The sequence below is a fragment of the Methanimicrococcus blatticola genome (assembly GCF_004363215.1).
GTDB classification, from domain to species: domain Archaea; phylum Halobacteriota; class Methanosarcinia; order Methanosarcinales; family Methanosarcinaceae; genus Methanimicrococcus; species Methanimicrococcus blatticola.
Genome location: NZ_SNYS01000009.1, coordinates 1 through 57671 on the forward strand (window position 1 = coordinate 1; position 57671 = coordinate 57671).

Below are 57671 nucleotides of genomic sequence, written 5' to 3' on the forward strand. Positions count from 1 at the left end.
ATAAGCCCGCCGGCGTTCCCTGTTGTACTGAAGTGTGCGAGCCTTCGGGAACCTTGGATCGCTGCCATGAGTCTTTCTTTATCATTCTTATTTTGATAAAGAGTTATAATTGAATAGCGGGAGCTTTTGTATTTTACTTTTTTCAGTCATTTTTCATCTTCTTTTTTCTTTTATCATTCTTTTTTTGTCCTTACTTTTATATTTCTTAAATGCGGTATTTTACTATTGAAAAACAGGGAATGATATATTGGAAAATTTAACAATGTTTGAACGCTTTACACGTTCGCTTCAAAGAAAAGAAGTTGATAAAATTCCTGTCTGTTCCGTGACACAAACAGGAACAATGGAACTCATGGAAATGACAGGCACAAGCTGGCCGAAAGCATTTACGGATCCCGATGAGATGGCTGCGCTCGCGATGGCAGGCTATGAAATCGCAGGACTTGAAGGTGTTCGTTATCCGTTCAGTTCACCGGATATTCCGCAGGCATTCGGTTGCGCTTATTCAACCGGAACAAAGCACTCGCCGCCGCATCAAACAGATTTTCCGTGTAAAAGCTTGAATGATGTCGATGATGTTGTTATTCCCGATAATTTGTATGAAAGTCCGGGAATCAAATCTATGATTGAAACAACTGATATTCTGCGCAAAAAAATTGATGAAAAAGGGTATGAATTACCGTTGATCGCAGGAATTCTCGGGCCGGCTTCTTTTGCTTCGTGCATTGCAGGTGTGAATAATTTTTTGTTATGGTCGGTTAAAGAACCTGATGCGCTTCAAAAATTAATCAATCTTGGCGGCGAAGTTTGCGCCGAATATGCCAATGTTCTTTACGATCACGGTGCTGATTCTGTTGTGATTATTGATTCGGAATCCGGTCCTGATTTATTTCCGCCGCCGCTTTTTAAACCGATGTTTCTGCCGGTTTATAAAAAAATAACAAACACAATGAAAGGATTGAATATTCTTCATATGTGCGGTGACGCAACACTTATTTTAGAACCGATTGCAAAATCCGGATTTTTAGGTGTCAGTTTGGAAGAGAAAGTGCATATGGATTATGCTTCTCAAGTCATCGGCAATGATATTTGCCTGATTGGAAATGTTTCTGCCGCGGATGATTTGCTTTTACACGCACCCGATTTTGTTAAAGCATCGGCGAAAAAATGTATTGAAGACGGTACAAGAATATTAGCGCCGGGCTGCGGCATTGCACCGTACACGCCGCTTGAAAATATAAAAGCGTTTGTTGCGGCAAGGGATGAATATTATTCGGAAAAGGATCTTCTTTAATCCTTTTCATTTCTGTTTTTATTTTAATTTATTTTTTATTTTAACTTATTTTTTATTGGTTTTTGATTTTTTTATTTTATTTTGAATTGATGCTTACTGTTTTGCATTTTTCTGTCGGATATTTGTAATATTCAAGAATTTTGAACAAAATCATAAAAGCATACCAGTTATCGGTATCCTCAAATCCGTTTCCGTTTTGAATAATAAGCATATTATTTTTGTAAGTCACTTCCGCGGAAACAGAAACGTCATTCGTTTCAGTCTCTAAAATTCTTCCCGTAAAATCTTCTTTCAAAAATGTTCCCGATCCTCCCAAAACGTAAATATCTTTGTCATCCGCATCCGTTTTTTCTTTTTTTGCCAAGGTGAGTTCATTAAACACATAATCCCTTTGCTTATGCCAATCATCCGGGCGGCCCATGTAGTCGACACGGAAAAAAACATCATTCACAACGTATTCTTCGCCGGAATTCAATTTGTCAAAAACCTCAATAACCGTTTGATTTGACGGAATGATATATTCGGAACTGGCGATGTAATCTTGTTTTTTGTATTCGTTATCATCAATTTCCCAGTCAAGTCTTCTGTAATTCTTTGTTTTCAAATGCCCTTGCGGTTCATTTGCATTGTAGTCATTAGAGCCGAATAATTTTCCGAATAATCCCATTGTATTCACCTGTTTCAATACAAAACGCTTTCAGGTTTTATATCTCTATCGAACGTCTCCCAAAAATGACTAAATACAAAATAAAATACAAAATAAAATACAAAATAAAATACAAAATAAAAAAACACGATTATAAAGAGATAAAATGAAGCAACATCAAAAAGAGCAACATCAAAAAGAGCAACATCAAAAAGAGCAACATCAAAAAGATCAAGATAAAAAAGGACAAGATAAAAAACAAGGTCCAAAAATAAAATCAAGAGAGACAAGAGGTTTTATTCTCTTGTTTCATAAACAGTTTCATCTGTTTCTTCATATGTGTTGACTGTTTCATATTCTGTTTCAACCGTTTCATATTCGGCATCAATGGCTTCGTATGTGCGATTGTACTGATCCTGATATTCGTTGTTATCATTATACTCGTTTCTTCCGAGCGGGTCCGGGCCGAATCTGTTTTGACCGTGCGTTCCTTCCGCTAAAAGCAGGTACAATTCAAAACCGAGTGAAATAATCCAACCGATTAAAGGAATTATGCCGGCTAATCTGATTAAAAGATACCAGCCGCTTTTATCTAAGTCATGGAGACGTTTGATTGCCTGGAATAATAGGAAAATAAGACCGACAAAATAAGCAATTGCTAAAATGAAAAAGAATAGCATCCCGAGATATTCACTCATCATCTCAGCGACAACCGCTATTACTAAGAGCAGAATCATAACTGCCCAAAAACCGAGAATTCTTAAAAAATACGGCAGACGATTTAAACGCCCTTCATATGTAAAATATTCTTGCAACTGTGCCCCAAAAGAATTATCCTCTTTGCCCATGAAACTATTATTCGTCCTATTTATATAAAATCGTGGCGCACGATATTCTCATTTTCGGCCTTTCGGATCGTCGCCGTATTTATTCGGACCGTACGTTCCGTCATTGAATATCAGAAAAATGTAATAAACAATATTTATTGCGGGAATAAATCCGAGAATTACCCACCAACCGCCGGCATTCATATCATGAAGACGCCTGATTTCCTGAAATATTTTCATGAAGAAAAGGGGTAAAAAGACAATAAATGTAATCGGCAGAATGATGAATGACATAATTGTCATAGCTGCCGCGTTATCTGAATTATTTGTTAAACCTGTAATCATCATGTAAATTATTACGTTGAGGAATTGAATCAACATCGCGGCGACAAATGTCAGAATCCATCGGCCTATGACGCGTCCGATGTACGTTTTGCGCGTTATTCGTCCGTCATATCTGCGGAATTCGTTTATGTTTTCTTTTAAATGATTCGCCATGCTCGTTCCAACATCATTTTTTCATTTCTTGAACAATTTCTTCCGAATTCTTAAATGCCATATCGGATTGCTTTTTTGAAAGTCCCGCGCCCATCAAAACATCATACGCCGTTTCTTTTGTTATCATATCACCCGGCCGATGCGTGTCAGTGTTGCAAACCAATTTCGCGCCGATTTCCGTTGCGATTTTTGCAACGTGCCCGTTTGTTCTGTTGTGTCCGCCGCGCGCCGTGATTTCCAAATAAGTATTCGTCGCTTTTGCAAGCTCGGTTTCTTCAATTGTTAAAAATCCGGGGTGCGCGAGAATGTCAACATATTCCGATTCGATTGCGGCGCGATTTGTTCCGGATGCGACAGGCTCAACCGGCGTTTCGCCGTGAACGACAACAATATCCGCGCCGAATTCTTTCGCTTTTTTGGCGAGCTGATTTATCTGTGCGGGCGGGACATGCGTGATTTCAATGCCTGCGAAAATATCAATCTTAAATTCTTCTCCCATCGTTTTGGCTTTTTGAAGGGATGAAATAATGAATTCAAAATTTGTAAAATCGGCGTGATCCGTCATTGCGATTGCGCGGTAGCCGTAAGTGACGGCGCGGCGGATGTGTTCTGCCGGGACGAGTTCGCCGTCGCTGAAAAGTGTGTGCGTGTGAAGATCAATCATTGAAAAAACCTTTTTAATTTTATGATGAATCTTCGGCTTCGTTTTATTTATAAATTGCTAAAATTCCAATTCCGAATTTGATTCATTGGAAGAGGTCGATCCGTTTTTCTTAATTACTAAAACCGGCGTTGATCGCGCGGCGCGGCAGCTCGCAAACGGTAAGGCAGCAGCAGTCCCGTTCGCGTCAGTGAACGGATGTGATAAGAATATGCAGATACGCTCAGTGACACGATCCGGCAGCAAAAAAGGAACTCAACGAACAGCTGTTTGATTTTTTTATGTGTTGAGAAATTGGTGGGAGGATTTGAAAATAAATTGTTAAGAAAATGAGGGAGGAAGTTTAAGAAAATTTGAAAAATCAAAAGATTATTCTTTTTCCTCTTCCTTCGGCGGCCTGTAGTTGTCTCTTGCCGTATTTCCTTTCGGTGCGCTTTCCTCTTTTTCATAATTGGCGGAAGGCGGGGTTTGAGACCTTTGCTGAACCGGATTGCCGTATTTCGGGTCGGCCGGCAAAGCTTCTAATTTTTCAACAACCTCGGCAAATCCGAAGTTGGGTTTCACGTCTTTAATTTTGATTTTAACAATATCACCGACTTCGGTTTCTTTGACAAATAAAACGAAATCGTCAATGTAAGCGATACCGTCGCCGGAGGCACCGAGTTCTTTAATTTCGGCGGCGTAAATCTGTCCTTTTCGAATCGGCGCTGTCAGGAATTTTTTCGCGATAATATAAATTTCAGCACTGGTTGAGCGCGAAGCTTGCGGCGTGTAAGCGCGGACATGAACGAATTCGCCGGTCACGTCGTCAAAAAATTCTTTAAACATATCGCCTTGGAACACTTTGACAACAAACGTTCCTTTGGGTTTGAGAATCTTTTTGGCGCATTCAAAAGCGGCGCGGTTAAGTTCGATTCCACGCGCGTGATCCAGCGTCCAGTTGCCCGTTAAGTTCGGTGCCGCGTCACACAAAACAACGTCAACGCCGCCTTTGCCGGCAAACTCCAAGATTTTTTCAATTGTCGAATCGGCGGTGATGTCGCCTTTAAATGTCGTCACGCCGGGGATTGCTTCAATCTTTTGCAGGTCTACGCCGAAAACGCGTCCGCCTGATAATTCTTTGGCAACCTGGAGCCAGCCGCCGGGCGCTGCGCCCAAGTCGACAATTGTGTCTCCGCGATTGATAATATTCGAATGCTGTTGAATCTGTTTCAACTTATAAGACGCTCGTGAGCGGTACCCTTCTTTTTGGGCTAAATCGTAAAAATAATCCTTTTGGTTTCGCGCCATAAAATCCCTGCCGTTTTCTAATATAATTTCTTTCCCTTTCCAATACTTTCGCTTTGAACGGGTTAAATGTATTTATGATTAATGTTATTAATCAAAAAACCGTAAAACTTTTTGTTTATATTTTATTATTTCATAAAAAAATCAATTTTCATTATTTCATCTTATTTATGCGGGTCTTAAAAATGGAAAACAATCAAAAATTCGACAGCGGTGATTTTATCTCTGAAGAAAAAGCCGCCGCATCTCCCGTTCATCCGACGCTTTGGATTCAGGAAGCCAAAGGAACCGTTTTGTCCGGGAAAACAATTGTCATCGGAGTCACAGGAAGCATCGCAGCCGTTGAAACCGTCAAGCTGGCCCGCGAACTCATCCGTTACGGCGCAACCGTTTACGCCGTTATGACCGATGCCGCCCGTCAAATTATCCATGAAGACGCGCTTCATTACGCCACCGGAAATCCTGTTATGACAAAGCTGACCGGGCGCGTTGAACACGTCGAATTCTTCGGCTCAAAAGGAGCCGCCGATTTATTTTTAATCGCGCCCGCAACCGCTAACACAATTTCAAAAATCGCGGCAGGCATTGATGACACACCTGTTACAACATTTGCAACCACCGCCATCGGCGAAGGTAAAAAAGTCATGATTGTTCCTGCGATGCATGAATCCATGTACCGCCATCCGAAAGTGTTGGAAAACTTGAAAACCTTGGAATCCTGGGGTATCGACATTATCGGCCCGCGCGTTGAGGAAGGAATCGCCAAAATCGCCGGCAACGATGAAATTGTTCTTCGCGTTTTGCGCGAGCTCGGCGATCACTCTTTGTCCGGGAAAACTGTTTTCGTCACATCAGGATCGACCGCAGAATCTATTGATCCGATTCGTTTGCTGACAAACCGCGCGTCCGGCAAAACAGGAGACGCGCTTGCCAAAGAAGCGTACATCAGGGGTGCCGAAGTTTATCTTTTCCACCGCGGCAAATCTTCTTGGGGACATCTGCCGCATTTCCATGACATTCATACTGAAAGCGTTCAGGAAATGATTGAAGCCGTTACGGAAAAAATCGCGCTTGCAGACATTCCGCTGTCGGGGAAAAATATTCTCATCAGCGCGGCGGCCATTTCAGATTATACAGTTGAAGCCGCCGATTCTAAAATTAAATCCGGCGAGCGCGAGCTGACAATTAAACTCAAGCCGACAAAGAAATTGATTGAGGAAGCCTGTTACACCGATCCGAATATTTTCATCGTCGGATTCAAAGCGGAAACGGATGTTTCATATCAGGAACTGATTAACTCGGCCGCTTCCAAAATTGATGCCGGCATCGCTGATGTTGTCGTTGCCAACGATGTGAAAGAAAAAGGCATGGGTACCAATGAAAATGATGTTTATGTCGTGACAAAAGATTATTTGATCAATCATGATTTGAAAACCGTCGTTCCGATTTCAGGAAATAAAGAAAAAATCGCGGCGGAACTTTTTGATTTGATTTGCGTTGAGGCGGATTCTGACGCGCCGCAAGTTTTTATTGATTTGGAAATCCGAACGACAGAACCCGATGACGAAACAGAGCGGACAGATCATGAAGAGACAAATCATGACGAAACAGATCATGAAGAACCGGTTTTGAATATGCTTGAAGACACGATTGATGATCATATTTTGAATGAGGAAATCGATAATTCGGATTCGAGCTCCACTCTTTTGGCTCCGTCTGATGCCCCGATTTCTTCAAATTCTGATGCATCGGGGTCCAAAAAGACGCTTCGCCGCAAACCCGCGCAAATGAGAGGCCGCATTTTTAAAAGGAATTAAAGGAATTACTTATGTCCGAATTTGAAACACGCACCGCTTTTTCGCCCGGGCACATTACGGGTTTTTTCCAAATCCGCAATCATTCGGATCCGCACACCAAAGGCTCCGTCGGTGCCGGTCTTGTTTTAAATAAAGGCATTCATTCAACCGTAACGCCTCACTCGGGAAACGGTGAGACCGTTGTTCATTTAAACGGAATCAAACAGTCCGATTCCGATGATTCAACGAATGCCGTTTTAACCGTCATTTCTGAAATTTCGGCTTTGGCGGAACAAAAGTATAAGACACCGTTTCATTTTGAAATTAAAGAAAGCAGTTCTCTTCCGGTCGGCAGCGGTTTTGGTCTCTCGGCCGCCGGCGCGTTAAGCACGGCTTTTGCCGCGAACAGCGCGCTTCATCTCGGTCTTTCCAAAAACGAACTGGTTGAAATCGCGCATTACGCGGAAGTCATCAACGGCAGCGGCCTCGGCGATGTTGCCGGCGAAGCGGCAGGCGGTCTTGCCGTTCGCGAAGTTCCGGGCGGCTCAAAACACGGCAAATTCTACAGCGTTCCGCTTTCAAAATCCGATCTTCAAAAAAAGATTTATTGTTTGGTTTTGGGTGAATTATCTACCAAATCCGTCATCACAAACGAAGATTCCGCCAAAAAAATAAATTCGGCCGGCACGGATGCGTTAAATAATTTCCTCCAAAAACCCGATTTGAATTCTTTCATGAACGAATCTCTTTCATTTACCAAAAGCATCGGCCTTCTCAGCCCCGATGCCGAAAAAATCATTGATTCAATAGACAAAGCCGACGGCACTGCCGCTCAAGCAATGCTCGGCAATACCGTTTTTGCAATTCCCTCCGACCGCGAAGGCGCAGGCGAACACATTTTTGAATTGATGCAAAAATTCGGCGACGTTTATGAATGCAGAATTGAAACAAACGGGCCGCACGTCTGTTTATCCGCTTTCTGAATCCGGTGATAAATATGGGGGAAATGGAAAACCAAACGGTTCAATATCTGCCGATTCAATGCAAAACAGCACTTCATTCGGTCAGCGGTGTTTTTCCTTATAAATTGGATTTAAACATTTACCGCGGGTGTGAAAACGGCTGTAAATATTGTTTTGCCATCTATTCTCACAAATATATGAACAAGAATAAAGATGAAACACTTGTGCAACCGTCTGTCGGTTATTATGATCATATTTATGTTAAAACAAATGTCGCCGAACAACTGGATAAAGAACTCAGCCGCCCGAATCGCCGAAAGCAAGTCATTAACATCGGCGGCATCTGCGACAGTTATCAAAAAGCGGAAGAAACATTTGAACTCATGCCCGACATTCTGAAAGTGATGATCAAACACAAAAACCCGATCATCATTTCAACGAAATCAGATCTTATTCTCCGCGATTATGATCTCATCGATGAGCTTTCCAAATACGCTTTCGTCAACATCGCCTCAACCATTACAACCGCTGACGAATCGGTAAGGGAGAAAGTCGAGCCCGGCGCCGTCAGCACAAAACGCCGTTTTGATATGCTTGAAAAATTCAAGAAAACGGACGTGACCGTTGGCGTTCACATGATGCCGGTTCTGCCGTTTTTAACCGATTCGCCCGAAAATTTGGAATCGATTTTTTCAAAAACAAAAGAAATCGGGGCCGAATACATTATTGTTCAAACTTTGAGTTTGAGAAATCAGACAAAAAAGACATATTTCGAATTCATAAAAACCGATTTTCCCGAGTATTTCGAAGGCATGAAGCAGCTTTATAAAACAGGCGGATTAGATAAGGAGTTCAATAAGAAATTTTACTCAATGGCGAATCCGCTCTTGAAAAAATATGAGTTGTCAACCGATTATATGAAACCGGTTCGGGAAGAGGAAGCATTAATGGCTGAAATTAAAATGGAGCAAAACAAACAAAAAACATTGTTTGATTTTTGAAAGAAGCCACCCATATGACTTTTTTAGTTTCGTTGAAATCCGAAACAACCACCCGCTAATTTACGTTCCGACCTGAGCAAAGCGAAGAGAGGAACGGAAATTTGCGGATTCACACCCGGCCGATACAGCAAAAAAAATAAAACTGCTTCTTAATTTACATTTTTGTGCTGTGTCGGCCGACTGCACTGTTCTGCCGCACTGTTCTGCCGCACTGTTCTGCTTTGCCGCTTGCATCTGCTCTTTTTTATCACATCCGTTCGCTTCGCGAACGTGGGCACGGCTACCTTACTGTTACGGTTTGCTGTCGTCAACGTCGCCGCCGCGCGCGAGCTGCTCCGCTTTTCAAAAAATTATAAAAGACAATTCTCGCTTTTTCAAAAAAATATGAAAAACAGTCTTCGCTTTTCAAAAAAAATCGAAAACAATGCAATTCTTTTTTTCAAAAAAATAAAAAAAGAAATGGAAGCGACTTTTATTAAATCACTTCATAACCATACTTTTTTGCCAATTCCAAACTCATGTCTCTCAACTTGAATTTCTGAATCTTGCCGCTTCCCGTCATTGGGAATTCGTCAAGGAAGAACACGAATTTCGGGATTTTGTAGCGTGCGATTTGTCCGCGGCAGAAATCTCTGACGTCTTCCGGGTGCATTTTAACACCTTCATGAAGAATGATGAATGCGCCGACTTCTTCGCCGTATTTTTCAGACGGGACGCCTGCGACTTGAACATCTTTGACGCCTTCTAAGGTGTAGAGGAATTCCTCGATTTCGCGCGGATAAATGTTTTCGCCGCCGCGGATAATCATATCTTTAATGCGGCCGGTAATCGTGAAATTGCCGTTTTCATCCATCACGCCGAGATCACCCGAATGAAGGTAACCGTTTTCATCAATCGCTTCGGCAGTCGCTTTGGGATTGTTGTAATACCCTTTCATCACATTGTATCCCTTGCAGCACATTTCGCCGGGAACGCCGACAGGGCATTCTTCAAACGTTTCGGGATCCAAAACTTTGACATCCGTAAATTCGAACGGGTGCCCGACAGTGGTGTAGCGGACATCCGGCGCGTCATCAATGCGTGTCTGCGTCATTCCCGGGGACGTTTCCGTCAAACCGTAAACGCTGGTGATGTCGATAAACATTTTTTCATTGACCTTTTTCATCAAATCCGACGGACAAACGGAACCGGCCATGATTCCCGTTCTCAGACTTGTCAAATCAAACATGTCAAACATCGGATGATTCAATTCCGCGATAAACATCGTCGGAACACCGTAAAGCGCGGTACATCTTTCCTTGTGAACGGAAGCAAGCGTCAAAAGCGGATCGAATTTTTCAATCATCACCTGTGTGCTGCCGTGGGTCAGACAGTTCATTGTCGCCAAAACAACGCCGAAGCAGTGGAACAGCGGAACGCAGATGCAAAGCTTGTCGTCCGGCGTGAATTTCATGTGTTCGCCCGTGAGCAGGCCGTTGTTTGCGATATTGTGATGAGAGAGCATAACGCCTTTGGGGAAGCCTGTTGTTCCCGATGTGTACTGCATATTCACAACATCATGGCAGCTCACTTCGGCTTTTGCTTTGTCCAAAACATCATCGGCGACATTGCTTCCGAGAAGCAGCACTTCGGCGGTATTGTACATACCGCGGTGTTTTTCCTGCCCGATGTAAATCACATTTTTCATACGCGGGAATTTTTCACTCTTTAAGTGACCGCGCTGGCAGGTTTTGAGTTCCGGAAGCATGTCGTACGTCATCTGAACGTAATCGCTTTCGAAAGTGCCGTCAATAATACAAAGCGTGTGCATATCGGAATCTTTAACCAGATATTCCAATTCATGCTGCTTGTAACTGGTGTTGACAGTCACGCAAACCGCGCCGATTTTAGCGCAGGCGTACAAAAATGTCAGCCAGTCGGGAACGTTTGTTGCCCAAAGGCCGACATGGTATCCCTTTTGAACGCCGATTGCCAAAAGGCCTTTAGCCATGTTATCGACGCGCTTGTTGAATTCTTTCCATGTGAATCTCAAATCGCGGTCGGAATAGACAATATATTCTTTGTCAGGCGTCTGCTCTGCCCAATGTTCGAGCCAATCGCCCAAAGTTCTGTCGGAAAGTTCGATTGCCATAATTTTCTCCATTTCAGTTCATTTTCACAGCTTGATTAAGCCGGTGCGTAAACGGACGCGATGATTTTTGCGCCTTTCTCATCAGCGGCACAGACGAGGTGACTGACAATCGAATCATAATAAATGCTGTCGCCTGCATTCAAAATGTATGTATTCTGGCCGTAAATGATTTTCAATGTGCCTTCCAAAACGTAAATGAATTCTTCGCCTTCGTGGGCTGAAAGTTCCAGCGTTCCGTCATCAATCGCGTTGATTTCAATAAAGAACGGTTCCATGGCTCTTCCTGATTTCTGCGGCGCAAGCGCGAAGAAATTGTTGTGCTTCACAGTTTTTTCTTCGGCGTTGGATGTGTGAATTGTTTCAACCGCTTCGTTTTTGCGGCTGATTGCGGGTCCGAGGTTTTCGTCATCATCCAAAAATGTGCCGAGGCGAACACCCAAAGCGCGGGCAATTTTAATCAAAGGCGCCAAAGACGGCACGTTGGTGTCGTTTTCAATATTATTGATTTGGTCAACGCTCAATTGACTTCTTTCCGCCAATTCTTCCGCCGTTATCTGTTTTGATTCGCGGATGGATTTAATTTTTGTTCCGATATTTTTTTCGTCTGCCATAATTTCCCTCTTCTGATTGTGATAAATCCAATGATTGTGATGAATTATGATTTTATTTTATGTTTACTTTTTTTTGTTTTATCTGTTTTTTATTTTGTTTTTTATTCTCTTTTTATTTTTATTTACGTGCCTTCTTCCCAGTCGTCCATGTAATTTCTTTGCTTTTCCGTTAAAGTGTCAATTTCAATTCCCATGGATTTTAATTTTAAAAGCGCGACATAGTTGTCAATTTCTTCAGGCACTTTGTGAACGCCGTGCGCTAATTTGTTTTCGGCAATGTATTTGACACCGAGTGCCTGATTGGCAAAACTCATGTCCATCACTTCGGCCGGGTGGCCGTCGCCTGCTGCCAGGTTAACCAATCTGCCGTCTGCCAGCACATTGATTTTCTTGCCGTCGACAACATATTCCTTAATATTTCTGCGAACTGTTTTCTCGGAGCTTGCCATCTTTTTCAAGGATTCCAAATCAATTTCCACATTGAAGTGACCGGCGTTGGCTAAAATCGCGCCGCTTTTCATCTTTTTGAAATGATTTTCGGTTAAAATGTCGCGATTGCCCGTTGTCGTAACAAACAAATCGCCGATTTCTGCCGCTTTTTCCATCGGCATCACGCGGTAGCCGTCCATTCTTGCTTCCAGTGCTCTGACCGGGTCGATTTCCGTCACAACGACTTCCGCACCGAGACCGTCGGCACGCATTGCAACGCCGCGACCGCACCAGCCGTAGCCGCCGACAACAACGGTTTTGCCGGCAACGAGCAGATTTGTTGTTCTCATGATGCCGTCCCAGGCGGATTGCCCGGTACCGTAGCGGTTGTCGAACAAGAATTTGGTTTTCGCGTCGTTGACAGCGAGAACAGCCATTTCAAGCGCGCCGTCTTTTTCCATACCGATTAAACGGTGGATGCCGGTTGTTGTTTCTTCACACCCGCCGATGATTTTCGGAATTAAATCACGTCTTTCCTTGTGAATTTTAAAAATCAGATCGGCGCCGTCATCAATCGTAATATCCGGATCAATGTCAAGAACCTTGTCGATTGCTTCATAATATTCTTCATTTGTGCAATCGTACTTGGCGTAGCATTTGATGTTTTCAGACGTATTGAGCGCGGCTGCCACGTCATCCTGCGTGCTGAGCGGATTGCATCCCGTGATGGCCACTTCTGCGCCGCCGGCGGCCAGCGTTTCGACGAGAACGGCGGTTTTGGCTTCGACGTGAAGCGCCATCGCGATTCTGCGGCCGGCAAGCGGCTTTTCTTTTTCAAAATCCGCCCGGATTTGATTTAAAACGGGCATATAGTTTCGCGCCCATTCGATTTTTAAACGACCTGATTCTTGCATTTCTTTTTGAGATAAATCGGACAATATAGACACCTGTCAATTGAATAATTCTTAAAAAAGTGATAAGTGAAATTCAAAAAGCCTTTCTGAAATATAAAATAACTGTTTGAAAAGGCGATAAAATGAGAGTTTAAACCCTATTATTAAGAAAATTATTAAGAAAAACGGATACAGGATTTGAAAAATAATTTAATCCAAAGCAATCGCCTGTATAATTCGAACCCGAAATAACCACCCGCTAATTTTCGTTCTGAGCTGAGCGAAGCGAAGTGAGGAACGGAAATTTGCGGATTCGTACCCAGCCGATACAGCAAAAGCGAGAAACACCTTCCTAATTTATATTTTTGTGCTGTGTCTGCCTACTGTGTTGGGTCATTGCCACGCTGTTACGCTTTGCTGCGTGCATCTGCTCTTTTTTATCACATCCGTTCGCTTGCGCGAACGTGCCGCTGCTACCTTACTGCTACCGTTGCTACCTTGCCGTTGCCGACGCTACCTTTCCGGCAAGGTCCCATCATCTCTCTTGCTAACTCGTGCATCGCTCACGCGCGCGAATCGCACCGTTTTTCAAAATATCGAAAACAAGTCCCGTTTTTTCAAAATAACAAAACAAACCCACATTTTCAAAAAAATCGAAACCGAATCGGCATTTTTCAAAATAAAATAATAAACCAAAAAAGTAAATTATTTTCTCAATTTCAATTTCTGTGTCTCATTTTCCCATTCAAATCCTGTTTTTGTTTTTCTGTAATAATACAATTTAATTTCATCTTCTTTGGCAATCGCAACAGCGGCGCGAACGGTCGGACTGATGTAAGGCAGGGTTGAATAAAGGGAAATTAATTTATCGTCACAGAAACATTTAACGCCTTCCGTGTGCGACGTGTGGCCGCGAATAATCATCTGCAAATCGTTTTGTTTCAAATATTTCTTAATCATGTCGGGGCCGATGCGGTAAATACCGCTGCCTCTTTGGGACGGGAGTAATCCGTCTTCCGTTCCCGGATCATTCCAAAGGTAACTTTTTGAGTTTTTCTTAGAAATTTCTTTCAGCGTTTCATTTTTTGTTCCCGCGATGCAGCCGTGAACGCAAAGTATTTTGTTGTTCAAAACCGCCGCAATCGGCATTTGTTCAAAAACAGCATTTGACGCGTCAAAGATTTCGGGATCATTTACCAAATCTTCGGCGAATTCAAACCAGCCGCTCAAGTTTGAGGTTTCATGGTTTCCGCGAAGCAAAATGATTTTTTTCGGATTTTTGATTTTCATTTCAAAAAGCGTATTTAAAACGGAAACGGAATCCGGTCCTTTGTCGATATAATCGCCGAGAAAAATGTATGAGTCGACTTCTTTTTTTTCAGCGAATCTTAAAATATGCTCAAGCGCGCGGTAATCTCCGTGAATATCGGTTGCAATCAATGTTTTTTTAAAATCGGGGAACACGACCGCATCTTCTTTTTTGAGAAGCGGTTTGATGCGTTCTAAGTTTTTGCTCAATCTGTCTTTTTCTTTTTTGTCCGACATGCTGATCCGTTTTCGCTGTTTATTCGCTGTTTATTCGCTGTTTGTAGTTTGTATAAACAATTGTCACGTTGATTGTATATAGCGTTTTTTGATATGATTTCTGGTACGTTTTCTGATATTGTTATAAAGTATGAAATCCATTTATGAGAAATATTGTTTTACTTTCATAAAATAAAAAAGGGATTCTCATGTCAATTCTGATTAAAAATGCTTATATCGTAACGATGGACAAAGACGGTGCCGGCGAAATTGAAAACGGGTTTCTTCTCATTGAAAATAATCTGATTTCAAAAATCGGTGACAATTCAAACAACGCTGCCGACAGCATTTCCGCTGGTACGGTCATCGACGCGAAAGGCGCGATTCTCATGCCCGGCCTTTCCAACACGCATACACATCTCGGCATGACGCTGCTGCGCGGCTACGCTGACGACATGGCGCTTCAGGCTTGGCTTGAGACAAAGATTTGGCCGGCAGAAGCCAACCTGACGGCAGAAGATGTTTATTACGGTTCACTCCTCGGCTGTCTTGAAATGATCCGCTCGGGAACAACCGCGTTTTGCGACATGTACTTCTTCATGGATGAAACGGCCAAAGCTGTTGAAAAAGCAGGCATTCGCGGCTGTCTTTCTTATGGCATGATTGAATTCGGCGATGAAGAAAAAGGCAACAAAGAGTTGGCGACCAATGAAAAGCTTGTTCGTGACTGGCAGGGAAAAGCAAACGGCAGAATCACGACAATGTACGGCCCGCACGCGCCCAACACGTGCTGCCAATCTTTCATCGGCCGTTCTAAAGAAGCGGCGGAAAGAGACGGTGTCGGCGTTCATATTCATGTTTTAGAAACCGAAGCCGAATTGAATCAAATGAAAGAAAATCACGGCATGTGTTCCGTTCATCATTTAGATGCCGTCGATTTTTGGAACACGGAAAAAATTCCGGTTTTGGCGGCGCATTGCGTTTGGATGTCTGATGGCGACATTAAGCTTTTCGCCAAAAAAGGCGTAACGGTTTCGCATAATCCGATCAGCAACATGAAATTGGCGTCCGGAATTGCGCCGATTCAAAAAATGCTGGACGCAGGGGTTTCCGTTTCTCTCGGGACAGACGGCTGCGCGTCAAACAACAACCTCAATCTTTTTGAAGAAATGAAAACGGCCGCGCTTTTACAAAAAGTCGGTACAATGAGCCCGACCGCGCTTCCCGCAAAGGCGGTCGTTGAAATGGCAACAGTCAACGGCGGTCGGGTCATCGACAAACAAACCGGCGTTCTGAAAGCCGGCAACAAAGCCGATATGATTCTCGTTGATATTCAAAAAGCAAATGCGACACCGGTCTTTGATGTTTATTCTCATTTGGTTTACGCCGCTGCCGGCAGTGATGTGAAAACAATGATTGTCGACGGCAAAATTTTGATGGAAAATTACAAAGTTTTGGTGATGGACGAAGAAGAAGTCATGAAAAAAGCGAAAGAATGTGCATTTTCATTGGCGGAAAGAGCGAAACCGAAAAAATGAAAATTAATGGTAAAAGTTCATTTTTTTCTGAAACAAGTCTGAAACTTTAACGGCAAATGTAAATCGCTTAATCAATTCTAAATGAATTTTTCAAATCCGTTATTATTTCTTTTTTATTTCTTTCTTTTTTTCAATCTTTTTTATTTCTTTTTCAATCTCTTTAGTCTTAAAACCATTATTCTGCGGGTCTAATATCTCCTTTATTTTATATGTATAAAAATCAATCATTTTTAATTTAATTTTAATTTTATTATTATCTTATTTTTCGAGTTTATTCTTCTATTCGAATTCAATTTTAAAAGGGAAATACTATTTATAATATATATTAATTATATATATTGTTATAACTTCGGTTATAACTTTTAAAAGTGTGGGTGATTTACATGTCTGGATGTCAAAATCCTAAAATAAATGACGTTGTTAAACATTTTGATAATCTGAAATTAGATAAAATCGAAGGGCAGCTTGTTACTTATCCTGCACAAAACTATGCCGGGAATGTTGTTGAATCACATATCCAAGGTTTAGCTTTGTATGACGGGGGGAACAACAATCAAATCGCTTTGATTTCTCACAATAATAAAGGAGAACCAAAGGGATATTACATCGCTTCTCAAAAAATTCCTTATGAGAAACACATTAAATTTGATTCTTATGATGAGAATTACAATCATCCGAGCGGGATGCAAATTATAGGGGATTATTTGGTTGTCGGTGTTGAAAGCGGTTCAAAAGGAAAAGTACGAAGATACGATTTAACACCATTGAAAACTGAGTTGGGCATCCCAAACTGTTTGGAAACAACTGTGGATTCAACGTTCAATCACAAGCTTTCTGCAGTTGGTGTTACAAACTATTTTGATGGCGAGAATGAATGGTATTTGTTTGCTCTTTGTTTTGATCAGACTGTTTATTTTTACAGATATCCTGCGGATCAAGGATTCCAAAACATTAAATTTGATTGGTCTGATGAGAATAAATTCTTTTTTTGTAAGTTGGAAAAAGACCTTTCTCAAAAATTGAAAGGAGATTTTCAAGGTGTTAATTTAATAACACAACCGGCGCTTGACGGGAAACATGACAAAATATTTTTGGTCGCGTTTGTTTCCGAATCATTAGCAGGTCCAAAATATAAAGATTGGTGTTATCTATTTGAAGTTGATTGCGGTTTAAAAAGAGCTATATGCGTGCGTGAAACTGTTACAAAATGCAAATATGGTTCGGAAAAAGGATTAACCGGAGTTCATTTTAGATATGGTACTGGCGTCAGTATCACTTCCGAATCAGATATCCCCTCTTTTAAATTGTTGGCTTCTGCAAGATTATGTGTTGGGCGTCATTTAGATATTAATATCTTCGAGGAGAAATAAATATGAATATAAATTTTATTCGTTTTACATGTTTATTGATGATTTTATCTTTAATGCCAATATGCGTTGCGGGTGATACTCAACCTTGGGAGCATACTGTTAAGGTCGGGCAGGTATTTCCTCAAAATTCGGATGGTGAAATTTGCTATACAGATCCTTATTGTACTCCTGTGCTTCAAACTCCCGATAAATTAAATGGAAAACTAACTTTTGTCTCTCTAATAAGGTCGCACGATCAAGACTACTTTATTAGTATAAAAGGTACCGTTTCTCCCGGTTTAGTAGGGAACTATAATTTTGGTACTTTTATAAAAGAGGGGACTGATTATAATCTGATATATATTATTGAAAAAGGTCCTCAAACAATATTTATTGATACGGATGAAGAATCTGATGTTTCAGAAATCAATTTGATTTCCGGAGAAGAGTGTAAATTGGACATATATTCTAAAGATATAAGCGACAATAAAATTGATGTTTCATTAACTGATCCTGAATTAATCGCCAACCATCAGCCGGTATATTCAGCCAGTGGTTATGATAAAAACATTTTAACCTATGAAAATGGAGTTATAACTCCAAAATACGGTGGTACAACCACAATTCGGTTTGATTCAATAGAAACTGAGAGTTACAAAAAGGCTGAAACGAAAGAATTGATTGTTCATGTTGATGGTCCGGCACTAGTAAATCCTAATAATCCTAACCCCTCTTCAAATTCCAACGGATTTGGCAAGGCTGTTATTGTTGACGGTACAAACAAAGAAAATACGCCTGATTCTTCCAATGAAAATACGAAAGATGTAAAAGAAGAGAGTAATGCCTATTCAAGCAGTTCACAAAACAATTTAGATAATTCAGGAAATACACAAAATGAAACCGGCGGAGAAAGCACCGTTTCAAAAACTTTGCTTTTGGCAGTCGGTTTAATTCTTGTCGTCGGACTTATCGGTGTAATCGGCTTTTTCTATAAGAAAAATAAATAATTTTTAAAAATTTATTCGATCACAATTCTTTATTTCATGAATTTGTGATCGTTTTCTCATTTTATTTGTCTTATTTTTCTTCAACAATAATCGCGTTTGTTAAAACGCTTTGAATTCTCAGTTCTGCGATTTTTTGATATTTTTCGGAAGCGAAGCAGGTTTCCAATTTTTCCCGTGTTTCAAATCGAATAATGATGACGCGGTCAGGTTCCTAATCGCCCGTAAAGACAGAGATATTTTCACTTCGGGCGAGGTATTCGCCGCCGAAGCTCTCAACAATCGGTTTGACTTTTTCAATATATTCGTCATACCTCGGTCTTTTTTCGGGATCCTGAATCATAACGCTGACGATGAAATAAGCAGGCATATTTGTTCCTCTTCATTCCTCTTCGTTCTTTTCATTCATTTCGAATTATTCTCATATAATCACTTGGTAGCTCCATATTTATTTTGGAGTTTTAAGTTCAAAAAATAATTTGGATATATTTATAATCATCTCTGTTATATTCAAAATATAATTATTTACATTCAATCACATATATATTTATAGACAACTTATTTACATGTTGTCAATCACCCTGGTTGACAACGGATCAGATTTTTGCCGGTTTTTTTCCATAAAAATCGATGAATGTAGAGAACTCGGTCGAATGGGGGACATCGTCATGAACACGCAAGAAGAATCGGGACATGCTTTCGAGGAACTTGATGACGTTTGTCGCGCACGGGTAATCATCTGATCCGTAAAAACGTCCTCTGATATTTCTGTAACGTAACTCTCTAAAAACAGGACAGAATTTCAAAAAACACCCTGAACCAAACACACATACCCTAATTAAAAACAAAAATCCCAAATAACCTATAAAAACGGAAAAAACTGAAAAACCGAAACATCGGTTTTGTCTCTCTCAAATTCGAACGCCATCTCCCATCAAAACGAATAAATCGGCGTTCGAATTTTGGTTCCTTTTTTCAAAAAAATTGTTCGCTTCGCTCACAATTTTTCATAGCGGGGGGCGGTGTTTGTGAAACACTTCTCGTTTTATGGTTTCGTCTCTTAAAGATGTAACATACAGTAATTTGCGGGTGACGGTCGCCGCGCGCGTGAAAGCGTCGGGTTTGAAAATTAGAAAATCCGAATTGCGTTTTTCAAAAAAAACAAAAAAAAGTTTTGAACTTATTCGTCCAAAACCATTAACTTCAAAAGAACAGCCTTCTGAGCATGTAATCTGTTTTCTGCCTGGTCGAAAACGACGGAATGCGGGCCGTCGATGGCACCTGCTGTGATTTCCAAGCCGCGGTGAGCGGGCAGGCAGTGCATGACAATAACGTCCGGCTTTGAAACGGCGATTAATTCTTCATTAATTTGGTAGCCTTCAAAATCCTTGAGACGCTTCTGTTCTTCTTCTTCATCACCCATGGAAACCCAAACGTCGGTGTATAAAATGTCGGCGTCTTTTGCTGCTTCCAGCGGGTTGTCCGTAATTGTTAAAACACCGCCGAGTTCCCTTGTTTTGGCAACGAATTCTTCTGCGGGTTCATAGCCTTTCGGGCAGGCGACAACGATTTCCATGCCGACGATGGCGCAGGCGAGCATGAGTGAGTTGCAGACATTGTTGCCGTCGCCGACCCAAACGAATTTCATGTCGGAAATGCGGTTTTTGTATTCTTTAATTGTTAAAAGATCGGCCAAAACCTGGCACGGGTGTTCCTTGTCGGAAAGCGCGTTAATGACCGGGACGGTGGCGTTGTCAGCCAATTTTACCAGTGTGTCATGAGAATAAACGCGGGCCATGATGCCGTTTAAATAACGGGATAGCACTTTTGCCGTGTCTTCAACTGTTTCGCCGCGGCCGAGTTGAATGTCATTGGAATTCAAATAAAGGGCGTGGCCGCCAAGCTCGTTCATGCCGACTTCAAAAGAAACGCGCGTGCGGGTGGAAGATTTTTCAAAAATCATGCCCAAGCTTTTGTTTCTTAAGTGGTCCGTAATTTTACCCTGGTTTCTTTTCTCCTTAATCTCTGCAGCCAGGTCCAAGATGCCGTAAATATCTTCAAGAGATAAGTCCGTCATCGAAAGTAAACTTTTCATTTTCTTTCACCTAATTTCTTAAAACACACTGAAACCGTTTTTCTTTTTGTTTTATCGTTATCCGTTTTATTTTTCAGAACGCAGTTCATTCATATGGTCAATTCTTTTTTGAACCAAAGCCTGCGTTCCGATATCTCTTCTGAAAAACAGATCACCTTTGACACTCTTATCAAGCGCGTCCTGAGCTATTTTTTCAGCTTCCGTAATTGTTTCTGCCAAACCGACAACACCGATTGAACGGGATCCGGTTGTGTAAATTTTTCCGTCTTTTTCATAGACGCTGGAGTAATAAACGATCAAATCAGCATTTGGTCCGGTTGACGCGTCCGCAATGACGCCGTTTGCCAAAACCGTCACTTCCGTATCCTTTTTCGGATCATCAGGGTAGCCGGCGGGAACCGCGTATTTACAAACGGTCGCCTTGTTTGAAAATTTAACAGTCATTTTGTCTAATGTTCCATCAGCAACCGCTTTCATAATTTCAACCATGTCGGTTTCAAGCAATGAAAGCACATTCATGGCTTCCGGGTCGCCGAAACGCGCGTTGTATTCAATCAATTTCGGGCCGCGTTTCGTTAAAATAAACTGACCGTAAAGCATTCCTTTAAATTCGTCGCCCGTTTCTTTCGGGAAAGCCGCGACGGTGTCTTTCATAATTTTCTTGGCGGTGTCATATTCTTCCGATTGGATGAACGGCAAAAGCGCGCCTGCATTTGTGTAAGCGCCCATGCCGCCTGTGTTGGGGCCGATATCGCCTTCATAAGCGCGTTTGTGATCCTGCGCGGTCGGGCAGAACGCCAAGTTCTTGCCGTCGACAAATGCCTGAAGCGTGAATTCTTCGCCGATAAATCTTTCTTCAATGACAACGCTGTCGCCTTTTAACACTTCTTTTGTGTATTCTTTGGCGGCTTCAATATCGGGGAGCTGGTCACCCATCACTTTGACGCCTTTGCCACCGGTTAAGCCGGCCGGTTTGACGGCAACATCTTTTAATTTGTCAATAAAAGCGGCCGCTTCGTCATAATTTGTAAAAACGGCGTATTCGGGATTTCCGTCGATGCCGTATTTTTCAATAAATTTACGCGCCCACGCTTTGTCGGTTTCAATTCGGGCGCATTCTTTTTTCGGCCCGACAGCGGGAATGCCTGCGTCCCAAAGCGCATCCGAAACGCCGGCGGAAAGCGGTGCTTCGGGGCCGATGAACGCCATGTTGACGCCGTTTTCTTTAGCGAATGCGGCAATTGCTGCGGCATCCTTTTCATCATGAATAAACACATCTTCAGAAAGAGCGGCAATGCCCGGATTTTTTTTAGACATCACTGTGTAGAGAAGCGGTTTTTGCGGGCTTCTTTTTACCGCTGCTGCAATCGCATGTTCACGGCCGCCGCCGCCGACTAATAAAATCTTCATCGTAGGTTCCTCATAAATTTAAAAAAGTGCCTTTTGAAAAGATAATTCAAGAAAAATAACATTATCAGAAATATAAATTCATAAATTGTGTGGTTTAAAATAAACAGCGGATAGAAAAACGTATCCGATAAATTGAGAATTGAATAAATCTTTTTTATCTATTTAAGATTACCGACTCAATCGGAAATTATGAAAAAACGAGTGGAGAAGGGTTGTCTCCTTCCTGTCAGTTTTTCTTTTTGTTTTTTTCAAAATTCATTTCAGCCGCTTTCTCACGAATGATGCTTCGAATGACTTCAATTTCATCATCGGTAAAGGTATTTGTATCAACACTGTTATTATCCTCGTATTTCTTGAGCAAATCCGAGACGGCTTGATTAATAAAATCAGAAACACTGGCAAATTCACCGGCTTCAACAAGCCGATCAATTTTCTTTTTATACAACGGGCTGACCGTACCGCTGATAATTGGTTTCTTGCGTGTGTACTCTTTTACCATCAAGGAGTAAAATCGTGGCTGTGCTAATTAAAACTGATTAAAACAATTGTTAAACAATTGTATTATTTTTGATTTGATGTTACTGAAAAAATAAAAATAAATGATATCGGTTTGTTTAAATCAAATCCTTCAATTCATCACTTCTATCTGAGTCAGTGCATAACTTAATAATAATCAAAAACATATTATGACACGTTCAATCTATCAAAATTAATTCTCGGGAGACGGAATATGAAAATTTCAAGTCGATTCAGCATTGCGGTTCACATTGTTCTGACAATTGCCATTCTCGGCAGTAAACAAAAAACGACATCTGATTTCTTAGCTTCCTGTATTTCCGTCAACCCGGTCGTTATTCGCCGTATTTTAGGCCAATTGAAAAAAGCCGATTTGGTTGACGTTAAAGCCGGCGAAGGCGGTGCTTTTTTAATCAAAAACGCGTCAACATTAACGCTTTTTGATATTTATCAGGCGGTTGAAGTCGTCGAAGATATTTCTTTGTTTAACTCTCACAAACAGCCGGAGCTGAAATGTCCGGTGGATTGTTCGTCATGCCCGCGACTTACAGGCAGCGAATCGGAAGAATGCCTTGCGCAAGAGTCATGTGATGACTCATCCGGAGAATCATGCTGCTACATCCATAATAATATTGAAAATCATTTATTTTCGGCGCAGAAAGCAATGGAAGATTCTTTGAAAGAAACAACGATTCAGAAGATGATTCTGGAACTGTCTGCACTTTGAACCAAAGGATTAAATAATAAAACTCTTCTAATCATATTGTTGTAACTAATACAGTTACAACGAAAAACGGCTTTCAAGTGAAAAACATATTTTTAAAACCATCATATGGTGTGGATTATCATGAAAATTATAGGAATCACAGCCAGCCCTCACGAAAAGGGAAATACAGCAACGCTCGTTCAAAAATCTCTTGAAGCTGTCGCCGCAAAAGGCGCAGAAACCGAATATGTTAATTTGGCAAAATTAAACATTAACCCGTGCAAAGGATGCTATTATTGTAAATCACATGACACCTGCGTTCAAAAAGACGACTTCGCCTCCGTCATGGAAAAAGTTGTCAGCGCAGACGGCATTTTAATGGGAAGCCCCGTTTATTTCTTTGACATTACCGCTCAGGAGAAAGTCTTCATCGACAGACTTTATGCTTGTGTTGACGGGGAACACAAATCCCGCGTTCCGCCGGGAAAGAAAATGGGATTCATTTATTCACAAAACACTCCTGACAGACATGCATTTGACGTGAACTTGGACAAATACAGCCAAGTGGCCGGTATGCTCGGCATTGAGCCCGTCGGCAAATTCGTCTCTGTCGGCGATGTTTCCGCAAATCCCGCAGAAATTGACGGCGCCATTGAAATTGCCGAAAAATTATTGTAAATCCATTCATTTTTTTGTTGTTCCGAGCATTTTCGGAACTAACAACTTTTTTTCAATCATTTATAATCTTTACTCTCAAGATTTCTAAAATAATGACAAATCGTTACAAATCTCGTTTATTTTTTCAAAATTTCGATTGAAATCTTTTCATAATTCGGCGACGTTAATCTCAATCTTCTTCTCTTAAAAGCAGAATCGGTGGATTCTTTCATTTTCAATTTATCTTTCAAATTAAATAATGTTCACAAGATAACGGTTTATCTTTTATCTATCATATTTGTTCATGAACGACCCGAAATGTTTAAATAGCCCCGAATATTCGTCGAAGTTGCAGGTTGAAAAATATCTGTGAGAGAGAGTTAAAATAATTAAAAATTAGGAGAGTGTTAAACTTGAAAGGATTTGCAATGCTTGGCATCGGAAAAGTCGGATGGATCGAGAAGGAAGCCCCCACACCGGGACCGTACGATGCGATTGTTCGTCCGTTGGCGGTTGCACCATGTACATCTGATATCCACACCGTTTGGGAAGGTGCATTGGGTGATCGTAAGGATTTAATTTTGGGACACGAAGCTGTCGGTGAAATTGTGGAAGTCGGATCTGAAGTGAAAGACTTCAAGGTCGGCGACCGCGTTATTGTTCCGGCAATTACACCGGACTGGCGCTCAGAAGCTGTGCAGCAGGGATACCAGCAGCACTCCGGCGGTATGCTCGCAGGCTGGAAGTTCTCCAACTTCAAAGACGGTGTTTTCGCTGAAGAATTCCACGTCAATGACGCTGATATGAACTTGGCAATTATGCCCAAAGGCATGTCATTGGAACAGGCTGTTATGCTTCCCGACATGGCTCCGACAGGTATTCAGGGTTCCGAACTCGCCCGCATTAAGCCGGGAGAAACGGTCGCTGTTATCGGTATCGGTCCGGTCGGTTTGATGTCTGTTGCCGGTGCCGCGATTCTCGGCGCAGGAAGATTGTTCGCTGTCGGAAACCGTCAAGTTTGTGTTGATGTTGCCATGGAATTTGGTGCAACTGACGCAATTGACTACAAGAAAGGCGACATCGTTGAACAGATCATGAAAGCCACAAACGGAAAAGGCGTTGACGCAACAATCGTTGCCGGCGGTGACTCCAATTCACTCGGACAAGCCATCGAAATGACCCGTCCGGGCGGAACGATCTCAAACGTCAATTACTTCGGATCCGGCGATTCAATCCCGATTCCGCGTCTTGCTTGGGGCAATGGTATGTCTCACAAAGATATCCGCGGCGGACTTGTTGCCGGTGGCCGTCTGAAAATGGAACAGATGGTCGACCTTGCTGTTTACAACCGCATTCAACCCGAAAAGATGGTCACTCATGTCTTTGACGGATTTGAAAACATGGAGAAGGCTCTCATGTTAATGAAAGAGAAGCCCAAGGACCTGATTAAGCCGGTTGTATTGCTCGAATGAGCAATTAATAAAACCCCAAAAACGGATTAAAAAAACGTCAATCCCCAAAACACAACCCCCATAGATAAAAAAACCGTAAACACAAAACAAAGCCGTCTGTTACCATTGCAGACGGCGTTGTTTTTAAAATAATTTCCTCACTCCGTTCGGAATTTCTCAGGGGCGATGGGAGGGCGGTGCCGGCAGAAAATTGCTTCTCAATTTTTCGGGCTGCGCCGTTGAGGCGGGGATGACGTTTGCAGAAATCGCTGCATGATTTAATGCGGCTTCGCCGCAATGATTCGAAAACTTTCTCACTTTAATTCTATTTTTTGGAATTGAAGGGGAGGACGTTTGCAGATTTCTTCTATTTATCAGCTGCGCCGGCGTGCGCAGCTCCCCTCATTTTTTAAATTCAGATGAAATGATGATTCGTTTTTCAAAAAAAATAAAATGCGTTTCGTTTTTGTTTTAATTTTCGCTTTCTTCTTGGTAATCGGTTTCATCGTTGTAGTCGCCGCTGTATTCGGAATCTTGATAAACGGTGTACCCGACGGCATAGGCGTGAACATTTCTTGTGCCGTAATTCAGCAGTTTGAGGACAAAACCTGCAATGAACAGGGCGATGACGGAAATGATTGTCAGGGCGAGGCCGAGGATGTTTATAAGGGAGCCGAAAAATGACGGGGCGTGATCTAAGTTCATATAATTGTAAATACCGAGAATCAGCGGCAGGGCGGCGGCAATGTAAAGCAGATAGGAAACGATTTTTAAATTGTAAATGACGCTTTCTTTGTCATTGTTGAGGTATGACGGGAATGCGGTTTCCATTTTCTTGATGAGCGCGGCAATCACGAAGACAATCGCTGTCGGAATGTAAAGAATCGGAAGCGGAAATATGAATATCGGGAGGAGGAATATTTGAATGACGGAAATGATTAAAAGAATCCAGCCGATTGCGGTAAACGTTTTGTAAAAATCTTTCATGGTTTCATCTCAAATTTATTTGATAAAATTATTTTAAAATTGAATTATTGTTCTTTCACCCATTCAATAAACTTATCCAAAGCGCGTCTGCGATGGGAAATCGTGTTTTTAAATTCGATTCCGAGTTCGCCGAATGTTTTTCCGTTATAATCAAAAATCGGATCAAACCCGAAACCGCCGTCGCCGCGTTCTTCAAAGGAGATTTTTCCTTCTACGATTCCTGAAAATGTGAGCGGCTCTTTTCCGGGTTCACAAAACGCGACGGCGGTTTTGAAATAAGCGTCGCGGTTTGTTTCGTTTTCCATCAATTTCAGGACGCGCGGGTTGCCGAGATGATCTTCTACAAAACGGGAATAAGGGCCTGGAAATCCGTTGAGGGCTTTGATGAAAATGCCTGAATCATCAACCAAAACCGGAATCTGCAAATCTTCGGCGGCGGCTTTAGCGGAAGCGGCGGCAATCGGCTCTAAATCATCGGCCTGAATTTCCGGATAATCCCCTTTATTTTGAATTGCCTCAATGCCGACGGCGGCAAGAATTTCTTTGATTTCGGCGAACTTGCCGGCGTTGCCCGTCACGAAAACAATTTTTTCATAAAGGGGTTTTGATTTTTGAGTCATGTCATTTTTCCTCCCGATTATCTTTTATTTCTTATTTTTATCTTTATTTTCTTTTTTTCATTTTTATTTCTTATTTTTTTCATCATTTTATTTTTTATTTATCTGCCTTCAATATATCTGCCGCGCATTTTGATTTCTTCGGCGCGCTTTAAAATGATGTCCGCGTCTTTGTAATTTTTCCGATAGCCCTGCGCAAATAATTCTTTCAGGCGCTCCGGTTTTTTGTGAGAACTGTCAAATGTTTGGAAGAGGACATGAATGTCAACGCCTTTTGCCTCAACGCTGTTTTCTGAAAAGGAAAGCCCGAAATCGATTAAATATAATTTTGAATCGCGGCCGGCAATCATGTTTGATGTTGTCAGGTCGCCGTGAATGATGTTGCTTGCGTGCAATTTTCCGATCATTTCTCCGGCCGCGGCGGCCAGTTCATTTTGAGTGTCAATTTCAAATTTAAGCGGTGTTCCGTTGATGTATTCCATTTTAATCGCGAAATCGTCAACGCCGTAAACAATCGGCGCGGGAACGCCGCAGCGGCGCGCTTCGGTCAGCATTCTGACTTCGGTTCGTGTTCTGTCTTTTCTCAGTTTGGCGTCAATTTGAGGGAGGCGGTAATTCTTTTGAATGCGTTCTTTGACGACCATTTCTTCGGTTTCGCCGGCGGTATTGAATTCTTTTTCAAATCCGTATGATTTTGTTTCGGTGTGAACGACAGCTTCCGCGCCGTTTTGCATTTTTTTGATTTCTTCTGCGCGGTTGGTATTTTTGGGCGGCTTCCAGGTGACTGAGACTTCGTCCGGCCGGAATCCTGCGTCGACAAACGATTCTTCAACGGTGAGCGTGTCGCCCGCTTTGAACATCAAAAGTCCTGTATACGCAATCATCGCTCCGTTGTCGCCCATAAATTTCTTTTCGGGAACGAAGAATTTCGCGCCGCGGTCAGCGCACATTTTTTCCAGCATTTCACGAATGCGGCTGTTCGCGCCGACACCGCCTGCGAGAAGCACTTCATTTTTGCCGGTGTGGGCAAGCGCGCGCTCTGTGACTTCAACGGCCATCGCAAAGGCCGTTTCCTGATACGCGTAACATGCGTTTGCCAAAACGGTTTCATCAATATTGCCGTCGGAATTTGTGTTTTCTTTCAAATATCTGGTCGCGGCGGTCGATAATCCTGAAAAGAAAAAGTCCATTCCTTTGACGGTATAAGGCAAATCAATGTATTCTGTCGCTTCTTTCGCGTACTTTTCAACAAGGGGGCCGCCGGGGTGCGGGAGTCCCGCGGATCTCGCGAATTTGTCAAGCGAATTGCCGAGACCGATATCAAGGGTTTCGCCGAAAACGCGGTACGCGCCCTTTCCGAAATCCGTTCCGGACTCGGATTCTTCGTACGCCAAAACTTGGGAATTTGCGCCGCTCACGTAAAGTGTAATCGGGTCGGTCGCTTCTGTCTTCCAAAGGCCGACTTCGATGTGCGCGACGCAATGATTCACGCCGACCAGCGGTTTTTCGAGCATCAAAGAAACCATGCGCGCCGCGGTTCCGACAATTCGAAGGCAAGGTCCGAGTCCGGGTCCTTTTGAAAAAGCGACGGCGTCAATATCGGATTTGGAATACCCTTTTTCTTCAAAGAGGCGGAACAATTCGTCAATCACTTCTCCGACGTGCGCGGCGTGGTGCTGTGCGGCTTCGCGCGGGTGGATGCCGCCGGCTGCGGGCTTGTAAGTGTGCGTGACGTCGACGATGACATCTTCTTCATTGACGATTGCGGCGCTTAAATTCCAAGCGGTTCCTTCGATGCCGAGAATGATTGTCAAAAATTTACCTCAAGGTTGAAATGTAATTAAAATAAAATGAATCGAATTTGAAAATAGAAAGAGACTTTTTAATTAAATCTTTTCTCAAAAGAGGGGAAGAATTGTAGAAAATGAAATCGGAAAATTAAGGAAAACAAAAATTGAATGAATTAAAATGAAAATCCTTCTTCAATTAATCAATTGAAATTTCTGTTGATTCTTCAACAGTTTCTTTTTTCCAATATTTTTGAAAATGCATTTCAATTTCTTCATTAAGCTTTTTTATTCTTTCTTCATCTTCCGGCGATTGGCTGATAAAAGTAATAAATAATTCTCCATGCATTTTGATTACTCCGAAATTTCTTCAATTGTAATGAAAGTTATTTCTTTACTTGATTTTGTATTTGTTTCTTTATTTATACTTACTGTTTCATCCGTTTTCTCTTTGAATATCTCGATAATTTTGTATTTTCGATTACGTGGTCTCAGAATTTCATTTTCCGTTTCATCAATATATAATGCTTCCATCTTATCATTTATTTTCAATCGGAATATAATCGGATTATTCGGATTCGTATATTTGTAAGCGGTTTCTAAATCGGCACTGAAACTTCCAAATGCATCTTCTGTAAATACTTCGCCAACGGCTAAATATTTTAACCAAGATAATTCAGAAACGCCGCGAAACGCCCAAAAATCTTTCTTAATCTTGCTTTTTTGAATCGCCCGATCTAAATGTTCAATATAAAACTCAATTATTTCCGATTCTTCCGGTGTCAATAATTCTCGAAATTCCAAAGAACGGCAAAACGAATTGATAACAAAACACCACGTTTTCTTTTTCCACTCTTCGGGAATTTCAAAACTCCAATCCTGTTTCTGAAAATTTTGTTCGTGAACATCCTGATACGCTTCAATCGCTTCTTTTTCAATTTTTGTCAAATCGTTTCTTTTTGAATAGTTTGTCAATTCGGCGATTGTGTTTTGTCCGGTTTCAGAGTCTTTGCCGTTTTGTTCGTTTTTCCTTCCAACCATGTTTTTTAAAAAACGAAAAACAATATGGTCTGCTCTCTTTTTTCAAAAAGAATAACTTTAAATTATGATTCAAAACCGAAATCTGAAATAAAAATAGTCATCAGTCGTTTTTGAATTATTAAAAAAATGAAATAATGAAATAATGAAATAATGAAATTGTCAAAACCGTAATAAAAAAACCATAATCAAAACCCGTAATAAAAAAAGGGAAGAAAAACAAAAAGAATGAAAACAAAAAAATGAAAACGAAAAAAGAAATGAAGTTCAAAAGAACTTCATTCATTTATTTTTCCGATAGAAATAAGCGCCGGCAATTCCCGCAATGGCAATAAGACCGATTCCTGCGATTATCCAACCACTTTTTGATGTTTTCGGTTCGGTTTTATTTTCATATCCATTGTCTCCAGAATTTTGATTTGTATTCTCATTTTTGTTTTCATTTGAATTCGGTGAATCATTTATTGCTGAATTCGGAGAGGTTGATGTATTGTTTTGCTGTGTTGTTTTGTTTGTGTCGTTTCCGTCAACAACTTTTGCAGATCCGGTTCCGCTGCCGCCCCCTTTCTTTTCCTGGATGAGGTCGAGTTCATTCAGATAAATATCAATGACATTGCCTCCGACAATGTTTGGTCTTGGAGAATTCACAAGTTCATTACCGGTCCTGTTTTCTGAATTATTCAAAAAGTAAAACGTTGATTGTGTTGTACCGTCAGTCGGCAGCCACATTGTAACGGTTCCGGGTGCATACCAATCATTGGCACTTCCGACTCTTGTACTTGCATCTTCTCTTGTCATTGCTGTATAAGAACCGGACTTGATAGAAACACCGGGTAATGGGTTTTTGTCATCCTCATTATCCATCACCGTAAAACTGATCGGATAAATCTCTTCGCCTATGCCGTTTTTGAAAACATTGTTTGCTTCATTGGGCTGTTCCAAAGTCAAAACATTACCACTGTCAATGACAATATTTCCTTCTCCGTCGCAGTCGGGGTGGACTCCGAAACCGCCTCCGATTCCTCCATTTGTGACAATAATATCAGTTTGTTCTCCGGAAATTCTAATATTAAATGCGTCGCCACCTTCTTTACCACCTCCACCTCCGATTCCTGCTCCTTTCCCGTGGTTACTATCTCCGTTTCCGCCTTTTGCTGTCACTATACTGTTTTTAATAATAATTGAGTTGGCGGAACATCCTGTACCATTATCCTTACTTCCTCCGCCACCAATACCACTGCCGCCGCCGCAACCAAGTCCATTCCCACCTATTGCGGTAATATTGCTGTCAATAATTGTTATTTTACCTGCATTTTTCATTCCAATTCCACCAATGCCTGCACCCCCTCCCGGAATGACCTTGCCACTGGTATCGTCATCTTTACCCGCTGCACCTGTTGCGACTAAATTTCCTTTTGTCGGGTCGTTATTTAAAGAAATAATTGTGAGTTCACACCCTTCAGGAACTTCTATCCCGGAATATCCACAAGCATGGAATTCTGCAAGATTACTGCCGCCTGTCAAAGAATTACTGCCGTTTAAAGTCAAATTCACTGTTGCGTTGTTTAATGACATGGCAGAAATTGTCTTCGTTAAACAATTAATTCTCACTTCTTCAAGTGTAATATTTATTGCTTTATTGACGCTGTTATCAAATATAATGTCGTCTCCATTAATTATAATAACATTAGTCGTTTCACCTGCTCCTGATTGTTTAATTGTAATCATTTCACTGAGGGGAATATTTTTTGTTGTTGCACCATCATGGATAATATCCAATGAATTGGCTGAGGCATTTTTTTGAATTATGATTTTGTCATCACTAATATCAAATGTATGATCTGCTGCGGCTGTTCCTGTCAATAAAGTAAGTGTTAATAAGATAATTCCAATCAGCGTTAAAATGTGTAAAAAGCCTTTTTGTTTCATAATTTTCCCTTCTTTTTGTAAACATTTTCGTTATCGTTCAATAGTGTAATAGTTTAGAATGTTGTTAGTTTTCATTAATGGTATTTATATCTTATTTAATATGATTATGAAACAAATTCGAATGATATTGATCGTATATATTATAAAATAAAAAAGAAATGTGAATTTTAATAGAGCGAATCGGGATCATTTACTGATTCTTATTGTAAAAATCTGTAAAAAGCAAAAAACAAAAAGGAATCTGTTAAACAGATTCCGTTTTAAATCTTAAAATTAAATATTAAAATTAAATCTTAAAATAAAGTAAATCCAAAATCATTCCATCATCAAATCGCCGCCGCGCATCATGACTTTTTTGGCGATTTCAGGATCTCTTTGCATTTTTCCGAATCTTCTTTCATTTGCTTCTTGAAGCATCTTTTTTTCCTTTTTGCCGGAATTGTCGTTTTCATCGGGATTGATTCCGAGAACTTCATTTTGTTTGGCGGTCAGGTTCTCTTTCATGGTTTCAATCGCGTCCATCAAAACAACATTGTTGTCATACGCCTGAACAATTTCCCACAAATCTTCTTCTTCCATGTTTTTGAAATCCGGAATCATGTCAATCATATTCGGAAGCGCGCGTTTAAGGTTGTCAATGATGCTGACGTGCGCCGTTTGCGCGGTTCTTGAGAGCGGATTGAGATCAACTGCAATCACCAGCTTTTTCATGTCCGCCAAAACTTTGCAGCGGTCACCGTCTTCGAGCGGCACGAAAATAACGTCCGCGTCGTAAATGCCGACGCGCTCCACTTTCGCGCGTTCATGGTCAAGCGGGAGCAAAGGTTCCGCGTTTTCGCCGAGAACAACATCCGCGCCGTTTTCCTTCAGCTCGTCAATAATCTTTTGAATCCGCTCTTCCGTTCGGTGAAACAAGTTGACTTCCAACTTCGCGCCCGTCAGCTGTGACAGCATCACAAGGTCAGCCGGCGAAAGCGCAGCAGCATTGCCGTTCACGGAAATCACCGGGCTTTCAGCCAACAAAAGAAGACACACGGCGACCGCCTCAGCATAATCGGCGCTGTCAATCGTCTTTTCGCCGATTAAATAATCAAAAGCCTCGCCGCGGCCTTGAGCAATCAAGCCCTGGCGGCTTGTCATTCCTTTCTCGACACCGGCGATGATTTGTTCACGCGCCATTAAAGATTCATAACGGGGATGGTTTTTCGGGATTTCAGTCATAATAATTCCTTTTGAAATTGTATGTCGATAAAACCGCTTCATCTTTTAAAATCATTCGTTCGGTTTTTTGATTTATTGATATTCTATTATTTTGATATTCTGTTTTTTTGATATTCTGTTTTTTTGATATTCTGTTTTTTTGATATTCGTTTTTTTGATATTCGTTTTTTTGATATTCGTTTTTTTGATATTCGATTCCAAACCCCAAAATACATCTTTTGAGATATCAATGAAAAGGCAAAGCAACCGCCCGCTAATTTTCGTTCCGATCGGAGCAAAGCGAAGAGAGGAACGGAAATTTGCGGATTCGTACTCAGCCGATACAGCAAAAATGAGAAACCGTTTCTCATGTTATATCTCTGTGTTGCTTTTGTTCTGTCTGCGGTATGTTGTTGCCGCGTCTCTATCTATTTTACTGTATGTTTCTGGTTGCGTTGCTGCTTTGCGTTGCTGCTGTTTCTCAGGTCGCGTTGCTGCTGTTTCTCAGGTCGCGTTGCTGCTGTTTCTCAGGTCGCGTTGCTGCTGTGTCTCCGGTTGCGTTGCTGCATTTACCTCTAATTCTTATCACATCCGTTCGCTTGCGCGAACGTGGCACGGCTACCTTACTGTTTGCGTTGCTGCTGCTTCTGCCGCCTCCGCTACCTGTCCTGCTGCTCTTTCCGTTGACTGTCCTGCTGTTCTCTCTGTTGCTCTCTCCGTTTCTCTCTCCGTTGCCTTTCCTGTTGCTGCCGCCGTTGTTTCTGCTGTCACCGCTGTCGCGTCGCGCGCAGTCGCCGAATCTTAAAAATGATAAAGTGAGTCCTCGTTTTTTATTTTGAAAAAAACACAACAGAAAATAAAACAGAAAATAAAACAGAAAAATAAATATTAATACCCCGAAAACATTCATAATTTCCATGAAAGACAGACTTTACAGATATTACCCTGAAGATTTCGGGAGGCTCAATTTCCGTGTTCTTCACATGGATTTGGAGTTTGATGTTTTTGACGATCATACCGTTGCAACGTCTTGTATGCATCTCAAAAACATGGACAATCCGGCCGATAAAATTTCATTGAATTGCCGCGATTTGGAAATCCTGGAGGTTCGCGCGCCGAATCTTGAAAAATACGATTACCGCCAAAAAGACGCTTACCTGGATATTTATTTCAATCCGCCCGTTCAAAGAAACGAAAAAATAGAAATCATCACCAAAACAATTTGCCGCCCGACCAAAAACCTTCTTGAAGGGCTTTATTATGACGAAACGCCCGCAGACGCGCCGCCGCAGCAAATCACGCAGTGCCAACAATGGGGATTCCAGCGCATCGTTCCTTGCATTGACGACATGACCGCCAAATGCACCTACCGCACAACAATCCGCGCCGACTCACGCTACACAAGCATCATCACAAACGGTGACATCGCCGTTCCCCGAAAAACCGTCTCAACCGATTCCACCACCGGGCTCTCGCGCGACGAAATCGTTTATGAAAATATGAAAACGCCGATGGCGCCTTATCTTTTCTTCCTCGGCGTCGGCACTTACGACACTTACACGCGCGAATTTGAATATCCCGACGATTCCTGTTTTGACCTGGAACTTCTCATCCCGCCCGGCTCTGATAAAATTTACGCCGAACAATCTCTGGATATTTTGCAAGACGCCGTCATGTGGATTTATCTCTTCACCGGTCCCGAAAGTCACAAAGACGTTGACATCAAAAAACAAATTTTTGACTTAATCAAATTGCGCGACCATCTCAAACACAATCTCAATTCCGCGTCCATCAATCCCGAAAACCTGAATAAGACAATGGACAACCTCGGTGCCGTTCGCGATAAAATCGCCGAATTATCCAAAGGACTCACATTCGGCTACAAATACACAGGAACCGTCTACCGCGAAATCGGCATGCAAAATTCCGACTTCGGTGGCATGGAAAATGTCGGGAACACAACCATTACAACAAACCGCATCATTCCGTCAAAAAACATGCTTGACGGCGCATTTGAATACATGGCTGATGTCAAAGCTCATGAATATTATCACAACATCAACGGCTCGGAAGTCACCGGCAACAGTCCCTTTGAAATCTGGCTCAACGAAGCCGTCACTGTTCTCATTGAAAACGAATTCCACGCTTATTTCTTCGGTGACGAATACACGCGCCTTCAAACAATTCTCAACCTTTACGCGCCCGTTTCCGGAACATTCGCATTGGATTCAAGCGCGTCATCCATGCCGATTCTGCCTGAAGGCTTCAACGATCCCAACGATTTGATCACCTCCGTCACTTACGTCAAAGCTCCCGAATTCGTTCAAATGATTGAAACGCTCATTGGAAAAGGTGCTTTCTCGCGCGGGCTTGACGCTTACCACCGCAAATACAGTCACAAAAACGCGCGCACATTCGACTGGATTCATGAAATGGAAGTCGTCTCCGGTATGCAGTTAATGCGCATGTCCAACAGCTGGCTGCACCAAACAGGCTATCCGGTCCTTTCCGTCACCAAAACATACGACGCGTCAACCGGCGAATTCCACATGAAATTGGTTCAAAACATTCCTTACACCAAACAGCCTTGGCAATTCCCGTTCTCCTACGCGCTTTGCGACAGAAAAGGCAGAATCATTCACGAAGATGTTTATTTCGTTCAACGCCGCGAAGAAGAAATTGTTCTCAAAGACGTTGATCAGCCGGCTTTTGTTTCATTGAACCGGAACGGCTCTTTCTACGGTAAAATCGAAACCGATGCTGATTCCAAAGAACTCTTGATTCAGGCGAAAAAAGACAAAGACATTATCAGCCGCTGGCTCTCATTTTACACGCTGACAGACGCGGAAAAGAAATATCTGTTGCTTCACAGAAACGCCGAAGCAAGACCTGAATATGTCGATTTGTATCATGAATTGCTTTGTGACCATTCCCTTTTAGAATTAACAGGCGGTCTTTTCCTGACGCTTTTCGAATCGGTGGACGATGAAGAATACGCGCACCACTACAAAGAGCTCTACAATGTTCGTTTAAGACTCCAAACCGCGATTGTGAAAACGCATGAAAATTCGCTTAAAATCATTTATGACGATTATTCCGAAATGCAGGACCCCGAAGAAGACAAACTCTTTTCGATGCGTGGCTCCATGCGTTTGAAAGCCGGACAAATCAAACGCCGCCAAGTGAAGAACAATGCGCTTCGTCTGCTGGCGGTTTTGGACACGCCCGAAATTCATTCCCTGATTAAACGCCAATTCCTGACCGCCGTTAACGCGACCGATCGCGCTGTTGCCTTCGCTGCGTGGCTGAACAGCTCGGCACCCGAAAAACGCGAGCTGACGCAGATTTACATGGAAGAATGCAAAAAAGATTTGGTGGCGTGGGAGGCATTTTTGTCTGCTGTTGCAAGCACGGATGCACCCGACTGCTTGGAGCTTGTTAAAATGGTTGAAAGCGATCCCGTTTTCCGCATTGAGCAGGCCAATGATCAGCGCGCGCTTTACGGTGCGTTCGCCCGCAACAGAAAATATTCGCTTCAAACGCCGGAAGGATTGGAATTTTTAAAACAAACCATTATCCGCCTGGCAGGTATCAATGAATACAGCACGGTCGGATTGTTGAATGCATTTTCAATCATTGATTTCATGAATCCGAAATATTATATTCCGCTGGTTGACGCATTGGTGACGATTGCCGGTTCGATTGATTCTGATAAATCTCCGAGCGTTTACAACAGAATCGTGAAATTACTGGTCGGCGCACCCAAAGCGATCAAATTGTATGAAAAGGAAGTTCGTGAAATTTCTTTCCTTCAAAAAATCGAAACCGCCTGAAGAGGACGCAGTATTCACAAGTGAAATTTATAAAGATTTTATAAAATGGATGTAAAATTTACAAAACGGATTTAAAAATTCATAAAACAAATGTAAAATTTACAAAACAGATTTAAAAATTCACAAAACGAATGTAAAATTCACAAAACAGATTTAAAAATTCACAAAACGAATGTAAAATTCACAAAACAGATTTAAAAATTCACAAAACGAATGTAAAATTCACAAAAATCAACACAAAGGTTGACAATCAACAAAAAAAGTCATAAGGAATAATGTCAATTTCATTATTCCAATTTAATTTATTCGAGTGAGTGCCTGATATTCGTCGTGATACTCTTCGATTAAAACACGATTAAAACAATTAGAAAAAAGTTTGCTTATAATAACGGAAAACGGTTTATTCGTACAGGTGGCCAGAGACATGACTGACATTTTATTTCCTCCTTTTTTGACAATTGCATTAACGGGAACGCCCGGGACCGGGAAAACGGAAGTTTCAAAGAAACTTGAAGCTGACGGGTACCGTATTCTTCACATCACGGAATTCATTAAAGCGCACAACATACCGTCTGAGCGTGATGATGAACGGGATTGTGATGTTGTCGACATGGATGCGTTAGAGGAAGCCGTTTTTGAATATCAGCAAACCGTCCGCAAGGAATTTAATCAAAAGTTTTTTGATGAAGGTTTAACGCTTGCTGATCTTCACAAATCTCCCGAAACCTTGCCTGTTTTAGTAATCGAAAGTCATCTGGCGCATTATTTGTGTGATTTGTCCGTTGTTTTAAGAACGCATCCGTACACGCTTAAAGACCGTTTGAACGAGCGCGGTTATTCCGATAAAAAGGTCATGGAAAATGTTTTGGCGGAATCCATTGATGTTGTTTTATGTGACTGTTTTGATTATTGCCGCCGCGTTTATGAAATTGAGACCACAAATTTAACAATTGACGAAACCGCCGATTGTTTAAAAGAATTAATTCACGCGCTTTACGACGACGAATTAAAAACATATGAACATTTGATGGGCAAAATGGATGCCTTTTCAAGCGATGTCGCCGCGCAGCAGGCGATTGCTGCAGGTCTTCCGATTTCTGACATCTTAGAAACGTATTCATTCGAAGATGACGGTGCAATCGTTTACAGCGACAACGATGACATCGGCGATTACGCCGAAGAGAAAAATCCGGTTCTGGTCAAATATCTCCCCGGTAAAAACGATTGGAGCGAATTAACGGAATAATTTTTTAATTTTTTCGTTTTGTTTTTGTTTTGTTTTTTGTAAAACGTCAGGCCGTTTTCGATTTTTGTAAAAACGTCGCGTCTTTTTCGATTTTTGGTAAAACTTGTTCGGGTCGCGCGCGTCGGCACGGGGGACGGCAGCAAACGCGAACGGTAAGGTAACGGCAGAAACGCAAACCGTAAGGTGGCAGTAGAAACGCAAACCGTAAGGTGGCAGTAGAAACGCAAACCGTAAGGTGGCAGTAGAAACGCAAACCGTAAGGTAGCTGTTGTCCACGTTCGCGCAAGCGAACGGATGTGATAAAAAAGAGCAGATGCACGCAGCAAAGCAGATGCACAAAAACAAAGTGGACATACACAGCAAAGCGGGGACACACAGTCAAGCAGCACACACAGTCAAGCAATTCCCAAGCAAAGATAATAATTGATTTTAATCGATTTGAAAAGCAGTTGTTCGTTTTGCTGTATCGACGGGGTACGAATCCGCAAATTTCCGTTCCTCTCTTCGCTTTGCTCCGATCGGAACGGAAATTAGCGGGCGGTTGTTTGGGGTTTCAATTCTAATATTGAAAGGGAAAAACCTTTTTTTAAAAAAATCAAAAATAGAGATCTGAAAAATTGAGATCTGAAAAATAGAGAAATAAAAACAGAAATCTAAAAAATAGAAAAATAAAAATCAACGTTGAACGGAATCAGCAATTTCCGAAACGGCGTTAATGAATGTATCAACTTCTTCTTCTGTATTGTAAAGTCCGAAAGAAGCGCGTACAGATCCGTCAATGCCGAGCGCTTTCTGCCCCGGAATGGCGCAGTGGTAACCGCTGCGGACACAGATATTGTATTTATCCAAGCGCATTGCAACCGTGTGCGGGGTGAGACCTTCGATGTTGAACGAAACCAAGCCGGCGCGGTTATCCGGACCGTAAACAGTGATTCTGTTGTCGTCGGTGTTACGGTTGTTGGTGTTGTTGTTGCCGTGGGTGCTGTTGATTTCTTTGAGCCGCTTTGCCGTCTCACGCGCCAAATGATTGTCATGCGCTTCAACAGCTTCAACGCCGATTTTTTGCAAATATTCGACGGCTGCGCCGAGTCCGATAACTCCGGGAAGATTCGGCGTTCCGGCTTCGAAACATTCGGGGGAGGATTTGAGCGCGTAACTGCAGGCGTCAGCATCAGAAGTGGTACCGCCGCCGAGAACGGTGGGCTGAATGGTTTCGGGGTTTTTGATGTAAAGAATTCCTGTTCCCTGCGGGCCGAGAAGTCCTTTGTGCCCGGCCGCGGCGAAATAATCGCAATCCAATGCTTTCAAATCCAATGCCATGTGACCGGCGGATTGAGCACCGTCAATCAAAATGGGAATGTTGTTTTTGCGCGCGATTTGAATGATTTTTTCAATGTTTTGAATCGAACCGAAAACATTTGAAATGTGACCGATTGCAATCATTTTTGTTTTGTCGGTAATCATCTCATCAATTTGATCGGGATTGACAAATCCTTCGACATCAATATCGGCAACCTTGACTTGAACGCCTTTTTCCTTTTGACGCAGCCACGGAACGAAATTGGAGTGATGCTCAACGACGGTTGTTATGATTTCATCGCCTTCCTGAAAATCAAAACCGTTTGCGACAATGTTGATGCTGTCCGTCGTATTTTTCGTCATAATCATTTTTTCGGGAGGCGCATTCAAAAAATCAGCAATAATTTCACGCGCGTCTTCAAACGCATTTGTCGCCTGAATGGAAAGCTGATGCGCGCCGCGCCCGTAATTGGCGGCATAATTGTAAAAGAAATCATTCATTGCAAGAACGGCCGGTTTAGGCGTCTGAGTGGTTGCGCCGCTGTCCAAATAAATGATTTTTTCTAAAACAGGAAAATCTTTTCGAATTTCATAAACGTCGTACATGAAAACGAGAAGGTGCTTTTGATTAAAAAAAGTACGGATTGGAAAATAAAAAATTGGAAAAGATGGAAATAAAAAATTGAAAAAAAGATTAAAAAAATGGAAATAAAAGATTGAAAAAATGGAAATAATAGATTGAGAAATATTATAAAATCAATCCTTATTTTTTTCAATATATTTTAGCGGAATAAAAATTTCATTTGTTTCAACCATTTTAATTAAATCTCCAAGTGTCATTTCGCGAACGAAATTTGAAGCATTTTCTTCATTAATGCCGGCATCGAGAAGTTTTCCAACAATGGAAGAAGCCAAATCTGACCGATTGAATGGGCGTACTATTTTTTGATCTTCTGCCAATTTTTGGAGTTCAATGTCTGACGCCGGCAAGATTTCACAATCGTCTGACTCTTCTGAATCGAGTTCAACAGAACTTTGTTTCTTTTTAGCATTCTGAAGAGTGTTTTGAATTGTTGTATACGCCCTTCCGGTTTTCTGTGAAATTTCTTTAGGCGTATAACCGCATTCATAAGAATAATAATTGTAAAGCGTTTCAGCAGGCGATAAATCCTGATGATTTTGGAAATAAGCGTCGAAATCAGAAAAATAGAGGCGTTTCTGTTCCTGTGTCAAGTGTGAGAAATAAGACATATTACTAAAATATAGTAATATTGTATAAATACGTTTCATCAATTATAGTTATAATCCTCGTTATAACGAGACAAGGGTGAAAATTACCAATAAATCACGTAATTCAAAAATTTATTGACATGCTCGGGTACATCTTTTTTGAAAAATTCGAAATCGGCAATTTGATATCCTTCGCTTTTTTCTTTTAAAATGTCGGTTTCAAACCCGAACCAATAAATGACAAGCCCTTCGCCGAAACAGTCAGCGTATTCGTTAAATTGTTTTTTCTCGTAATTGCGGTGTTCTTTGAGTTCGCCGAAAAGCGCTTTGCTTTCAATCCAGCAGACTTCACGGCCGCTGATTTTAATGGATTTTCGAAGCAGAAAATCAGGCGTTTTTCCGGTACATCCTTCCGCCCGCATTTCATCTTCGCAAGTAAAATCGCAGCTTTTCTTTTTGAGCCAGAATGAAATAATGTTTTCACCGATTTTGCCTTTTTCTTCCTGCAATTGATGCGCCCGCGGCGAAAAGAAATAATCGGCGTTTAAAGATTCAAGCAATTCATTTTGAATGCGGTTGTTTTCAATTGATTTCGGATTTTTGTAAAAAAGACGAATTTCTTTTTTGGAATGACCGAGATTTTCCAAAATAAGCGTTGAAATTAATGTTGCCGGATAATGATATTTCTGACTGAGCATCAAAAAGGAATTGCCGCTGCGCCATTCATTGACAATTTTGTCTTCCTTTCGTTTAAAACGGTAATGAGATTTCTTGACGTCTTCGACAACTTTTTGGTTTAAAATGCTTGACAGCGTACCGCAGCAAACATTGTATTTTTCCGAAAGTTTTTGAACATCGTCGTGTGAATTGAGGGATTCATAAAAATAACGGTATAAATTTGAATCCATAATTATCTCCTGTTTTTGTTTTTATCCGAGTCGGGCTGGTATTTTTATGCAAATATAAGAATGTATTACTTGCATTAAAATATTTTCTCATATTAATAATTTAAACAACAAATTCGTCGTCTAAATTCTGAGATTTGACACGAAGCCGTTCCAAACTCTTCTTTTCATTCAAAAGGGCCTGAAGATCGGCATCATATTCTTCATCCGGCTCGTCCGCCTCTTCTTCAGCTGCAGCATCTTCCCCGGTTGCAACAGTTTCATCATCCGCCGTAATATTTTCGTCGGCTGCTGCAATATTTTCTTCTTCAATCGCAATATTTTCATCTGCGACATCTTCAGCCGCTTCATTCGGAGATTCGGCGATGATTTCAATTTCCGTTTCGTCATAAACCTCAATTCCGGAAACGGTGTCTTCGGAAACGGTTTCAAACATTTGATCAATGGTTTCGTCGAAAACCGCTTCAAATTCGTCTTCAATTTCTTTCAAATCGTTTTCAAAAACGGGGGCAGTTTCATCGGTCGGTTTCAAATCCGCCGAATAAACAAACGCTTCAACTTCTTTTTCACGAATCTTTTCCAAAAGTTCGTGTTCTTCTGCCGCAAGACGCGCTTCACGCTCGGCAACCCACAAATCATGCGCTTCGGCATACTTCTGCTTTTTCAGGTTCGTTGCAACAGCCGCTTTTAATTGAGCGTCTTCAGCTGCAATACGCGCCTCGCGCTCGGCAACCCATTGGTCGTGCGCTTCGGCATATTTCTGCTTTTTCAGGTTGGCAGCAACAGCCGCTTTTAATTGAGCGTCTTCCGCTGCAATGCGCGCTTCGCGTTCGGCAATCCACTGATCATAGGCTTCTGCTTGTCTTTGCTTTTTCAGATTCGCTGCGACATCCATCTTTAATTGAGCATCTTCTTTGGCAATACGCGCCTCACGTTCAGCCAACCATTCATCGTAGGCACCGGCATATTTCTGTTTTTTCAAATTGGCAGCGACAGCTTCTTTGAGCTCCATGTCTTCAGCCGCAATGCGCGCTTCGCGTTCGGTCAACCATTGATCGTGTGCCTCCGCGCGTTTTTGCTTTTTCAAATTCGCCGCGACATTAGCTTTTAATTGAGCGTCTTCAGCCGCAAGACGCGCATTTCTCTCGGAAAGCCATTGTTCATATGCATCTGCGCGAACATTGGGTTTGCCGCCGCCGGCATATTCTTCCGGGATAAAGGGTTCTCGGGAAGTGATTTTTTCATCAATTTCCCATAAAACGATTTCATCAATTTCATCATCCACTTCCGGTTCTGTCGGTGTGATTTCTTCAAAGATTCTTTCCTGATAAGCGATTTTTATTTGCCGGTCCTGCGGCGCTTCCGGCCAAGGCGTCGTTTCTCTCGACGGCGGCTTAATGCGTGTGGCGGATTCGGCAACTGCTTTTTGGATGCGGTCGCGCCAATCCGTTTGAGCGGCATAATCGTCGACAACACCGGCTCCTGATTCGGAATACAAACCTTTCGGATGCGCATCGGCAAAAGGCGCATCGGGTTTTGTCCGAGTCGATTCAACGTATGCCTTTTTTGCAGGCGTCAATTCTTTTCGCTGAACCGAAATAAAAAAACGTTCCGATTCTTCGGGCTCATTTTGAGAATCGGTCGGAAGAGAGGAATAATCAATATATATAAAATCCCCGTCTGTCGGGGATTCAGAAGTGCGGCGAATCTTTGAATTTTTCATAGTGTATGATAAATTTTGTAAAAATATAAAAGTTGTCACCGGACTGGAAATTGCCCCGCCGAAGCAGATTTAAAAAATAAAAGGCAGGGGCGAAATTAAATAAAATCGCCAGATAAAAAATAAAATTAAAAAAGAAAAAATATTATTTTCTCAGCGCGTCAACGATAATCGGAGCGGTGCTGATGCGGCTTTGAACTTTTTCAATCGTATCGGTTGCCATAATATCTTTAACGCCGGCATTGGAAAGTCTGAGAACCGCATTGCGCGTTAAAACCGGGTGGATGCAAGCAACATAAACATCACGGGCACCGTTTTTGTCCAAAATGCTGACCGCCTCAGCCATTGTGCCGCCGGTTGCAATCATGTCATCAACAATAATCACATCGCGACCCTCAATATCCATTTTCTTGTCTGCCATAACCACCTGGTCGCCGGCAAGACGCGTTTTATCAAAAACATCCCAATCTAAATTCAAACCGGCCGCCATGTTTTTAACCATATCGCGAACGCCTTTGTCCGGCGCGATTAAAAGCGGGCGTTCCAATCCCAAACTTGCGGCGTATTCGGCAATTAATTTAGAAGCATCCAAATCTTCAGCCGGATGAGAGAAGTAGTTCAAAATGCTTTTTTCGTGCAGATTGATGGTATAAATTTTATTCAGATTTGCGGCGGTCACGGTTCTTGCCATTGCGCGCGCGCTGATGGCTTCGCCGTCTTTGAATTTTTTATCCTGGCGCGCGTATCCCATATACGGAATGACAACCGTAATCTTTTTGGCGGATTCGCAGGCATCCAAAAGCTGCAAAAGCGCAATCAGGTCGGAGTCGGTTGTTGTGCTTTGAATCAAAACAACTTCTTCATCCTGAACGCTTTCTTTGATCTGAACATATTGTTCGTTGTCGGGAAAGCGAATGAAATCTGCAATAGTCGGTACAATGTTCAATCCGGCCGCAACGCGGCAGGCGAGAGCTTGAGAAGACGGGCCGCCGATAATTTTCAATGGGATTACCTCATGACGATTTGATACAATAATATTTGATACAATAATAATACTTGATATAATGATGATGTAATGAATTTGATCTGAAATAGAATTGTCAAACAATCATGTGAAGAAAGACTTTTCATAAAAATGTTTTCGGCGGATTTTATTTGAATAATGATTTCTTTTTCCCGCTTTTATTTTTATTTTGTTTGCCGGTTTTTTTCATGACGGAATTATCGGATGAAAAATTCGATGAAAAAACCGACGGGATTTGATGAATTACGTCTGTCGGGAGGAGAGAATCGCCGACAGAGGCGTATGCTAAGTCGCCTGCGCTGCCGCAGATGAAAGCGCCGCATCCGGCTGCCGCAACCGCGCTGTTCTTTGCAAGCAAACTGCCGACAACGCCTGCCAAAACGTCGCCCGTTCCGCCGACCGACATCCCTGCGTTTCCGCTCGAACTGTACCGAACTTCGCCGCCGCCTGCAACCATATCTTCGCGTCCTTTCAAAAGAACAACCGCGCCGAGCTTTTCGCCGATTTCAAGAAGCGCGGCTTCCAATTCATCCGAATTCAATGCTTTGCGCTTTTCAGGCAACTCTTTTTCAAAATAAGCCGCCGTTCGAACCAATTCATGATAATGCGGCGTGATAATAATTTCAGCGGAATTTTTATTTTGAACAATCGCTTCAAAAATTTCCGGAACAAGCGCGTCGGCATCAATAACCGCTTTTTTGAAATGCGGCACCAATTGAGCAGCCGCTTGTGCCGACTCCAAAACACGTCCGAATCCCGGGCCGAGCACAACAACATCATGCGATTGAATCAATTCAATCAGCAACGGAACATCCGCTTCCGAAAAAACGTCGCTTGATAATTTCCGAACAATAAATTCCGGCGCAAAAGATGAAACGGCTTTGTAAATGCTTTTGGGCGTCGCAATTGTGACGATGTCAGATCCTGCCCGAAGCGCGCCCATGCCTGCCAGTGCCGGCGCGCCCGAATAAGGTCCGCCCGCAATCACCAAAACTTTACCGCTGTCACCTTTTTTGCTGTCAACGGTGCGTTTGTATAACAATGAAACGTCGCCTGCGCCGATAAATTTTCCGGCGTTTTCGGGAATTCCGATAGTGCGAACAAAAATCTCGCCGGCATATTTTTCGGCAATTTTATTTTCCAAAAACGTTTTCATTTTATGGAATGTGATTGTCGCATCGGCTTTGATGATTAAGTCATCGGAAGTGTCATCGGAAAGATCATTCATATCTTTCGAAAAACCTGCCGGCGGCATTCCTGACGGAATATCAATTGCCAAAACAGGAAGCTGACGCGCTTCTTTTTCAGAATTGATGAGCTGAACGGCTGCTTTTTCAAGTCCTTTGGGCTTTCCCGAGAAACCGGTTCCGAAGATGCCGTCAACGATCATTAAATTATTTTCTTTGAAAAGACCGTAAGCGTCCGAAAGCTCGGATTCACTTTGAATTTCATAAACGGTGACATGATTTGTCTGTTTCATCAATTTGAAATTGATTTGAGATTCGGGTGTTTTGATTTGGGTTTCGCGCCCGAGCAAAAACAAAATGACAGATTTTTGCGCATTTGCCAAATGCCGTGCCGCAACAAAAGCGTCGCCGCCGTTGTTCCCGAGACCTGCAAAAAATAAAACGGAAGAATCGGAATAACGTTTATGATTTGAAATAACATCAGCGACAGCAGCTCCTGCATTTTCCATTAATTGGAGCGGATGCATGCCGAGACCGACGGCATTTTTATCAATTGCTTTCATCTCATCGGCTGTGATTATTTCTTGTCTCATCAGAATTCCGGCTGTTATTTTTTTGATTTAATTTCGTTTTATTTTCCGTTTTAATTTCTCGATTAAATTATTCCTTAAGTTTTGTTTTAAGATTTGTAATTATTTTATATTTCCGTTGAAGTGATTTTAAAATTTCTTAAATCCGCATGCCGTCGGTTTTAATTGTCATGACAAATTATCTGATTCAAATCCGAAAACGGCAAATTTAAAAAAAGAATGGATTTAAATATATGATGACAAATTCTTGATATTACATTCTCGGCAAACATCAGAACGTAAATGCCGATTGAAAATAAACAATATGCAATGAAAATTAAAAAGATGCAAAATTTTGTTCACATCTGTTGTTTTTCTCTTAAAACAAATGCAGCATCTCAAAAAATATTTCAGATTCAAATTATAAACAAATTTATCTTTATCAATTCAGGTGAATCTTTTATGAGTCCCTCACAAAAAAATGTCGAAAGCGTTAAAAAACCGCGTCCCGAATTTTTAATATTGGGCGGCGGTATTATCGGCTTTGCGGTTGCAAAAGAATTGCGCAAAACCGAAAAAGAAATCACGATTATCGACGTTGATAAAACCCGTGTTGAAACCCTTCGCCAAGAAGGATTTAATGCACTTCTCGGAGACATCACGAATCCCGAACTTTATAATACGATTGATATGCGCAACCTGATTTGTGTTGCTGCGCTCAGCTCAAACGACGACGCAAACACCAAAGCGGTGTCAAACTTTAAAGCCGTCGTCCCCGACAGTGTAAAAATTATTTCCCGCGCATCCGATATTTTGAAAAAGGAAGAAATGATGGGTGCAGGATCAAGTTATGTTTTTGTCCCGCCGCTGATTGTTTCAAAAACAATTACGGAATATTTGGACCTGATTGAAACAAAACACATCGGCAACCGTTTGGCGCAATGGCTGGATGAACACCGCGGCATTACGCTCGGCATTGTTCTCCACGACAATCCCGACCCTGACGCCATTTCCAGCGCGTACGCGTTAACGGAAATCACAAAGAAATTCGACATCAAAGCCGATATATTGTATGACGGAAAAGTCGGTCACCATGAAAACAAAGCTTTCATTAACTTGCTGGCGATTCCGATGATTAAAATATCGGGCCCCGAAGTGTTCGATCAATATGATTCTTTGGCACTGGTGGATAATTCCATTCCGTCGGTGAACAACTCCGTTCCGGCAGACCAGCCGATCGGCATCATTATTGACCATCATTCATACGGCGACATTGAACCAAGTGCCGATTTCATGGATATCCGAACAAATGTCGGCGCGTCCGCAACGATTTTAACGAAATATCTTCAGCAAATGGATATTCCTGTTTCAAAAGAGTTGGCAACCGCCCTTCTTTTCGGCATCCGAACCGATATAAATGATTTCAGAAGAAACACGACTTCCGCCGATTTCGCGGCAGCGTCTTTCCTCCATCCGCTTTCCGATCACGATTTGTTGACACAAGTCGAAACGCCGTCCATGTCTGTTGAAACGCTTGACATTCTCAGTGAGGCCATCCGAAACAGAGAAACGTACGGCGCGGTTTTGCTTTCAAATGTCGGAACAATTCGAAACAGAGACACGCTTCCGCAAGCAGCCGATTATCTGTTGGCGATGGAAGGCGTCTCAACCGTTGTCGTCTTCGGCATCATGGATGACAGCATTTACGTCTCCGCCAGAAACGAAGACATCCGCGTTCATTTGGGCGACGTGATGCGTGAAGCGTTCGGCGAGAACGCAGGCGGACATCCGACCGCAGCCGGCGCAAGAATTCCGCTCGGCGTTTTCAGCTCCGCCAAAGACAAACAAATTCTTCAAAAACTTGTTGAAGAATCCGTTGTCAAGCGTTTCTTAAACGCAATCGGCGTTGATGAAGACAGTGAAAACGATTTGTAAACAATTTGTAAACAATTTGTAAACAATTTGTAAACAAGACTAAACAGAATCTGAATCTTTGATTCTGTTTCTTTTTTCATTTAATTGATTCATATTTTGATTCAATTTGATTCAAATTTAACTCATTATTCAGAGGAGCATCAATGATTCAATCGAAGCCGGAAGAGTTTAAAGATCCGATTTTACGTGATTTTTTTGTAACGAAAAACGGGCTGATTTTTTCCGTCCCCGACTATTTTCATCCGCCGGAAGGCATTCGCTCCGTTTTAAGATATATTCCGGATGTTAACGGACCGCGCGTTTCTCAAATAAACGGGAAACGATACAGAAAAGCTGAATTCAATGAATCTTTTGATTATTTGAAAGAAAAGCATCCGGATTGGGTTTTCGATGTTGCGATTGTCCCGCGATCTGAAATTATTGAAATTTTAAAACCGAATGCTGTCGTTAAAGATATTTTATCCGGAAAACGAAAGAATTCTGCCGCTTTTGAACTTATCCACCGATTCATGGAAGCCGGCATTTCTGCCGATGCGATGGGAATTACGGGATCAATTCTGGCAGGACTTGAAAATGATGAATCCGATATTGATTTTTTGGTTTACGGGACAGATTGGATAATCGCAAAAGACGTGTTGACGGAGCTGAAAAAAGAAGATGCCGACAAAACGGATTTTAGATATCAAATATCAGACCTTGATAACGAGATGTGGCACACCGTTTACAAGAAAAGAAAATCGCCGCTGTCGTTTAACGATTTCTTCAATCATGAAATCCGCAAAGGAAACCGCGGAATGTTTGTCGGTGCCGGAGCCGACGGCAAAAATGTTTATTTTGATTTACTTTTCGCCCGCTCAAAAGACCAGCTTCAATCGACAACCCCGATTCAACGAGGAACGGATACGGAAAAAATCATAATTGAAGCCGTTGTGACAAACGCGGATTTCGCCTTTGACAGTCCCGCGATTTATTTAATCAATCACGATGAAATTGATGAAATTTACAGCTACACCCACACGTATGCCGGACAAGCTCTTGCCGGCGAAAAAATCCGTGCGCGCGGAATTGTTGAAGTCATCGGCAACAAAAAAAGACTTGTTATCGGCACATCGCGTGAAGCAGAAGACGAATGGATGATTTCATTATCATTATTGGAAGCGCAGGATATTGAATAAATAACAGAAGAATAACAAACGAATTTTTCATATGAATGAAATCCGAAATAACCGCCCGCTCATTTTCGATTCTGAATGAAGCGAAGCTGAGTGAGGAATTGAAAAATTGCGGATTCGTACTCCGCCGATACAGTAAAATTGAAAAACAATATCCAATGAATTATTGTTGTTGACATTGTATTCTGTTTCTATATGTTTGTCTTTGCTGCATCGGTTTAAGTGTTGCTGCGTTGCATCTGCTCTTTTTTATCACACCCGTTCGCTTGCGCGAACGGAACCGCTGCTACCTACCGTTTGTTTTTGCTGCTGCTACCTTGCCGGGTGAGTTTGCCGCTGCTACCTGCCGTTTGCATTTGCCGTCGCTGCCGGCAACCGCGCCGTTAGCACAGCCGTATGCTCATTATAATATATTTCAAAACCCCAAATCGTTTTTTGAAAAAAATAAAGACAGGTGATAAGCTTTCAGCTCACCAAAATTAACTCAAAGAAAAGTAAAAAAACGGGAATCCGAAGATTCCTGTCGGGATTAAATTTTAATTTGATCCGCACTGAAACCGCGTTGAATCAACACATCTTTCATGCGTCCGAGGTGGTTGCCCTGCAATTCAATGGAACCGTCACGAATTGTTCCGCCGCAAGCGAATTTTGATTTTAAATAGGTCACCAGATCATGAACATCAATTTCAGCAGGATCCAGCCCTTCGACAATCGTTACTTCTTTTCCATATCTTCTTCTGTTTACTTTGACGGTAATTCTCTGCTGCTCCTTTGCGACTTCTTCGCAAATACACAACTCTTCGGGTAAACCGCATACAGAACACATTCCGGTACTCATTTTAAAATAAATCCTCCATGATTTCAAATGAATTTAACGTGAAAATATCACGAAATACTTCAAACAGCTGACTGTTTGTGTTAATGTTTAAGCTTTTTAAAAGCAATAACTGATACAATGTACGGAAAGTTATAACGGTCAGATAACTTCCGACAATCAATATTTGCCAACTTTGTATTAATAGTTATGGCTTTAAGCGTTTTTGAAGAAAATATGAAGAGGTGAGTGTATAAAAGCAAAAATATAATACGGTTAAAGCCGATTATCCATTAATTGTATCATAATTGTATCATTAATCTTAAATCAAAATTTATCAATCGACCCTACGCATAATCAAAATTAATCATAATCATAAATCGCACTCAACTTTATGAAAATAAAGAGTTGAATGAACTAAAACGAAAGGAGTCATCATCATGGAAGAACTTGCAGGATTTGTCAACGGCAGCGTCAACCGCCGAAAAGTCTTAGAAATTTTGGAATCAAAAGGAGCAACAGACCCGCAAAGAGTTGCAAAAATCGCTCGCCTGATTCCGTCTGCAACCGACAAAATCATCAAAGAGCTTGAAGAAAACGGTCTTGTTCAAAAAACAGGAGACGGCAAAATCGAATTAACCGCTGACGGCAAAGTCATCGTTGATTACACACGCGCTCTTTAAAAATCAAAACTTTAAAAATCAAAAAATTGTTTAAAATTTAAAAACAAAACAATTTTATCTTTTATTTTTATTTCTTTTTTGATTTCGAATGATTGGATTTGACAATCGGATTCGTACCAAATAATTCAAATTTATCAAATTATTCAAATTATCAAAGAATTCAAATTTACTAAATTATTCAAATTATCAAAAGAATTCAAAATATTATCAATTAATCCCGACATCATTTTAATTTTATCATTTTAATTTTATCATTTTCAATTTTAGCATTTCAATTTTATCAAAACGAATCAGGTGAAAAGATATGCCGGCTGAAGGACTCTGCATGCGCTGTAAAGGAAAAGGTCTTTGCGGCCGCCCTTATTGTCCGACGCTGGAGCGTTTTAAAAACAATAACCGTTTGACAAAAGCGCTGTCAAACAAAACAACGGTTTTCGGACCGTCCCCTCCTTCTGTTTTTGTCGGCAGCTACAATTATCCGAGTTTATCTGCCGGTCCTCTGATTCCGCCGTCAATTGATTTGCCGGAATTGGAATTCAGTGAAGCGTCAGAGATTCTGCGTGAGAAAGTGATTAAAAATCCGGGATTTATGGAAGATTCGCGCTTGTGGCATGATTTGCAGATGCAGGATGTGATTTCGATGAGAACAGCACTCGTTCGCGCCAACTCAACTTTTAAGCCGGGTGATGCCAAAACCGACAATCCGCTTCTTATGAAAGCACAGGAGCTTGCGCTTTCCGCTAAACCGATTGACACGGAAGCGTGGTTTAAAAAGCCGATCATTTCGGATTTGAAATTTGACAGCATGATGATGCCGATGGGTCCTTCCGGGCAAGTGAAAAACTTTAACATCACGGAAAATCCGAAAGTACCAAACGCGGTTGACCGCATTATTTACGACACAGACGCGCTTGCAAAAGACGCGATTGTCGAGCTTTACCAAGGCAGCGTTTCCAACGAGCAGATGACACGCTTGATGTCAATCGGATTGCTCGGCCGCGACCGGAAACTTGTTCCGACACGCTGGTCGATTACGGCAATTGATGACATGACCGGCAAAGAAACAATCAAGCGCATCAAAGATTATCCGCATATTCGTGAAATCACGGTGCTGACCGGCGAAATTTTCGGAAATCATTTCGAAATATTACTTCTCCCGGGAAGCTTTTCTTATGAACTTCTTGAAATCTGGCAGCCGCATTCCGTTTGGAACGGTGAGAAAACTTACATCGGCCAAGACCATGAGGATTTCTACGGCAAAAAAGAATATTCAAACCTCTCGGGCGGTTATTATGCAGCCCGCCTGCCTGTTTTAGAATATTTGGATTCAATTAAAAAGCAGGCATTTATTTTCGCAATTCGTGAAATTCGTCCGAGTTATTGGGCGCCGCTTGGTGTTTGGGTGGTCAGAGAAGCAGCAAGAGCTGCCATCATGAATCCGAAAAAGATGTTTGAAACAAAAGAAGAAGCACTTGCCGACATGTCGGCGCGCCTTTATACACCGCGCCCCGATTGGGAAATAGAAACAAAATTGCTGTACAACCAAGCCGTCCAGATGCGAATAGATTCATATTACGATTAAACGGGATCGTTTTTTTTTTTGAAAAATGGGATTGGATTTTGATTATTTTTTAAGCATCGGCTGTTCGCGCGCGTCGCGTTTGTGCAGTCAGTGAGATGAGCGTAAGCAGCAATGGCAGCAGACTGCAATGCAAACAGTAGGTAACAGCGGTTCCGTTCGCGTAAGCGAACGGGTGTGCTAAGAAACAGCAGATGCACGCAGCAAGCTGATACACGCAGCAAGCTGATACACACAGCAAAGCGGTGACACACAGTAAAGCAATTCCCAAGCGAAGATAATAATTGATTTTAATCGATTTGAAAAGCAGTTGTTCATTTTTGCTGTATCGGCTGAGTACGAATCCGCTAATTTCCGTTCCTCTCTTCGCTTTGCTCCGATCAGAACGAAAATTAGCGGGCGGTTACATCGGTTTTTCTTCTAATTTTAACAATCATTTACTCACAACAAATTTAACAAAAACCGAAAACAAAAAAATTAAAATTAAAAACCGGAATCCGGTTTAATCGTCGTTTCCGGCGACTCTTTTAATCCGGCAGATGCCGTTTATCTCATCCACTACGCCGGCTACTGTCGGCGGCACAAATTCTGCCCACTCTCTGTTTTTGCTTTCAATCATGGATTTGCGGACGGCTGTTCCTGAATAAATGTTGCGTTCATGCATGGCGGGGCGGCGGACTTCAATACCTGCCTCCGTGAAAAGCTGAATCACAAGCGGGTTGTTGGAATAGGCGACGTCGAATTTCGGGGACATGGATTTGACGTGGGAAACCCAAAGCGCGTTGTATTCGACATCCTGTAGCGGAATGATGTAATGGCGGATCGGGAAATTTTCAAGGGATTTCAAAACCATTTCAATACGTTCACCGGCTGTGAACGGGTCGCGCACGGAGTGACTTTTTTGGGCACTGCCGATGCCGATGACAACTTCGTCGACTTCTTCAGCGATTGTTTTTAAAATCTTTTCATGACCGTAGTGAAAAGGCTGAAAACGGCCGACATAAAACGCTCTTTCCATGATTAAAACTCCGAAATCATTTTTCCGATTAATTTTATTGATTTTTCTTTGTTCGGGCCGAGCGGCGATCCGGCAACCAATTGCGTGACGCCTGCTTTTTCCAACTCTTTTGCTTTCTTCATGCATTCATCAAAATCACCGACAACAGCGAAACGGTCTGCCATTTGATCGGTAATAATCGTATTGAGATCTTTGAAATCGCCTTTTGAAATCGCGCCGGCAATTTCTTTCTTATTTTCCTGAGAAATGCCGTGGCGTTCCAATAAAACATCGGAAGAGCCGGCGATAATAAACGCAACAACCGGTTTTGTTGAAGCGTACGCTTTTTCCGTGTCGTCGTCGATTGAGAAACAAGTGTATGCGGCAACATCAATGTCGTTCGGCTTTCTGCCTGCGGCAACTGCACCTTTTTGAATTTGAACTGCGGCTGCTTTGAAATCATCGGGATGAGAGCCGTTAATTAAAATACCGTCGCCGATCGCGCCTGCCATTTCAAGCATTTTCGGACCTTGCGCGCCGATATAAATCGGAATATTCATGTCAACGCCGGTCTTTTTCGGGTCCGCGAAATCCAATTTCGCATTTTTCAATTTGACTGTGTCGCCGTCGAATGATACTTTTTTTCCGGTGAGCAATTCGCGGACGACTTCGGCTGTTTCTCTGACAGCGGTCAGCGGTTTTTCGCCGGCAAGCCCGAGTGCTTCAAATGTCATTTTGTCTCCCGGTCCGATTCCGAGAATGGCGCGGCCGCCTGCAATTTCATTGACGGACGCAATGCTTGCGGCGGTCACGACCGGACTGCGCGTGTACGGGTTGGTGACACCTGCGCCGATCTTTATTTTGTTTGTCGCGAGTGCTAAAACGGAAATGGTTGAATAGACCTCGCGGTTGTTGTAATGGTCGGTAATCCAAACATATTCAAAACCCTGTTCTTCCGCGGCTTTCGTATAAGCGGCGATTTTGAAAACGGGTTCATTCGGGACAAGTTCAATGCCGAATTTCATTTTATCACTCAATTTAAGTTTTAAATTTTTAAGTTTTTAAATTTTTAAGTTTTAAGTTTTTAAATTTTAAGCTTATATCTGTTGTTTATTTATTTTATAACCGTTACAGTAACAGAACTTATATACTTATTACATGAATGACACATATTTCCGAATCTTAAATTATTAAAAGTTATTGCGCCGCCGCTCAAATTTTATTTTGGTGAGAAAATGGGGTATCAGGAATTCGATAAATCTGATGAAAAATTCAATGACGCTTGCCGTGAGATTCTTCTCTCGGCGGTTGCCGGTGAATTTGAAACGGAAAAGGATCTTGCCAAAATGAAGAAAAAGGTGTGCAAAAAATACGGTCTGTCAACGCTCCCGAGCAACGGTGACATCATTCTTCGCGGAACGCCTGATGAACAAAAAGCGGTTCGCGACGTGCTTCAAAGAAAGCCGGTCCGAACCATTTCGGGCGTTGCGGTGATTGCGGCAATGACGTCGCCTGCACCTTGTCCGCACGGCAAGTGCTTGCCCTGTCCGGGCGGTCCCGACTCCGCGTTTGAATCGCCGCAAAGTTACATGGGACGCGAGCCCGCAGCGATGCGCGCTTTTGAGTTCCGGTTCGATCCGTACGCGCAGGTCAGCTCACGCCTGAAGCAGCTTAACACAATCGGGCATGACGTTTCCAAAGCGGAACTGATCATTATGGGCGGCACGTTTTCAGCGCGATCGGTTGATTATCAGGAATGGTTTGTGAAGCGTTGCTTGGAAGCGATGAACGATCATGATGCTGCTGTCAGTGAGTCCGGTATTCCTGTGTGGCGGGCGGAAGTTCCGAGCTACGATTCCGCGGATTCGACTTATTCATTTATTCCGCTTGAAGATGTTCAAAAAGCGAATGAAACGGCTTATGTTCGAAATGTCGGCATGACACTTGAGACGCGTCCCGATTGGGCGAAAGAAGAACATATTGACGAGTTTTTAAAAATCGGCGGAACGAAAGTGGAACTCGGTGTTCAAAGTGTTTTTGAAGATGTTCTTTTGAAAATGAATCGTGGGCATACGGTTCGAGAAACAGCCGACGCTAACCGCCGCTTGCGCGACAGTGCTTTTAAAGTCGGTTTTCATATGATGCCCGGTCTATTCGATACGGATTTTGACCGCGATTTGGAGGGCTTCAAAACGCTTTTTGAAAATCCCGATTTCAAACCGGATTATTTGAAAATTTACCCGACGCTGGTCACGGAAGGAACCGAACTTTGCAAAATGTGGCAAAACAACGAATACCGTCCTTTGGATGATGAAAACGGTCCGGAATTGGTTTCCAAAATTAAAGCGATTTTGCCGAAATGGACGCGTCTTCAGCGGATTCAGCGTGATATTCCGGCGGATCAGATTTTAGCCGGCATCCAAAAAAGCAACGTCCGCCAAGAGGCTGAAAAATTACTTCACGCCCGCGGCGAAAAATGCAAATGCATCCGCTGCCGCGAAGTCGGTCACAATATTTTAAAAGGCAATCCGCCAAGCCCTGAAAATATCCATCTGCTCGTTGAAAAATATGATTGCTGCGGCGGACTCGAAAATTTCATTTCATTTGAAGATCTCAAAGCCGACGTTTTGGTCGGCTTCATTCGCCTGCGCTTCCCGAATGCACCGCACCGCTCCGAGCTGAAAAACACCGCGCTCATCCGCGAGCTGCACGTATACGGCTCGCTCACGCCTCTCGGCGAGACGGCTGACACGCTGTCTGCGCCGCTTGCCGACAAAAACCGTTCCTGGCAGCACCGCGGCTACGGTAAAGAACTGATTCAAAAAGCGGAAGAGATCGCGGCAGACGGCGGCTATGAAAAAATCTCAATCATCAGCGGCATCGGCGTTCGCGAATATTATCGAAAATACGGATACGAATTTGACGGCACTTACATGACGAAAAAATTGTGATTTTTTGTTTTATTTTTTATTTTTAAAAAACGGAATTGGTTTTTTCATTTTTTTTAAAGCAATCGTCCGGTTTACTTTATTTTTTTAAAAAGCAAGCGTCAACTTTGCTTTATTTTTAAAAACGGTGCGGCTCGCGCGCGACGCGGCAAGGTGACGGTAGCAACGCAAACGGTGGTGACAGCAGCAACACAAACCGTAAGGTAGCAGCAGAAACGCAAACAGTAAGGTAACAGCAGCAATGCAAACAGTAAGATAGCAGCAGAAATGCAAACGACAAGGTAACAGCACCCACGTTCGCGAAGCGAACGGCTGCCATCATCCGTAGAGGTAAACGCAGCAAAATGATAAACCGCTTCTTGCAACTGTTTTAATCTATTAATGGTGGGTTGAATCCGCAAATCTCGATTCGCCCGCTGCTCCGCACCGGTCGAATTTTCGATTTGCGGTCGTATTTGAAGTTTAATTTAAATTCAGAAACCGGCATTCCGGGTTGATTTAATTGTCGGAAAAAAGTCAATTATCAGAAAAAAGTCAATTGTAAAAAAATTGTGATTACTTCAAACAAGAATTCACAAATTCAATCGGATGATCCGTCCGCGCTGTGATTTCTTCAGGCGTCATGCCTTGCGCGGCAAATCTTTTGATAACGGTTTCCATCTTTTCGCTGACATCAACGACATGGTCATCGAGGTCATAAAAACTGACGGAACGCTGACCCCAATCAAATTCAAAGACATCGTGAACATATTCCAAATCATAATTTTTCAGATTTTCGGCGAAAGAATCGAAATCGGCGGTTTCAAAATAAAGCGTGAAATTGTTGCTTCCTTTTTTGATTTCGTTCTCTTTGAATCCGATCACTTCAGAAACGGATGTTTTGGATTGAAGCATCAGACCGCTTTCGTATTGCCGGCTGACACCGAGATCTAATTTCAACTTCTGACCGACGACGTTTTCATAAAATTCTCCCGCCTTTTTGACGCTTTCAACAACAATCAAAGGACCGATGAAATCCACATTCACATTGATTTTTTGTTCTCTGCTCGTTTTCTGGTTCTCGTTCATTTTCTGTTTTTCGTTCATTTTTCCCCGCCGCCGATTTGTTTTCGAATGTCATCGCAAATCATGATGACTTTAACAGCGGCGTCAACGGCATCTGTTCCGAGAACGCGGATGATGCCTTCTTTTCCGAATCCGCCGTTTTCATAAATAATGTCGGGGACGGTTTCGCCGTTTTCTTGAATCACCACGGATGTTCCCCATTCTTTGCTTTCATCGCAGCCGCACGGTTCATCATCGCGGGTAAACGCGTAAGCCGAAAATCCGGATTGTTCACAGTGTTTGACGGTTTTTTCCGTATATTTTAAATTGATACAAGCGCGAATCGTTTCGTCAAATTCTTGAGCGGATTTGATAACTCTTGCCAAATTCGAACCCGCACCGAAAGACGGATATCCGAGATTTTCAGCGGATAATTTCGTTCCGGTCAAATCTTTCATTTTATGAATCCTTCCGGGAAACGAGGCAACCGCTGAGTAATAAGAACCAAACCCGTCCGCTCCGATTTGCCGGTCTCTTTTATCAATGGATAACATTTGGCGCGGCGGTTGAATGCCTGATGCGTAATAATCGGCTTGCACAGATTCTTTGAATCTGTCGGGAAGCGTCATCGCGATGTTTGTT

54 protein-coding genes and 2 pseudogenes (1 of these 56 running past the window's edge) are annotated in these 57671 nt (G+C 42.2%); 22 read left to right on the forward strand and 34 right to left on the reverse strand.

Features of this window, described 5'->3' with window-relative positions; all coding sequences use genetic code 11:
• Positions 1–247 precede the first annotated feature (247 nt).
• Entirely contained in the window at positions 248–1294 is a 1047-nt protein-coding gene (gene mtaA, locus C7391_RS05585) for a methylcobamide:CoM methyltransferase MtaA (RefSeq protein ID WP_133517575.1), read from the forward strand.
• A 76-nt stretch (positions 1295–1370) separates the two neighbouring features.
• On the opposite strand, the gene C7391_RS05590 is transcribed toward mtaA, so the two are convergent.
• The 4 genes from C7391_RS05590 to C7391_RS05605 all read right to left on the reverse strand — a co-directional run bounded on the left by C7391_RS05590 (position 1371) and on the right by C7391_RS05605 (position 3929).
• Complete coding sequence (locus C7391_RS05590) at positions 1371–1961, reverse strand: hypothetical protein (protein WP_133517576.1); 591 nt, start codon at positions 1959–1961, stop codon at positions 1371–1373.
• Positions 1962–2236: 275 nt separating this feature from the next.
• The gene (locus C7391_RS05595; protein ID WP_133517577.1) at positions 2237–2788 is read right to left on the reverse strand and encodes a DUF805 domain-containing protein; all 552 of its coding nucleotides are present in this window, start codon (positions 2786–2788) and stop codon (positions 2237–2239) included.
• 48 nt (positions 2789–2836) lie between these two features.
• Entirely contained in the window at positions 2837–3265 is a 429-nt protein-coding gene (locus C7391_RS05600; protein WP_133517578.1) for a DUF805 domain-containing protein, read from the reverse strand.
• 13 nt (positions 3266–3278) lie between these two features.
• The gene (locus C7391_RS05605) at positions 3279–3929 is read right to left on the reverse strand and encodes a histidinol phosphate phosphatase domain-containing protein (RefSeq protein ID WP_133517579.1); all 651 of its coding nucleotides are present in this window, start codon (positions 3927–3929) and stop codon (positions 3279–3281) included.
• Between the two features lie 85 nt (positions 3930–4014).
• On the opposite strand from C7391_RS05605, the gene C7391_RS05610 reads away from it, so the two are divergent.
• A complete protein-coding gene (locus tag C7391_RS05610; RefSeq protein WP_133517580.1) occupies positions 4015–4200 on the forward strand; it encodes a hypothetical protein in 186 nt (61 codons plus the stop codon).
• 95 nt (positions 4201–4295) lie between these two features.
• Here the strand turns inward: C7391_RS05610 and C7391_RS05615 are convergent, their stop codons facing one another.
• The gene (locus C7391_RS05615; RefSeq protein ID WP_133517581.1) at positions 4296–5216 is read right to left on the reverse strand and encodes a 23S rRNA (uridine(2552)-2'-O)-methyltransferase; all 921 of its coding nucleotides are present in this window, start codon (positions 5214–5216) and stop codon (positions 4296–4298) included.
• A 182-nt stretch (positions 5217–5398) separates the two neighbouring features.
• On the opposite strand from C7391_RS05615, the gene coaBC reads away from it, so the two are divergent.
• The 4 genes from coaBC (at position 5399) to C7391_RS05635 (ending at position 9328) form a co-directional block, all read left to right on the forward strand.
• A complete protein-coding gene (gene coaBC, locus C7391_RS05620; protein WP_133517582.1) occupies positions 5399–7030 on the forward strand; it encodes a bifunctional phosphopantothenoylcysteine decarboxylase/phosphopantothenate--cysteine ligase CoaBC in 1632 nt (543 codons plus the stop codon).
• Positions 7031–7041: 11 nt separating this feature from the next.
• Positions 7042–7992 carry a pantoate kinase gene (locus tag C7391_RS05625; RefSeq protein WP_133517583.1) on the forward strand — a complete coding sequence of 317 codons (951 nt, stop codon included), beginning with the start codon at positions 7042–7044 and terminating at the stop codon, positions 7990–7992.
• Positions 7993–8006: 14 nt separating this feature from the next.
• Complete coding sequence (locus C7391_RS05630; protein WP_133517584.1) at positions 8007–8972, forward strand: SPL family radical SAM protein; 966 nt, start codon at positions 8007–8009, stop codon at positions 8970–8972.
• Between the two features lie 164 nt (positions 8973–9136).
• Entirely contained in the window at positions 9137–9328 is a 192-nt protein-coding gene (locus tag C7391_RS05635) for a hypothetical protein (protein WP_133517585.1), read from the forward strand.
• Positions 9329–9447: 119 nt separating this feature from the next.
• Here the strand turns inward: C7391_RS05635 and C7391_RS05640 are convergent, their stop codons facing one another.
• The 3 genes from C7391_RS05640 to C7391_RS05650 form a co-directional block, all read right to left on the reverse strand.
• Entirely contained in the window at positions 9448–11103 is a 1656-nt protein-coding gene (locus C7391_RS05640; RefSeq protein ID WP_166627424.1) for an AMP-binding protein, read from the reverse strand.
• Between the two features lie 35 nt (positions 11104–11138).
• Positions 11139–11714: a helix-turn-helix domain-containing protein gene (locus tag C7391_RS05645; RefSeq protein WP_133517586.1), complete on the reverse strand. Its 576-nt coding sequence runs from the start codon at positions 11712–11714 to the stop codon at positions 11139–11141.
• A 122-nt stretch (positions 11715–11836) separates the two neighbouring features.
• On the reverse strand, positions 11837–13057 hold the full coding sequence (locus C7391_RS05650) for an adenosylhomocysteinase (RefSeq protein WP_133517761.1): 1221 nt from the start codon (positions 13055–13057) through the stop codon (positions 11837–11839).
• A 400-nt stretch (positions 13058–13457) separates the two neighbouring features.
• On the opposite strand from C7391_RS05650, the gene C7391_RS05655 reads away from it, so the two are divergent.
• Positions 13458–13724: a hypothetical protein gene (locus C7391_RS05655; protein WP_133517587.1), complete on the forward strand. Its 267-nt coding sequence runs from the start codon at positions 13458–13460 to the stop codon at positions 13722–13724.
• A 17-nt stretch (positions 13725–13741) separates the two neighbouring features.
• Here C7391_RS05655 and C7391_RS05660 read toward each other — a convergent pair whose 3' ends face one another.
• The gene (locus C7391_RS05660) at positions 13742–14581 is read right to left on the reverse strand and encodes a metallophosphoesterase family protein (protein WP_133517588.1); all 840 of its coding nucleotides are present in this window, start codon (positions 14579–14581) and stop codon (positions 13742–13744) included.
• Between the two features lie 188 nt (positions 14582–14769).
• Between C7391_RS05660 and C7391_RS05665 the strand changes: the two genes are divergently transcribed.
• The 3 genes from C7391_RS05665 to C7391_RS05675 all read left to right on the forward strand — a co-directional run bounded on the left by C7391_RS05665 (position 14770) and on the right by C7391_RS05675 (position 18454).
• On the forward strand, positions 14770–16098 hold the full coding sequence (locus tag C7391_RS05665; protein WP_133517589.1) for an amidohydrolase family protein: 1329 nt from the start codon (positions 14770–14772) through the stop codon (positions 16096–16098).
• Between the two features lie 383 nt (positions 16099–16481).
• On the forward strand, positions 16482–17468 hold the full coding sequence (locus C7391_RS05670; RefSeq protein ID WP_133517590.1) for a hypothetical protein: 987 nt from the start codon (positions 16482–16484) through the stop codon (positions 17466–17468).
• Positions 17469–17470: 2 nt separating this feature from the next.
• Positions 17471–18454 (forward strand): hypothetical protein, encoded by a 984-nt coding sequence (locus C7391_RS05675; RefSeq protein WP_133517591.1) that lies wholly within the window; start codon positions 17471–17473, stop codon positions 18452–18454.
• A gap of 70 nt (positions 18455–18524) precedes the next feature.
• Here C7391_RS05675 and C7391_RS08530 read toward each other — a convergent pair.
• From C7391_RS08530 to C7391_RS05695, 4 genes and pseudogenes are all read right to left on the reverse strand, one after another.
• Positions 18525–18821 (reverse strand): annotated as a pseudogene (locus C7391_RS08530) (DUF1330 domain-containing protein).
• Between the two features lie 810 nt (positions 18822–19631).
• A complete protein-coding gene (argF, locus tag C7391_RS05685; RefSeq protein WP_133517592.1) occupies positions 19632–20546 on the reverse strand; it encodes an ornithine carbamoyltransferase in 915 nt (304 codons plus the stop codon).
• A 66-nt stretch (positions 20547–20612) separates the two neighbouring features.
• On the reverse strand, positions 20613–21956 hold the full coding sequence (purD, locus tag C7391_RS05690; RefSeq protein ID WP_133517593.1) for a phosphoribosylamine--glycine ligase: 1344 nt from the start codon (positions 21954–21956) through the stop codon (positions 20613–20615).
• Between the two features lie 226 nt (positions 21957–22182).
• Complete coding sequence (locus C7391_RS05695) at positions 22183–22455, reverse strand: ribbon-helix-helix domain-containing protein (RefSeq protein ID WP_133517594.1); 273 nt, start codon at positions 22453–22455, stop codon at positions 22183–22185.
• A gap of 231 nt (positions 22456–22686) precedes the next feature.
• Here C7391_RS05695 and C7391_RS05700 point away from each other — a divergent pair, with 231 nt between their 5' ends.
• The 3 genes from C7391_RS05700 to C7391_RS05710 all read left to right on the forward strand — a co-directional run bounded on the left by C7391_RS05700 (position 22687) and on the right by C7391_RS05710 (position 25307).
• A complete protein-coding gene (locus C7391_RS05700; protein WP_133517595.1) occupies positions 22687–23199 on the forward strand; it encodes an Rrf2 family transcriptional regulator in 513 nt (170 codons plus the stop codon).
• 120 nt (positions 23200–23319) lie between these two features.
• Positions 23320–23856: a flavodoxin family protein gene (locus tag C7391_RS05705; protein ID WP_166627425.1), complete on the forward strand. Its 537-nt coding sequence runs from the start codon at positions 23320–23322 to the stop codon at positions 23854–23856.
• Between the two features lie 383 nt (positions 23857–24239).
• A complete protein-coding gene (locus tag C7391_RS05710; RefSeq protein WP_279526730.1) occupies positions 24240–25307 on the forward strand; it encodes an NAD(P)-dependent alcohol dehydrogenase in 1068 nt (355 codons plus the stop codon).
• Positions 25308–25757: 450 nt separating this feature from the next.
• On the opposite strand, the gene C7391_RS05715 is transcribed toward C7391_RS05710, so the two are convergent.
• The 7 genes and pseudogenes from C7391_RS05715 to C7391_RS05740 all read right to left on the reverse strand — a co-directional run.
• Positions 25758–26273 (reverse strand): hypothetical protein, encoded by a 516-nt coding sequence (locus tag C7391_RS05715; RefSeq protein WP_133517598.1) that lies wholly within the window; start codon positions 26271–26273, stop codon positions 25758–25760.
• A gap of 44 nt (positions 26274–26317) precedes the next feature.
• Entirely contained in the window at positions 26318–26893 is a 576-nt protein-coding gene (locus C7391_RS05720) for an XTP/dITP diphosphatase (RefSeq protein ID WP_133517599.1), read from the reverse strand.
• Between the two features lie 98 nt (positions 26894–26991).
• Positions 26992–28704: a bifunctional N(6)-L-threonylcarbamoyladenine synthase/serine/threonine protein kinase gene (locus C7391_RS05725; protein ID WP_133517600.1), complete on the reverse strand. Its 1713-nt coding sequence runs from the start codon at positions 28702–28704 to the stop codon at positions 26992–26994.
• 172 nt (positions 28705–28876) lie between these two features.
• The gene (locus C7391_RS08330; RefSeq protein ID WP_166627426.1) at positions 28877–29026 is read right to left on the reverse strand and encodes a hypothetical protein; all 150 of its coding nucleotides are present in this window, start codon (positions 29024–29026) and stop codon (positions 28877–28879) included.
• A 5-nt stretch (positions 29027–29031) separates the two neighbouring features.
• A complete protein-coding gene (locus C7391_RS08335; protein ID WP_166627427.1) occupies positions 29032–29463 on the reverse strand; it encodes an ADP-ribosyltransferase in 432 nt (143 codons plus the stop codon).
• 534 nt (positions 29464–29997) lie between these two features.
• Positions 29998–31644, reverse strand: coding sequence for a hypothetical protein (locus tag C7391_RS05735; protein WP_133517602.1), 1647 nt, complete (start codon positions 31642–31644; stop codon positions 29998–30000).
• A 468-nt stretch (positions 31645–32112) separates the two neighbouring features.
• A pseudogene (locus tag C7391_RS05740) lies at positions 32113–32865 on the reverse strand (4-phosphopantoate--beta-alanine ligase); the annotation flags it as partial.
• 331 nt (positions 32866–33196) lie between these two features.
• Here C7391_RS05740 and C7391_RS05745 point away from each other — a divergent pair.
• The 3 genes from C7391_RS05745 to C7391_RS05755 all read left to right on the forward strand — a co-directional run bounded on the left by C7391_RS05745 (position 33197) and on the right by C7391_RS05755 (position 37923).
• The gene (locus C7391_RS05745; RefSeq protein WP_133517604.1) at positions 33197–33649 is read left to right on the forward strand and encodes a hypothetical protein; all 453 of its coding nucleotides are present in this window, start codon (positions 33197–33199) and stop codon (positions 33647–33649) included.
• Between the two features lie 112 nt (positions 33650–33761).
• Complete coding sequence (locus C7391_RS05750) at positions 33762–36677, forward strand: M1 family metallopeptidase (RefSeq protein WP_133517605.1); 2916 nt, start codon at positions 33762–33764, stop codon at positions 36675–36677.
• 424 nt (positions 36678–37101) lie between these two features.
• Positions 37102–37923, forward strand: coding sequence for an adenylate kinase family protein (locus C7391_RS05755; RefSeq protein WP_133517606.1), 822 nt, complete (start codon positions 37102–37104; stop codon positions 37921–37923).
• Positions 37924–37969: 46 nt separating this feature from the next.
• On the opposite strand, the gene C7391_RS05760 is transcribed toward C7391_RS05755, so the two are convergent.
• The 7 genes from C7391_RS05760 to C7391_RS05790 all read right to left on the reverse strand — a co-directional run bounded on the left by C7391_RS05760 (position 37970) and on the right by C7391_RS05790 (position 45881).
• Positions 37970–38242, reverse strand: a complete 273-nt coding sequence (locus tag C7391_RS05760; RefSeq protein ID WP_133517607.1) for a hypothetical protein — start codon at positions 38240–38242, stop codon at positions 37970–37972.
• A 356-nt stretch (positions 38243–38598) separates the two neighbouring features.
• Complete coding sequence (locus C7391_RS05765) at positions 38599–39828, reverse strand: cysteine desulfurase (RefSeq protein ID WP_133517608.1); 1230 nt, start codon at positions 39826–39828, stop codon at positions 38599–38601.
• Between the two features lie 150 nt (positions 39829–39978).
• Positions 39979–40473, reverse strand: a complete 495-nt coding sequence (locus C7391_RS05770; protein WP_133517609.1) for a sigma-70 region 4 domain-containing protein — start codon at positions 40471–40473, stop codon at positions 39979–39981.
• An 83-nt stretch (positions 40474–40556) separates the two neighbouring features.
• A complete protein-coding gene (locus C7391_RS05775; protein ID WP_133517610.1) occupies positions 40557–41360 on the reverse strand; it encodes a TPD domain-containing protein in 804 nt (267 codons plus the stop codon).
• Positions 41361–41460: 100 nt separating this feature from the next.
• Positions 41461–43080 (reverse strand): hypothetical protein, encoded by a 1620-nt coding sequence (locus tag C7391_RS05780; protein WP_133517611.1) that lies wholly within the window; start codon positions 43078–43080, stop codon positions 41461–41463.
• Between the two features lie 142 nt (positions 43081–43222).
• Positions 43223–44080, reverse strand: a complete 858-nt coding sequence (locus C7391_RS05785; RefSeq protein ID WP_133517612.1) for a ribose-phosphate diphosphokinase — start codon at positions 44078–44080, stop codon at positions 43223–43225.
• A 148-nt stretch (positions 44081–44228) separates the two neighbouring features.
• Positions 44229–45881 carry an NAD(P)H-hydrate dehydratase gene (locus C7391_RS05790; protein WP_133517613.1) on the reverse strand — a complete coding sequence of 551 codons (1653 nt, stop codon included), beginning with the start codon at positions 45879–45881 and terminating at the stop codon, positions 44229–44231.
• Positions 45882–46319: 438 nt separating this feature from the next.
• Here C7391_RS05790 and C7391_RS05795 point away from each other — a divergent pair, with 438 nt between their 5' ends.
• The 3 genes from C7391_RS05795 (at position 46320) to C7391_RS05805 (ending at position 49422) form a co-directional block, all read left to right on the forward strand.
• Positions 46320–47792 carry a DHH family phosphoesterase gene (locus C7391_RS05795; protein WP_133517614.1) on the forward strand — a complete coding sequence of 491 codons (1473 nt, stop codon included), beginning with the start codon at positions 46320–46322 and terminating at the stop codon, positions 47790–47792.
• 143 nt (positions 47793–47935) lie between these two features.
• Complete coding sequence (locus tag C7391_RS05800; protein WP_133517615.1) at positions 47936–48967, forward strand: DNA polymerase subunit beta; 1032 nt, start codon at positions 47936–47938, stop codon at positions 48965–48967.
• Between the two features lie 230 nt (positions 48968–49197).
• A complete protein-coding gene (locus C7391_RS05805; protein WP_133517616.1) occupies positions 49198–49422 on the forward strand; it encodes a hypothetical protein in 225 nt (74 codons plus the stop codon).
• 71 nt (positions 49423–49493) lie between these two features.
• On the opposite strand, the gene yciH is transcribed toward C7391_RS05805, so the two are convergent.
• The gene (yciH, locus tag C7391_RS05810) at positions 49494–49802 is read right to left on the reverse strand and encodes a stress response translation initiation inhibitor YciH (RefSeq protein WP_133517617.1); all 309 of its coding nucleotides are present in this window, start codon (positions 49800–49802) and stop codon (positions 49494–49496) included.
• Positions 49803–50218: 416 nt separating this feature from the next.
• Here yciH and C7391_RS05815 point away from each other — a divergent pair, with 416 nt between their 5' ends.
• Positions 50219–50461 carry a transcriptional regulator gene (locus C7391_RS05815; RefSeq protein ID WP_208107070.1) on the forward strand — a complete coding sequence of 81 codons (243 nt, stop codon included), beginning with the start codon at positions 50219–50221 and terminating at the stop codon, positions 50459–50461.
• A 304-nt stretch (positions 50462–50765) separates the two neighbouring features.
• Positions 50766–52043 (forward strand): Nre family DNA repair protein, encoded by a 1278-nt coding sequence (locus C7391_RS05820; protein ID WP_133517618.1) that lies wholly within the window; start codon positions 50766–50768, stop codon positions 52041–52043.
• A gap of 49 nt (positions 52044–52092) precedes the next feature.
• On the opposite strand, the gene C7391_RS05825 is transcribed toward C7391_RS05820, so the two are convergent.
• The 3 genes from C7391_RS05825 to mer form a co-directional block, all read right to left on the reverse strand.
• Positions 52093–52281: a hypothetical protein gene (locus tag C7391_RS05825; protein WP_133517619.1), complete on the reverse strand. Its 189-nt coding sequence runs from the start codon at positions 52279–52281 to the stop codon at positions 52093–52095.
• Between the two features lie 261 nt (positions 52282–52542).
• Positions 52543–53058: a nicotinamide-nucleotide adenylyltransferase gene (locus C7391_RS05830; RefSeq protein ID WP_133517620.1), complete on the reverse strand. Its 516-nt coding sequence runs from the start codon at positions 53056–53058 to the stop codon at positions 52543–52545.
• Positions 53059–53060: 2 nt separating this feature from the next.
• Positions 53061–54062 carry a 5,10-methylenetetrahydromethanopterin reductase gene (gene mer, locus C7391_RS05835; protein ID WP_133517621.1) on the reverse strand — a complete coding sequence of 334 codons (1002 nt, stop codon included), beginning with the start codon at positions 54060–54062 and terminating at the stop codon, positions 53061–53063.
• A 210-nt stretch (positions 54063–54272) separates the two neighbouring features.
• Between mer and C7391_RS05840 the strand changes: the two genes are divergently transcribed.
• Entirely contained in the window at positions 54273–55988 is a 1716-nt protein-coding gene (locus tag C7391_RS05840) for a tRNA uridine(34) 5-carboxymethylaminomethyl modification radical SAM/GNAT enzyme Elp3 (RefSeq protein WP_133517622.1), read from the forward strand.
• A 98-nt stretch (positions 55989–56086) separates the two neighbouring features.
• Here the strand turns inward: C7391_RS05840 and C7391_RS05845 are convergent, their stop codons facing one another.
• The 3 genes from C7391_RS05845 to thiD form a co-directional block, all read right to left on the reverse strand.
• On the reverse strand, positions 56087–56386 hold the full coding sequence (locus tag C7391_RS05845; protein ID WP_133517623.1) for a hypothetical protein: 300 nt from the start codon (positions 56384–56386) through the stop codon (positions 56087–56089).
• Between the two features lie 154 nt (positions 56387–56540).
• On the reverse strand, positions 56541–57071 hold the full coding sequence (locus tag C7391_RS05850; RefSeq protein WP_133517624.1) for a hypothetical protein: 531 nt from the start codon (positions 57069–57071) through the stop codon (positions 56541–56543).
• On the reverse strand, positions 57068–57671 hold the 3' end of the coding sequence (thiD, locus tag C7391_RS05855) for a bifunctional hydroxymethylpyrimidine kinase/phosphomethylpyrimidine kinase (protein ID WP_133517625.1). It continues 902 nt past the right edge of the window; the window shows 604 of its 1506 coding nt (coding positions 903–1506); the start codon falls outside the window, past its right edge; its stop codon occupies positions 57068–57070. Before thiD ends, C7391_RS05850 begins: the two co-directional genes overlap by 4 nt.

What these genes read in the sequence shown, in the direction of transcription:
- C7391_RS05665 (WP_133517589.1), top strand. Translation starts at nt 14,770, where the DNA reads ATGTCAATTCTGATTAAAAATGCTTATATCGTAACGATGGACAAAGAC.
- C7391_RS05775 (WP_133517610.1), bottom strand. Translation starts at nt 41,360, where the DNA reads ATGGATTCAAATTTATACCGTTATTTTTATGAATCCCTCAATTCACAC.
- C7391_RS08330 (WP_166627426.1), bottom strand. Translation starts at nt 29,026, where the DNA reads ATGCATGGAGAATTATTTATTACTTTTATCAGCCAATCGCCGGAAGAT.
- C7391_RS05700 (WP_133517595.1), top strand. Translation starts at nt 22,687, where the DNA reads ATGAAAATTTCAAGTCGATTCAGCATTGCGGTTCACATTGTTCTGACA.
- C7391_RS05820 (WP_133517618.1), top strand. Translation starts at nt 50,766, where the DNA reads ATGCCGGCTGAAGGACTCTGCATGCGCTGTAAAGGAAAAGGTCTTTGC.
- C7391_RS05695 (WP_133517594.1), bottom strand. Translation starts at nt 22,455, where the DNA reads ATGGTAAAAGAGTACACACGCAAGAAACCAATTATCAGCGGTACGGTC.
- C7391_RS05735 (WP_133517602.1), bottom strand. Translation starts at nt 31,644, where the DNA reads ATGAAACAAAAAGGCTTTTTACACATTTTAACGCTGATTGGAATTATC.
- C7391_RS05795 (WP_133517614.1), top strand. Translation starts at nt 46,320, where the DNA reads ATGAGTCCCTCACAAAAAAATGTCGAAAGCGTTAAAAAACCGCGTCCC.
- C7391_RS05705 (WP_166627425.1), top strand. Translation starts at nt 23,320, where the DNA reads ATGAAAATTATAGGAATCACAGCCAGCCCTCACGAAAAGGGAAATACA.
- C7391_RS05800 (WP_133517615.1), top strand. Translation starts at nt 47,936, where the DNA reads ATGATTCAATCGAAGCCGGAAGAGTTTAAAGATCCGATTTTACGTGAT.
- C7391_RS05595 (WP_133517577.1), bottom strand. Translation starts at nt 2,788, where the DNA reads ATGGGCAAAGAGGATAATTCTTTTGGGGCACAGTTGCAAGAATATTTT.
- C7391_RS05675 (WP_133517591.1), top strand. Translation starts at nt 17,471, where the DNA reads ATGAATATAAATTTTATTCGTTTTACATGTTTATTGATGATTTTATCT.
- argF (WP_133517592.1), bottom strand. Translation starts at nt 20,546, where the DNA reads ATGAAAAGTTTACTTTCGATGACGGACTTATCTCTTGAAGATATTTAC.
- C7391_RS05630 (WP_133517584.1), top strand. Translation starts at nt 8,007, where the DNA reads ATGGGGGAAATGGAAAACCAAACGGTTCAATATCTGCCGATTCAATGC.
- C7391_RS05790 (WP_133517613.1), bottom strand. Translation starts at nt 45,881, where the DNA reads ATGAGACAAGAAATAATCACAGCCGATGAGATGAAAGCAATTGATAAA.
- C7391_RS05625 (WP_133517583.1), top strand. Translation starts at nt 7,042, where the DNA reads ATGTCCGAATTTGAAACACGCACCGCTTTTTCGCCCGGGCACATTACG.
- yciH (WP_133517617.1), bottom strand. Translation starts at nt 49,802, where the DNA reads ATGAGTACCGGAATGTGTTCTGTATGCGGTTTACCCGAAGAGTTGTGT.
- C7391_RS05745 (WP_133517604.1), top strand. Translation starts at nt 33,197, where the DNA reads ATGAGAAACCGTTTCTCATGTTATATCTCTGTGTTGCTTTTGTTCTGT.
- C7391_RS05615 (WP_133517581.1), bottom strand. Translation starts at nt 5,216, where the DNA reads ATGGCGCGAAACCAAAAGGATTATTTTTACGATTTAGCCCAAAAAGAA.
- C7391_RS05765 (WP_133517608.1), bottom strand. Translation starts at nt 39,828, where the DNA reads ATGTACGACGTTTATGAAATTCGAAAAGATTTTCCTGTTTTAGAAAAA.
- C7391_RS05645 (WP_133517586.1), bottom strand. Translation starts at nt 11,714, where the DNA reads ATGGCAGACGAAAAAAATATCGGAACAAAAATTAAATCCATCCGCGAA.
- C7391_RS05670 (WP_133517590.1), top strand. Translation starts at nt 16,482, where the DNA reads ATGTCTGGATGTCAAAATCCTAAAATAAATGACGTTGTTAAACATTTT.
- C7391_RS05780 (WP_133517611.1), bottom strand. Translation starts at nt 43,080, where the DNA reads ATGAAAAATTCAAAGATTCGCCGCACTTCTGAATCCCCGACAGACGGG.
- C7391_RS05750 (WP_133517605.1), top strand. Translation starts at nt 33,762, where the DNA reads ATGAAAGACAGACTTTACAGATATTACCCTGAAGATTTCGGGAGGCTC.
- C7391_RS05600 (WP_133517578.1), bottom strand. Translation starts at nt 3,265, where the DNA reads ATGGCGAATCATTTAAAAGAAAACATAAACGAATTCCGCAGATATGAC.
- C7391_RS05715 (WP_133517598.1), bottom strand. Translation starts at nt 26,273, where the DNA reads ATGAAAGATTTTTACAAAACGTTTACCGCAATCGGCTGGATTCTTTTA.
- C7391_RS05660 (WP_133517588.1), bottom strand. Translation starts at nt 14,581, where the DNA reads ATGTCGGACAAAAAAGAAAAAGACAGATTGAGCAAAAACTTAGAACGC.
- C7391_RS05850 (WP_133517624.1), bottom strand. Translation starts at nt 57,071, where the DNA reads ATGAACGAAAAACAGAAAATGAACGAGAACCAGAAAACGAGCAGAGAA.
- C7391_RS05640 (WP_166627424.1), bottom strand. Translation starts at nt 11,103, where the DNA reads ATGGCAATCGAACTTTCCGACAGAACTTTGGGCGATTGGCTCGAACAT.
- C7391_RS05650 (WP_133517761.1), bottom strand. Translation starts at nt 13,057, where the DNA reads ATGCAAGAATCAGGTCGTTTAAAAATCGAATGGGCGCGAAACTATATG.
- mer (WP_133517621.1), bottom strand. Translation starts at nt 54,062, where the DNA reads ATGAAATTCGGCATTGAACTTGTCCCGAATGAACCCGTTTTCAAAATC.
- C7391_RS05755 (WP_133517606.1), top strand. Translation starts at nt 37,102, where the DNA reads ATGACTGACATTTTATTTCCTCCTTTTTTGACAATTGCATTAACGGGA.
- C7391_RS05720 (WP_133517599.1), bottom strand. Translation starts at nt 26,893, where the DNA reads ATGACTCAAAAATCAAAACCCCTTTATGAAAAAATTGTTTTCGTGACG.
- C7391_RS05840 (WP_133517622.1), top strand. Translation starts at nt 54,273, where the DNA reads ATGGGGTATCAGGAATTCGATAAATCTGATGAAAAATTCAATGACGCT.
- C7391_RS05590 (WP_133517576.1), bottom strand. Translation starts at nt 1,961, where the DNA reads ATGGGATTATTCGGAAAATTATTCGGCTCTAATGACTACAATGCAAAT.
- C7391_RS05830 (WP_133517620.1), bottom strand. Translation starts at nt 53,058, where the DNA reads ATGGAAAGAGCGTTTTATGTCGGCCGTTTTCAGCCTTTTCACTACGGT.
- C7391_RS05605 (WP_133517579.1), bottom strand. Translation starts at nt 3,929, where the DNA reads ATGATTGATCTTCACACGCACACACTTTTCAGCGACGGCGAACTCGTC.
- coaBC (WP_133517582.1), top strand. Translation starts at nt 5,399, where the DNA reads ATGGAAAACAATCAAAAATTCGACAGCGGTGATTTTATCTCTGAAGAA.
- purD (WP_133517593.1), bottom strand. Translation starts at nt 21,956, where the DNA reads ATGAAGATTTTATTAGTCGGCGGCGGCGGCCGTGAACATGCGATTGCA.
- C7391_RS05815 (WP_208107070.1), top strand. Translation starts at nt 50,219, where the DNA reads ATGGAAGAACTTGCAGGATTTGTCAACGGCAGCGTCAACCGCCGAAAA.
- C7391_RS05770 (WP_133517609.1), bottom strand. Translation starts at nt 40,473, where the DNA reads ATGTCTTATTTCTCACACTTGACACAGGAACAGAAACGCCTCTATTTT.